This is a genomic window from Tangfeifania sp. (assembly GCF_055108615.1).
The window spans coordinates 1-42,502 of the sequence record NZ_JBSQIC010000028.1; the positions used below are offsets into that span (position 1 = coordinate 1).

The window sequence follows — 42,502 nt, forward strand, 5'->3', positions numbered from 1 at the left end:
AGAACCACATCGCCGGCTGCTCCAGAAGAAACTGGCCGAGGAAATTACAATCATGGTGCATTCGAAAGAGGATTACGAAATGGCCGTGGAAGCCTCGCAAATTTTATTTGGCAAAGGTACTGCAGAGCAACTTCGCAAGCTGAACGAGAGTACTTTCCTTTCTGTTTTTGAGGGAGTTCCGCAATTTTCAGTTTCCAAAACCGAAATTGAAGCCGGGGTAAATGTGATTGATTTGCTGGCCGAAAAAACACAGGTTTTTCCCTCGAAAGGAGAATTGCGCAGAACAATTAAAGGAAACGGCCTCAGTATCAACAAAGAAAAAGTAACCGATGCCGAGGTGGTTATTGGGAAAGAGTTTCTGATTGACGATAAATATATACTGGCTCAAAAAGGGAAGAAGAATTATTTCCTCCTAATTGCCGAATAATGCGTTCAAAAATCTGTTAAACAATACTAAAAATGGCTCCGGTTCGTTCCATAATTGCTATCAAATAGAAACCACATTTATGAATAATTTTTTTGATAATCAGCGTATCCTTCATCTGATTTGGAGGCGGAAATTTCATTTTGTAATTGTCGGGATTGTGGCTATTGTTTTATCGGCCATTTTTTCGGGGCCGGCATTTATCAAACCCAAGTATAAATCCACCGCCCGAATTTACCCCACCAACCTCTGGGTGTTGAGCGAGGAGTCGGAGTCGGAGCAAATGCTCGAGATTATCAACTCGCGCGATATCAAGCTAAAAATGTTCGATGCTTTTCAGCTGGACGAGGTGTATAAAATCAGCCGCGACAATCCGCATTACCTCACCTATATGCTCGACATTTACAACAAAAATGTGAGCGCCAGCAAAACCAAATTTGAAACGGTGGAGATTGAAGTACTGGACTATAATCCACAAAGGGCCAGTGATATGTGTGATTCCATTATCCATTTCTACAATAAAAAAGTGCGCAACATGCATAAAGCCAAAGATTGGGAAATGGTGAAAATTTCAAAAAAAGGCCTTGAAAAAAAATATGACGAATTAGATACACTTACAGCTCAACTTAATGCGGTACGTAAAGAATACGGAATACTGGATTATAAAAGTCAGGTGGAAAAAGTAACTGAAGGCTACATGGAAGCGCTGGCCAACGGGCGAACTTCCAGTTCAAATACCCGGGAAATCAGAGAGTTGTATGATAATCTGGCTGAACAGGGAAGTGAGGCTGAATGGCTGGAGAACAGGCATGAATTTTTAATAAATGCCATCGATTCGCTTACCACATTGTACGAAACCCACTTGAGTGAGTATGAAAAAGATATCACCTACGCACATGTGGTTGAATATCCCGTTCCGCCCGACAAAAAATCGTACCCGGTGCGCTGGCTGATTGTGGCATTTTCTACGGTTTCGGCCGTGTTTGTTGCCTTACTGGTTTTTCTTGTTCTCGATTACCGTAAAAAAGACTAACTTTTGTTTCGTAGCAATGCCATAAGAATTACCCTTTTTTACCTCATCTCAATAAGTTTTATCTTGTTGAATATCTATTTCGTGGTAAAAAGAGATTCGCTGATAATCAATGCCCTTCCGGCATTGCTCGCTGTTTTTTTGCTGGTTGTTTTTTCATTCGATAAGCTTATTTACCTCGTTGTTTTTTTTACCCCCCTTTCGCTCCCGCTCAGCGAGATAATGCCCGGGCTGAGTTTCAATATGTTTCTCCCCACCGAACCTATTTTGTTTGGGTTGCTGATTCTTTTCCTTCTAAAAATTATTCATGAACGAAACTTTGATAGGGATATCCTGACTCACCCGGTTTCAATGGCCATTTATCTTAATTTAATATGGATATTGCTAACCAGCCTTACCAGCACCATGCCGGTTGTTTCCGTTAAGTTTTTGCTGGCAAGAATTTGGTTTGTTGTTTGCCTTTACTTTTTAACAGCAAAAATTTTTAAGGAGGGCAAAAAAATGGAACAATATATTTGGTTGTACCTTATTGCGTTTTTAGTGGTTATTTTTTACGCAACCTACCGACACTGGGGTTACGGATTGTGGGACAAGCAGGCTGCCCATTTTGTGGTTTCACCTTTTTACAACGATCATACTTCGTATGGGGCGGCAATTGCCATGTACCTGCCATTTGCCATGTTGTTTGCCTTTAGTAAACAGTACTCCAAAAAAATACGGAATGCAGCACTGGTAGTTTTGGGAATATTATTTATGGCTTTCATTTTATCCTACAGCCGGGCAGCCTGGGTGAGTATGATTGCAGCCTTTGGGGTTTGGGTAATTATTAAACTTAAAATCCGGTTTCAGCCCATTTTTATTTCAGCCATTATTGTGATCGCGCTGGTTTTTTCTTTTCAACAGCAGATTGTAATGCATCTCGAACGCAATTCCGATGAGTCGTCGTCCAACTTAACCGAGCATTTTTCTTCCATATCAAATATTTCATCCGATGCCTCGAACCTGGAACGGCTCAACCGATGGGGGTGTGCCATCAGAATGTTCAAAGAAAAGCCGGTATTTGGCTTCGGGCCGGGCACTTACATGTTTCAGTATGCTCCTTTTCAGTTGAAAAAAGAGCGTACAATAATAAGTACCAATGCTGGTGATCGTGGAAACGCCCACAGCGAATACCTGGGACCGCTTTCAGAATCGGGGGTGCTGGGGCTGGTAACTTTTCTGATTATTCTGATTACTGTCCTTTACACCGGAATTCATGCCTATACCCGGTTAAAAGACCCACGACTGAAGGGAATTGTGCTGGCAGCCATTATCGGGTTAGTTACTTACTACGTGCATGGATTTTTAAATAATTTTTTGGATACCGATAAATTGTCGGTTCCGTTTTGGGGGTTTACCGCCATGATTGTTGCTGCTGATATTTATTCGGGACGCGAAGCAAAAGCAGTTGAAGAAAAATAAAAACTCGCACTTTCTGTACGGGTCAATAACAATATTCATTTACAAGAAAACCACCGGAATTTCGTTTATAACTCAATAGGCACGCCGTTGTAGAAGTCCAGGATTTTGGCACGGAAAATATACTCGTACCGGGCCTGCAACAGTTCCGACTGCGCTGTGGTGAGGTTATTTTTACTCTGGTTGTATTCCACAGAATTGACCATTCCCACGTTAAATTTTTCTTCGGTATAACGAAATGCTTCGCGGGTTGATTCAACGGCTTTTTCGCTCGAGACATAGCGGTTTAGGGCGGCAAGGGCGTTGGTGTAGGCCTGTTCAATATCTTTTCGCAATAAATTTCGGGAACTTTGGAGCTGGTATTCGTAATCGGCAATTTGCAGTTGGGCATTGGAAACGCCGTGTTTTACCTGAAAACGATTGAAAATAGGGATGTTCAGGGTGAATCCAAACCCATACCGGCTGTTGTTTTTTAGTTGTTCGCCAAAAGGCAGCTGTTCAAATTCGCTGTTGAGAATGTTAAAATACTGGTTGTTGTAGTTTGCCCCAAAACTCAGGTTGGGGTACCGGTTCCCTTTCACGATATCGAGCTGGCGTTTGGCGCTTTCAACCCTGAGCCGGGCAGCTTCAATTTCGGGGCGTATTTTCACTGCTTCCGAAAACACATCGAACGAGTGGGCCATGGTAACATTGGCTTTAACCTCGGGTAAAACGGGCTCTTTAATTTTAAAACTTTTTTCAACCGGCAGCTCAAGCAGCTGGTACAAATTCAGGTAAGCAAGTTTCACCCGGTTTTCGTCGTTTACCAGTTGCAGCTCTTCGCGTGCCAGCTGGGCTTCAATTTCGAGCAGGGCGCCGCGGGCCAGGCTGCCGGCTTCAATCAGTTTTTCTGTGCGGTCGATTTGTTGTTTGGTCACTTCAATTTGTGCCTCGGCAATCTGTGCCAACTCCTCGGCAAATAAAATTTCGAGGTAGGCAGCGGCAATATTCAGAATTATGTCATCTTTGGTTTTTTCCAAATCCTGGATGGCAGCCTGTAAATCGAGCCGGCTTTGTTCAATGGTTTTTTGCAACGTAAACCCGTTAAACAGCGTTAAGTTTGAGTTCACATAACCGGTTAATTGTGTTGAGTTTACATTTTCATACACATTGTCGTTATTCAGCGACCGCCCATAACTGAAATTGTTTGACGCACCGGCATTCAGGTTGGGCAGCCTGTCGGCCCGTGCCTGGCTAACCTGGTTGCGGCTGTATTGGGTGTTCAGTTCCTGCCGTTTTATCTGAATGTTATTTTCCAGTGCATAATCGATACACTTTTGGAGCGTCCACTCTTCCTGGGCTTCCGAAACAGTTGAAGCGCCGAAAAACAGTACAGCGGTAAAAAGTATTATAATCCTGTTCATTTTTCTATCGATTTTTTTTTGATGATTTCAAAAATATGATTTGCAGTTATCCTTCCGTAATTTTGAGCTAATTTAAATAAACCAAACCGAACTACCTACGTTAACCCTGGCTGGTTTCTCCTTCTGTTGCCTTTACCGGATCTATTTTCTCTCCTTTTACTTTGTCGTCTTTTGTCAGGCCGCTTTTAATTTCAATGTTATAGAGGAAAAACAGCGTTCCTCCGAATACACCCACTACCTGAAAATAAACACCATTGATTTTTATATACTCCCCAATCGGATCTTCCCCTTTTTCAAAAAGCACTTCTTCCACCCGCTCACCAATAATGCACACTTTGCGGTTTTGCAAAATATCGATTTCATTCAGCAGACGGCCTTTCACCGGTGTCCACGGATCAATTTTGAAATAATCGGGATAATCGCCTGTAATAAGAACCCCAGCAGTTCGTTCCGCAGTTTTGCAGCCTTTTTTCCCGACATGTCTTTTATTAAAGTGCCGTTCAGGTAATAAGAACCCTTGTCGTAATTGTCGAGGATACCCTGGATGTTGAGCAGGGTTGATTTTCCCGAACCCGACGAACCCATAGTAGATACAAATTCACCCTGTTCTATTTTCAGATCGATTCCTAATTTCCTGTCAATTGGCTTAATTTATTCGACAAACACCCATTTCTTTTATGTGAAAAACAGTTTTTATCAGTTTTTCAAATTGAAGCAATTTCTTTTCATGGCTTTGAAGCAATTTTCCCTAATTAATTTGTGAGACGTGCCATATTGCGAACAGTTACAAATTTTCTGCTTCGGAAGTAAATTGCCTGAATCAAATGATAAATCAACAATAAAATAGGTTGAGTAGTAATATTTGACTGATAAACAGGTATTTTTGCCTGACGAAAGTAAAACGATTCATTTTTTCGGGGAATAAAAAATTCTGCTTTTGAAAAACAGTTTGATTATTTACTTTTGAGTTGAAACTTTTTAAAATGGGATTTAAAACACTTACTTTAAAACTGCCAACTAATTTTACACCGGAGCAACTGAGGGAAAAAATCGGAAGACAATTACGTATTCGTGATTTTTCTTTTCAGCTGGAGCATAAAAGCCTGGATGCACGCAAAAAATCGAACATTTTCTGGCAGGTAAGAGTAGTTGTCAATTCGCCCGAAATAAAAGGAGGTGATGCACCGGCAGATGAAAACCTGGAAATCCCGTTCCGGAAAAGAAGAGAACAGGTAGTTGTAACCGGAAGCGGCCCGGCCGGTTTTTTTGCTGCCCTGGTTTTACAAAAAGCAGGTTTTGAGGTAACGATCATTGAACGCGGTTCGGATGTAGTCAAACGCGCGAAATCTATTTCTGCTTTTGAAAAAACCGGGAAGTTCGATGCTCAAAATAATTATGCATTTGGCGAAGGCGGTGCCGGTACATTCTCCGACGGGAAACTCACTTCCCGTTCCAAACGTATTTCAAAAGAGAAAAATTTTATTACTGACAATTATATTGAAGCCGGCGCACCGGCAGAAATTGCATACATGGCACATCCGCACCTCGGAACCGATAATTTAAGAAAGATTGTTAAAAACCTGCGGGAGGAATTTGAAAATAAGGGAGGTAAAATTCTTTTTGAAACGCTGCTCGAGGATATCATCATTAAAAAATCCAAAGTTACTGAGGTCGTCACTACACAGGGAAATTTGACTGCGGATGCGCTGTTTGTTGCTCCGGGCCATTCGGCTTATGAAACTTACCGAATGCTGATGCAGCGCGGCGTACAGTTTCGAACCAAGAATTTTGCGATAGGAAGCCGGATGGAACACCGGCAGGAGATTATTAACCTTGCGCAATGGGGCAAAGAAAAATTGCCCGGAGTAAAAGCGGCGGAATACCGCATTACATCGCCGGCCGATGGAAAACACCAGGTTTTCTCCTTTTGTATGTGCCCGGGTGGAGTGGTGGTTCCGGCTGCGGCTTATGCCGATACCAACATTGTAAACGGAATGAGCTACTACGGCCGTGGCGGGAAATTTGCCAATGCCGCCTGCGTTGCCGCCATTCATCCCGATGAGCTGGCCGGAAAAACAGTTTCGCCCGGTGAAGCGTTGAAAATTGTTGAAAATTTGGAGCGGAAATTTTATGAAATTGCTTCCGGTTACACGGCTCCAGGCTGCTCTATTGAAGATTTTCTGCAACAAACAACCCGGAAAAATCAGTTTGAATCCAGTTATCCGCTGGGTGTGAAACCGATGCCCCTTTGGAAATTGCTGCCAAAACCTGCAGTAAAATCCATGCAGGAAGGATTAAAGGATTTCATCCGTAAAATGCGTGGTTTTGAAACCGGTAATTTAATCGGATTGGAAAGTAAAACTTCATCGCCCATCCAGGTATTGCGCGAAAAAAATGGGTTGTGCACCGGATTTGAAAATCTGTATTTTGTTGGCGAGGGAAGCGGTTACTCAGGGGGAATTATTTCGAGTGCTGCGGATGGAATTAAGGCTGCAATGGGATTTGTTCTTGAAGAGTAAATGCATCAATTAATTCTCCTTATTTTTGTGCAAACAAATTTCAACACCATGAAGAGTACGTTTTTCCTTATATGGGTTTTTCTTTTGGTTGTTTCAACACCAAAAATTGACGAAGCCCACTTCACTTGGCCTAAAGACACCAAAGCTGCGGTTGTTCTTACCTACGATGATGCCCTCGACTGCCACCTCGATGTGGCAGTCCCGCAACTTGACGAGTTCGGGTTGAAAGGCACCTTTTACTGTACGGGGATTTCACAAAGTTTATACAACCGGCTGGATGAATGGCGCGAAACAGCGCAAGATGGCCATGAACAACGAGCACAGCAACGAGTATTACTGTGCTACGTTTTTGGAAGTGATGGAATACATTAAAGAAAACAATTAATTAATGATGCTCTTCCAACTCCAGATGGGTTAATTCATCAGAAATTTTGAAATCGTATTCCGGGTATTCGTACATGGGCATGCGCGGTTCTGTTTCGCCCAGCGAGTAACCATAAACGCCTTCATATTCTTCAACTTTTTCTCCCATATCGTACAATTGCCGCAGGTATTCCGATATTGATTTCGACTCAATTACAATAACTTTCCCCATATCGTCAATAATCGGGCTGTGGTTACGTGTGCGGTCGTGGTCGAATTCCAGGATGCGCCTCCCGTAACGGGTAATTCCAATGGTGCGGAAGGTGAGGCTTTTCCCAACACCGGGAAGGTTCATAATGTTGCGGTCGGTGGCAAGGAAAGGTATCGCATGTTTTTGGCGCAAAGCATCGATGTTTTCGGTTAATTTTTCAGCATCATGGGTAAGTGTTCGCAGGGTTTCCATTTCATCCTGCGGGAGCTTTCCAATGTATTTTTCTTCCAGCTCTTCCTGCACGGCACGGGCATTGGGTGTGAAGTTGGCGCTGTTTTCCTTAAATCCTTTCACCGTAAATGTATAATAAGTGAGAACGCCAATATCGTTTAACACTTTACGCAATTTTGCAGAATGTCCCCTTCGTGAGGCTGGTGCTGTAAAAACCAGTTGGTTAGTTACTGACCAGCCGGCACTGAGCAACATTTCAACAGCCTTTTTTGCTTCGGGTGTTACTTCCATTGGCGATTCAAAATGGGTTTGGATAACGAATTGTTTCACCCCTATTTCCGAAGCTTTTTGCTTGAAATCGGCCAGTATGTTTACCAGTTCGGGAGTAACCCGCTGCGGAATGTAAACAGGCAGCCGGGTACCAATTCTTATGCGTACAATCTCTGCATATTTTTCGCGGTCAGGCCGTTGTTTGTTCTCTTCTTTTTTCCGAAGGGCCATGTTATACACTTCATCCAGGATGTTTTTCAGGCTTTTGTCTGAGCTCATCAGTGCGTCGCCGCCGGTAATAAGGATATCGCGCAACTGGGCATCGTCTTTAAAGTATTCAAGCAGAAGGGGCATTCGCTCGCTCCAAGATTTTTCCGGTTTCAGCTTTTTCCGGTTAAAGTTGTAGTGGCCATTCTGGAATTCGTACATGCGCTGGCAGCTGGCACATAACCCGCCACACGTTCGCCCCACCGTATCGGGGACAAAAATGGCCACCTCGGGGTAGCGGCGGTGTATGTTGTGCGACGACGGCAGCAGCCAACCCGCTGCATTGGGTTTACCGGGCTGCACTTTGTCCTCTTTTTCCCAGGCTTCAATAAGGCCGAATTCTTCAACCAGTTGTTTGCTGTAAATAATGTAACAGCGAATAGCCAAATCGCCGCCAACTGCAAATCCCGGGGTTTGAACATTTAAAAGCGACAAATAGTATGGATTGACAAAGAACGGAATGCCTTTTTTTTCCGCTTCGTATAAAATGTCCATCGTGTCGGGGTCGAGGGAGTAATCGAGCATTTCGTTCAGCAGCCCGGGCGAGCGGACTGCAAATTTCAGGTGAAAGCGACTTTCGTTCCACCACTCCAGCATCTTTTCTATTTTTTGTTTTTGGGTAAGACTGGGTTCAAGATTGTAACGTCCCGTTTTTATTTCACCATTTTCAATTTTTCCTATCAGAATGCGAATTATCCGGTCGCGGTTTTGTCTTCTCAGCTCGGCAATGTTTTTATCAGTTCCGGCGGGGTAGCGTCTCATCCACTTTTCAATTTCCGCGCGTTGCGGAATTTCAGGTTTTAATTTGCCATTCAGCTGGCGGAACAGGCGAAGCATATCGTGAAAAAAATCGGGTTTGGCACCCCCGATTCCGAAGTTGGTGGCCAGCCACATCATTTTTATGGGGTTGGTAACAGCCATTTCGCCGTGAATATTCTGGTCGGGAAAAGCCTCTCCGGCATGTTCAATATAATCCAGCAACCGGATGGCTGCAAAATCTTCCCAGTTCAATTGTTGAAAAAGCTCATGATTATGATCCTTCTTTTTATAGAATGCCTCTGCGGCCGGGTTTTTTTTCAGCATCGGGCGTACCCATTCTTTAATGGCTTCCATAGCCTCTTTTTCGTTGGACGAACTGCGCAGTATTTTTTCCAGTATCGGATTTTCTTTCAGAATTGTAAGCAGTATTCTGCGTGCATGAACATTTATTGCGATTTTATCAAGGTGTTTTGTTTCCATTTTTGAATTTTTTAATCAATCGTTTGTTTTGAAAATAGCAAAAAAATGGGAAACGTCAAACCACGAGGGCGTTGATGCATGTTTTTTAAATACTTTTAACAAGAAAAATAACACACTAACATTATTAACTGCTTCGTTTTTTAAAATCGGTTATTGAAATTCTTTACAGGTAACACAATTCAATTATCTTTGCGCTGATTTTTAGTGAATTGTGACCTCCCATCCAAACTACACCTTCAACAAAGGGAAAAAGAAAACAGGGGAGTGGTTAAAATTGATTTGAAACAGAAATTTGATACAATAAAATATGGCACATAAAGCTGGTTTTGTAAATATAATCGGGAATCCAAACGTGGGTAAATCCACCATAATGAATGAATTGGTGGGAGAAAAATTATCGATTATTACCAAAAAAATGCAGACCACGAGGCACCGCATTAAAGGAATTGTAAACGGTGAAGATTTTCAGATTGTATATTCCGACACACCCGGAATTTTGAAGCCCGGTTACAAGCTGCAGGAAACCATGATGAAATTCGTGGACTCGGCACTTACCGATGCCGATGTGATTTTGTTTGTTACCGATGTGGTGGAACAACCCGATAAAAACCCGGAGTACATTGCACGCATCCGCAAATCGAACATGCCGGTAATTGTGCTCATCAACAAAATTGATTTGTCGGACCAGAATGAGGTAACCCGCTTGTTTGATTACTGGAGCGAGGTATTTCCCGGGGCCGATATTTTTCCTGTTTCTGCCCGCGAAAAATTTAACCTTGAACCCGTGTTAGCCCGCATTCTGGAACTGCTGCCCGAAAATCCTCCGTTTTTCGATAAAGACCAGTTCACCGACCGCAGCGAGCGTTTTTTTATGCAGGAATTTATCCGCGAAAAAATATTGCTGGCCTATCAGAAAGAAGTTCCTTATTCGGTTGAAATTGAGGTGGAGTCATTCAAAGAGATGGAGGAAATTATTCATATTGAAGCCGTAATTTATGTTTCGCGCGAAAGCCAGAAAGGAATTATAATTGGCAAAGAAGGCAAAATGCTGAAAAGAGTGGGTTCTGAAGCCCGTGCCGATGCCGAGGAATTCTTCGGGAAAAAGATATTTTTGAAACTTTTTGTGAAAGTGGCCAAAGACTGGCGAAATAAAGACCGTGCCCTGAAAAATTTTGGGTACGATGCATACTAAATACAGCACCGTGCTCCAGCGCGGTGGTTAATATAGCAATGTTTATACAAAACCATTTTTGAAAAAATTTTAATTTTTAAAAATAATTTTTTCAAAAATGGTTGGAATCAGTTGAGCAACGAAGTCACCATGCTAAAGCACGGTGTTAATTTTAAAGAAAAATGAGCAACAAGATATTAGCAATAGTAGGCCGCCCCAACGTGGGCAAATCAACATTTTTTAACCGGTTAACCGAATCGAGAGAAGCTATTGTGGATGAAATTTCGGGCGTTACCCGCGACCGTAACTACGGCAAAGCCGAATGGAACGGCAAAGTATTTTCAGTAATCGATACCGGCGGTTATGTGGTGAATTCCGACGATGTATTCGAAGCTGAAATTAACAAACAGGTCCACTTGGCTATCGATGAAGCCGATGTAATTCTTTTTGTGGTGGACGTGGAATCGGGAATTACCGACCTCGACGATGCCATTGCAGCTATTCTTCGGAAAAGCAGAAAAAAAATAATTGTTGCTGTAAACAAGGTGGACAACAACCAGCGCATCTTGGATGCACAGGAATTTTATGGTCTCGGACTGGGCGAAATATTTTGTATCTCATCCATGACCGGCAGCGGCACCGGCGATCTGCTCGACCAGGTAATCGAAACTTTTGATTTTTCCGGAGAAGAGGAAGAAGAGCATGAGTTACCCTATTTATCAGTAGTTGGCCGCCCCAACGTGGGTAAATCTTCATTTATCAATACTTTGCTTGGTGAGGAGCGCTACATTGTAACCGATGTGGCAGGCACTACCCGCGATTCCATCCACACCCGCTTCAATAAGTTCGGGCACGATTTTGTGATCGTAGATACCGCCGGCCTGCGCAAAAAAGGGAAAGTTCACGATGATATCGAATTTTATTCCGTGCTGCGCTCGGTGCGTACCATCGAAAAATCGGACGTTTGCATGTTGCTTGTTGATGCCACCCGCGGCATGCAGGCCCAGGATGTGAATGTGTTCAACCTGATTGTGCGGAACAAAAAAGGGGTGGTGATTTTGGTGAACAAGTGGGACATTATTGAAAAAGATGGCTACTCTACACGTAACGTGGAAGCTGAAATTCGTGAACGAATAGCCCCGTTTACCGATGTTCCAATCTTGTTTGTTTCAGCAAAAACAAAACAACGGGTGCACAAAGCACTTGATTTTGCCATTCAGGTATATAAAAACCGCAAAAACCGGATTAAAACTTCCAAACTGAATGAAGTGCTGCTGGAAGCTGTTGAGAATTATCCGCCACCCTCGGTAAAGGGGAAATTCATTAAAATTAAATATGTAACCCAGTTGCCGTCAAAAACACCTTCTTTTGCATTATTTGCCAATCTGCCGCAATACATTAAGGAGCCGTACCGGCGTTACATCGAAAATAAAATCAGGGAGAACTTTAATTTTACCGGAGTACCCATTCAGGTGTATTTCAGGCAGAAATAGAACTGTTTTTTCATAAAGATATTTTATACTTTTGAAAAACTTGTATTTCAGAATATTCAACAAGAGGTAGTTTTGCTTTTGTGTGAAAAAAACAATTCCGGGGAACACAAAATTGAACATATCGAATTAAAGGATGCCGGTGAGTTAAGTCAGCTTGATATTTCAAGGTTAAGAAGTCCTCAAAAGAAAATTGATTTTAAGTCGAACAAATGGACTTTCTATTTTCTTGAGCAAAAAGAAATTGATTTTTTGGAAAATATTGCAGAGTCTAAAAATATTCCCAAAATTGGAAATTTTGCTGAGGTGGAGGTTGGAATAACCACTGGCTCCAATAGTTTTTTTACTGTACCATTGTCAGTTGTGAAAGCTTATGATTTGCAACAATATGCCAAACCAATGGTAGGAAGAAGTGTACAGGTAAATAGTGTCATTTTCAGGCATGAAGATTGGGAGAAGAACAGGAATTCAAAAGCCAAATCCCATTTGCTTGTATTCCCAGGAGGAAAAGATTTGAATAAAAAAAATGGCGCAGCCAAATACATTGCTTCCGGTGAAAATCTGGGAATCCACAAGGGTTATAAAACGAGTATCCGGGATGTTTGGTATGTCGTACCATCCCTGAAAATATCGGATGCTCTTTTTATCAGGAGAAATAATTTATACCCCCGCTTAATAATAAACGAAGCAAAAGCATATACTACTGATACTATGCACAGGGTTTTTTTGAAAAAAGGGACTGATTTAAATGCTTTTACCGCCAGTTATTATAATTCACTTTCTCTTGCATTTTCAGAAGTTTGTGGCCGAAGCCACGGAGGTGGAGTATTGGAGTTGATGCCAAATGAAGCCGAAGATATTTTGTTACCATATCATGAAAAAAATGCAGAGTTGTTATTTGAAATTGATGAACTGATTAGAAAAAATACCAAAATTGAAGAGTTGCTGAAAATTACAAATCAAGTCATTTTAAAAAAACGCTTTGGTTTTAATGATAATGAAATTAATCTTGCACATTCTATTTGGAAAAAGCTTTCGCTCAGAAGACTTAACAGGGGGAAATAATTTTTCTGGTCACAGTTTTTTTTATAGCACTTTTTCTATTTTCTCAAGTATCATTCCTTTGGTTTCGGGCATAAAAAAGTGTACCCAAACCAGTTGCAGCACCATCATTCCTAAAAACAGGCCGAAAATGAATTGTGGCTTCCAGGCTTCAGCCATCAGCGGGAAAACCAGCGTGAGTGCCGCGGCAAAAAACCAGTGGGTAAAGCTCCCGAGCGACTGCCCGAAGGCTCGTTGCCGGTTCGGGAAGACTTCACTGATAAAAACCCAGATGACGGCTCCCTGGCCAATAGCATGGGCCGCAATAAATGCAAAAATACAGACCGGAACAATACCGGGGTTTCCGGAAGCAAAAGCCCACGTGGTGAGCCCAAGCGAAGCAATGTACCCAAAGGAGCCAATGTACAGCAGCGTCCGGCGGCCCAGCCGGTCAATCAACCACAAACCTACAAAAGTGAAAATCAGGTTGGTGATGCCAATTCCTACCGATTGCAACAGCGCGGCCTGCGATTCCAGACCGGTCATTTCGAAAATGCGCGGCGCAAAATAGAGAATGGCATTAATGCCCGAAAGCTGATTGAAAAAAGCAATGAAAAAAGCCAGAAAAGCCGGTTTCAGCAGTTTTCGCGTAAAAAACTTTTGATTTTTGTTTTTTTGATTTCCCGAGTTTTCGATTTCATTCACCAGGGAATTCAGTTCTTTTTCTGAGAAATTCGGATTTACCTTTTTTAAGACCGCTAGCCCTGCCTCCCGGTTTTTATTCTGTACTATCAGCCACCGCGGACTTTCGGGCAATCCGAAACAAAAGGTGGTAAACAGTAACGCCGGAATGGCTTCCACGCCCAGCATCCAGCGCCAGGCATTTTCACCAATTCCGCCCAGCAGCGAGTTGGATAGATAAGCCACCAGAATTCCAAAAACAATGTTGAACTGGAACATTCCGGTTAAGCGGCCACGCATGGCCGGCGGCGCGATTTCGGAAATAAACATGGGAGCTGCCACCGTTGAAATTCCAACACCCAATCCGCCAATGAAGCGGAAAACCATAAAAGAATAGACTCCGGGTGCCAGGGCAGAACCAAAAGCCGAAGCCAGGTAAAGTACGCCAATCCACAGTAATGTTTTTTTTCGGCCGAAAAACTGGGCCGGCCAGCCACCTGTTAGAGCTCCCAGCACCGTTCCCCACAACGCCATGCTGATGGCCAGCCCATGCAACGAACTGTTCAGTTCCCATAGCGTTTGGATTTTTTGTTCGGCTCCTGAAATCACCACGGTGTCGAACCCAAATAAAAAACCTGCCAGCGAGGCAACTATCGCACTTTTGTATAGATAATTCCGTCCGTTCATTAGTTTATTTTTAACGTTTCATCCTGCAAATCCGAATACAGTTTATTTTTCAGAAATAAAGTAAAAGTGCATTTTTTTATCAAAATAAAAGTAAGTGCCAGTTTAAAATTTTCAAACACGCATCACACTTTTCCCATTTTCAACCACATTTTTTTAATTTTGAAGAAAATGAAAAGCTATGTTTATTGTTCAGGTTTTTGTTCAGGTAAAAAAAGAGCAGGTTGAAGCTTTTAAAGAAGCAACCATTGAAAATGCACGCCAGAGTTTGCAGGAACCGGGAATTGCTCGTTTCGATGTGGTGCAGCAACAGGGTGATCCCACGCGTTTTGTGCTGGTTGAAGTGTACCGAACACCCGATGATCCGGTAAGGCACAAAGAAACGGCACATTACAAAAAATGGCGCGATACCGTGGCTGACATGATGGCCGAACCACGCAGCAGTATTAAATTTTCAAACGTTTTTCCCGGTATAGAAGGATGGGATTGATTACATACCATTTTTCAAATGCCAAATCTCAAACTGATGAGTTGCTGTTCTGTTTTAATAATTGAGAATTGGTTGTTTGAAGATTATTTGTAATTTGATTTTTGGGTATTGGAAATTCGAATAAGGAATATGAATTTTAATTTTTCAACAGCATCACAAATATTTTTCGGAAGTGGTACTATTTCAAAAGTACCTGAATTGCTTGCCGGATTTGGCGAACGGATTTTGCTAATTACCGGTAAAAATACCAGTCGCGCAAAATTGCTGACCGGTAATTTGCCATCTTCACAATTTGAAATTTTCAGTTTTCAGGTAAATAGTGAACCCACAACTGATATGATTGATGAGGGTGTAAAACTTGCCCGGAAAAACCATTGCGAAGCAATTGTTGGGTTTGGCGGCGGCAGTGTAATCGACAGCGCCAAAGCCATTGCAGCATTAACACCCAATGCCGGAGAACTTTTAGATTATCTGGAGGTGATTGGTAAAGGGAAAAAGCTGGAAGAAAAGCCCTTGCCGTTTATTGCCATTCCAACTACGGCAGGGACAGGTGCCGAGGCCAGTAAAAATTCGGTTATCTATTCTGCGGAGCATAAAGTGAAAGTAAGCCTGCGCAGTTCGCTGATGTTTGCCGATGTGGCGGTGATTGATCCGGAACTGACACTTTCCGTGCCGCCAGAGGTTACAGCAACTACCGGAATGGATGCTTTGACCCACCTGCTCGAAACTTTTGTTTCCAACCAGGCTAACCCGTTTATCGACAATTTTGGTCGCGAGGGAATGCAGCGTGTTTCCCGCTCGCTATTAAAAGCTTACGAAAACGGTTCCAATTTGGATGCCCGTGAAGACATGGCCTACGCTGCACTGCTGGGCGGCATGGCACTGGCCAACGTAAAGCTGGGCGCAGTACACGGTTTTGCAGGTCCCATGGGCGGCATGTTCCCGATACCACACGGTGCGGTTTGTGCCCGTTTGCTGCCGGCAGTTATGGATGCCAACCTGAAAAGTGCAAAAGCACAAAATCTGAATCACATTATTTCAAAATATGAGGAAGTGGCACAACTATTGGCAGGTGAATCAAAAGCCCGGTCAGAAGATGGAATTCAGTGGGCGCAGCAAATGGTTGAAAAACTGAATATTCCTTCATTATCCGCATTTGGGTTAACACCGAGTGATTTTCCGGCCCTGGTGGAGAAAGCCAAAAAAGCCAGCAGCATGAAAGGAAATCCGGTAGTGTTGAGCGATGAGAGCCTGATGCTGATTTTGGAGAAATCGATCTGAACCCACTCTCTTTCCGGCTGAAATAAATTTTGCAGAATAAACGTTACCTTTGTAGCAGATAAAAATTTATAAATATGATTGGTAGGTTTTTTCATACACCTGCAGCTAAAAGATTTAATATTACTCCGCGGTTTTACGATCCTGAAAAGGAGGAGCGTGAGGAGAGAGAAAGGCGAATTAAAGAAGAACTGGGAATTTTTGATGAGAAGAAGGAAGATGGAAAACCTTACAAACCCAACGTGAAAGGGCAATTTCGCAAAGCACAGGGCGGGTATTCCAAAACAACCGAGAAAGCCCGCAGGGCTTCCAATACCCGGTTAATCATATTGATTATGATTTTAGCGTTAATTTTCTATTTGTTTTTCTATTCAGATTTACTGGGCTCGTGAGTGATATTATCCAGTTATTACCCGATGCTGTAGCCAACCAGATTGCTGCCGGCGAAGTCATTCAAAGGCCGGCCTCTGTTGTGAAAGAATTGGTCGAGAATGCGCTCGATTCCGGTGCTGATGATATTGTTATTCACATTAAAGATGCCGGGAAAACCCTGATTAAAATTACCGACAACGGTTGTGGCATGTCGCCCACCGATGCGCGAATGGCTTTTGAACGGCATGCCACGTCAAAAATACTATCGGCCAACGATCTTTTTTGTATCCGCACCATGGGGTTCAGGGGCGAGGCACTGGCTTCGGTGGCGGCAATTGCCGATGTGGAGCTGCGCACCAAAAGGGTGGAAGATGAAGTGGGCACACTCATCCACATTGTGGGATCGGAGGTAAAAACGCAGGAGCCCGTGGCATGCAACAACGGAACTACAATTACTGTTAAAAATCTTTTTTACAATGTGCCGGCACGGCGCAAATTTTTAAAAAGCAATACTACTGAGCTTAAGCATATTATCAATGAAATTCAGCGAGTTGCGCTGCCAAATCCGGAGATTAAATTTGCATTTTACCATAATTACTCGCCACTTTACGAGTTGGTTAAAACCAATTTCAGAAAACGAATTGTCGATGTTTTCGGGAAAACTATAAATCAGAGCCTGGTGCCGGTGAAAGAAGAAACCAGCCTGGTAAATATTACCGGATTTATTGGTCAGCCGAAATTTGCCCGCAAAACAACAGGCGAGCAGTTTTTCTTTGTCAATAAACGTTACATGCGGCATCCCTATTTTCACCGGGCAGTAATGCAGGCATATGAAAAAGTGTTGCCTCCCGAAACTTTTCCATCCTACTTTTTATTTCTTGATCTCGACCCGTCGGGAATCGATATTAATGTACATCCTACCAAAACCGAGATTAAGTTTGAGAATGAACGCACCATCTGGCAGATAATTCATGCCGCCATTCGTGAATCGCTTGGCAAATACAACGTGGTGCCTTCCATTGATTTTGACCAAAGTGGCAGCATCGATATTCCGGTTCCCGAAAAAGATGGTGGGGACCGTTCTTACCCGGAAATAAAAGTTGACCCCAGGTACAATCCTTTTGATCAGGAAAAAGAAACATCGCCCGGGGATTGGGGGCAAAACAGTCGCGATAGCCAAAACCGGGAACATTGGGAAGACTTGTATTCCGGAACCGGAACAAATTACCGGGAAGAGCAGTCGCAACTGAGTTTTAAAGGAGATGAACCAGAAAACAGACAGACAGAAGAGAAATTCACCGGGAAAAAAGTGCTTCAGCTTAAGCAAAAATATATTCTTACCCCGGTTAAATCGGGCGTGATGATTATTGACCAGAAACGGGCGCACGAGCGCATTCTTTTTGAAAAGTTTATGGAAGTGCTGAAATCTGAATCGGTGGCCAGCCAGCAACAACTGTTTCCGCAAAAAATTGAACTGGATGCGGGTGATGCCGAGCTGCTGAAAAATATTCTGGACGATTTGCTTTCCCTGGGTTTCGATATTCGCGAATTTGGGAAGAACACGTTCGTTATAAATGGAACACCCGGCGTGCTGGATGTTTCATCGCCCGAAATTATAGTGGAAAAATTGCTGGAAGAATACAAAAATTCGCCTGTTGATGCCCGGGCAAAAGCAAAAGAGCAAGTGGCCATTTCGCTGGCCAAAGCCTCGGCACTCGACTACGGAACCGATTTGGGAAAAGTGGAAATCGATCATCTTATCGATAACCTTTTTGCCTGTGCAACGCCCAACTACACACCCGAAGGAAAAAAGGTGTTGACCATTCAACCGCTGGAAGACATCGAAAAAATGTTTAATAAATGACAAGTTGTCGTTATTTTAGGCTTATAAAAAATTGGCCTGCCAATTGCTGAAAGGCCACCTAAATATTTTGATATGAATTATCGACCTGTAATGAGTAATATTCCGCCGGTAGTAAAAAACCTGATTATCATTAATGTAATTTTATTGCTGGCCACCTGGGTTTTGCAGGCAACCGGAATTGATTTGGTAAACTATTTAGGAATGCACTACCCCGGTTCCGATAAGTTTATGATGCACCAGATTGTTACGCACATGTTTATGCATGGCGGAATTGCCCACCTCTTTTTCAACATGTTTGCACTTTGGATGTTTGGCCGCGTGCTGGAAAGCATCTGGGGTTCGCGCAGGTTTCTCATTTATTATTTCGTAACCGGACTGGGCGCGGTGGCGCTGCACATGTTTGTGAATTACCTTGAAATTTCATCAATGCAAAATACCATCGAAGCGTTCAGGAATACCCCGTCGCCCGAAATTCTCGATCAGTTTGTGAATAAACACTTATCGAATGCATCGGTGCAGGTACGCGATTTTGTGAACACCTGGTACGACGAGCCAACAAATTCGGCTTATGCCGCTGAAGGCCAGCAGTTGATGCAACGGATCCTGCAAATGAAAATGGATATTCCCACCATTGGGGCATCGGGTGCCGTGTTTGGCGTGTTGCTCGCATTTGGTGTGCTGTTCCCCAATACCCAGCTGATGCTGCTTTTCCCGCCCATTCCTATTAAAGCCAAATATTTTGTTATCGGGTACGGATTAATTGAACTCTACCTCGGGTTTTCGCAGCCCGGAAGTAACGTGGCACACTTTGCACACCTCGGTGGCATGTTGTTTGGTTACATTCTTTTGAAATACTGGAACAAAACTTCCAACCGTTTTTACTAACCCGGTTTATTTTTTGAAAACCGAACCCACTTGTGTTTTGGAGTTGAATTTTGCTATTTGGAATTTGTAGAAAATGGATATTGCAGCCGACATAAAACGTACATTTAAAGAAGGTTCTGTATTAACCCGGTTAATTTACATTAACCTCGGGGTTTTTCTGGTGGTGAAAATCATTGGCTTGTTTTTCTACTTTGCAGGCCAGCCGCAGGTGCTGGTAGAATGGCTCTCGGTACCGTCCGATTTAGATATGCTGGCACGCAGGCCCTGGACTCCCGTTAGCTACATGTTTATGCATGCGGGGTTTTTGCACCTTCTTTTTAATATCCTGGGATTGTACTGGTTCGGCAAACTTTTTCTCTATCATTTTGAAGGCGATAAACTGCTGAGTGTTTACCTGCTGGGAGGAATCAGCGGGGCGCTGTTTTACGTGGTGGCCTATAATGTTTTCCCGGTATTCGAATCGACAAGAGCTATTTTGCTTGGGGCATCGGGCTCGGTACTGGCTATTTTGGTGGCTATTGCTGTTTATGACCCGCAGCGCGAAATCCACCTGTTTTTTATCGGGCGTTTCCCGCTGAAATACATTGCAGCATTTTATGTGCTTCTTTCCATAATTGGCATTTCGGCATCCAACCCGGGCGGGAACCTGGCCCACCTTGGCGGTGCTGCCTGGGGCTGGTTTTATATTTACCAACTGCGCCGCGGAAAAGACCGGGGCTCCGGAGTCGTAACACTTCTCAACAGAATGGAAGGTTGGTTTATAAAAAGGCAGGATTGGTTCAAACCCAAAAATAACATGCGGGTTACTTATAAGCAACCACCGCGCGACGATTATGAATACAATCGCCAGCAGAATATCAAGCAGGAAGAAATTAACCGGATTTTGGATAAAATTGCCAAATCGGGGTACGAAAGCCTTTCCAAAAAAGAAAAAGAGATACTTTTTAAACAGGGGAAATAAAAAAAATTTGAGCCAGCATCAATTTTCCTTTTCGGTTCGGGCCTGGTAAATGCTGGCATTCAGTTCAAACCCTATCAGGAGAATCAACGACATAATATACATCAGAAAAAGAATTATCAGCAGGGTTCCGATAGAACCGTACAGCTTGTTGTATTGGCTAAAATTATTTATATAAAAGGTAAATGCGCTTAAGGCAATTACACTTAAAATAGTTGACAGCGTACTGCCTGCCGAAATAAAACGCCATTTTGTTTTTTTGGCTGGTGCCATGTAATATAAAAAGGAATTGGCAAAGAATAGCAGCAGGACAATAATTACCCACCTGCCAAAATTGAGGAAGAAAAGGGTAATGCTATCGCGCAAAATATCGTTTTCTTTCAGGTAATTCACAGCTATTTCGCCGCCGATAAGCAATGAAACAGCCAGGGTGAGCAACACCGAGAGAATACCCAAAAGAAAGATGGCTGCAATGCGCTGGCTCAGCCACGACCGCCGGTGAATACTGTGCACCGTAGCATCGAAGGCACTCATCATGGAAGCCAAGCCGTTGGTGGAAAAAATAAGGGCCATGAAAAAACCCAGGGACAGCAATCCCCCTCTCGGGTTCTTTAAAATATCGGCAATAGTATCCTCCACAACCACAAAAGTCCCTTCCGGCAACAGTTCCCGGATAAGACGAAAAAGCTCGTCCTGAAAATTATCGATGGGAATATACGGGATGAGTGTGAATAAAAACAGCACCCCCGGGAAAAAGGCGATAAAAAAGGAAAATGCAATGGCCGATGCCCTTGTGGTAATGGAGCCGTTAACAATACTCCTCCAGAAAAACAACGCGACATCGTAGAGCGGTACTCCATCAAAAAAAGGCAGAGAAACCTTTTCTGCCCGTTCAATCAGTTTGTCCCTGATTATCCTGAATTTTCTGCGGCTTAATAAAACCTTATTCATCAGTCTCTTCCAGTTTTTCAATTCTGAGTTGGTGAATATAATCTTTTCCGTCGCTCTGTTTCAGCAGAAAATAAACCCTGAAAGTCCCGCTTTTGGTTGAAAGGTTACCGATAACCGATTTGGAATCTTCTCTTCCTAATTCATGTGAAACTGTAAAGTTTATTGGCGAATTGGCACTAAAAAAATTACCTACAATTTGTTGGGTCTGGGCTTTACTGTAAACATTGTCGTTTTCAAGCACTACAAGTTCAACATTTTGGTTGAAATATTCCGACAACACTTTTGAATTACCGGTTTTCAGGCTTTTTATAATTTCCTGGGGAACCTGCGCTCCGGCAGTAATTGCGCTTAAAAGAATTCCTGAAAACAGGAAAACCATAATTACAATTTTTTTTATTGATGGCATACTTTTTTAATTTCAAATATTTAGCGCCAAATTAGTAGCAAAAACTATGCAAAAACAAGTTGAACCCTTTATTTTAGTTGTAAATTTAAAAAATTAAAATTCATTTGGCCGGATGAAAGTGACTTTATTGGTAGTGGGAAAAACCGACAAACAATTTATGAAGGAAGGTATTAAGCAGTATTCCAGTCGTTTAAAGCATTATGTTGATTTCAATATTGTAGTGATTCCCGATATTAAAAAAACCAGGAAAACCACCCCGGAGCAACAAAAAGAAATGGAGGGAGAAAAAATTCTTGCGCAATGGACCCCGTCAAAAGAGTTTCATTTGTTCGACGAAAAGGGTAAAAATTATTCGTCAAGGGAGTTTGCCGGGTTTTTGAAAAAGAAAATGCTTAGCGGCCTGAAAGAGCTGGTATTTGTAATTGGCGGGCCCTACGGATTTTCTGATGCCGTTTACCAAAAAGCCAGTTCAAAAATTTCGTTGTCGCGTATGACTTTTTCACATCAGTTGGCGCGACTTTTGTGTGTTGAGCAGATTTACAGGGCATTTACAATTTTAAAAGGCGAACCATATCATCACGATTAACGTGTTGCAAAAAGTAAATAAATACACTTTTCTCATTTTTGCCATCAGCTTGTTTGTGGTTGCGGCAATCATTGAAAACGGATTGCTGAAAAAGCATCCTGAAATTCACCTTGTTGAAGATTTCAGGGAACAATTGTGGGGGTACGAGGAAAAATTGTCTGAATGCACAGGTGAAATTGTCTCGGCAATGTCTGAAGGCGACATGGAATCCGGTTTTTATAATTATATCACAGCAAACAGCAAAATGCTCCGGGAGAATGGTTTCGGCTTTTTAGTTTACCAGGATGGCGAACTAATCTACTGGTCGAACCGTTCCATCTCATTTTTTGATGATGAAGAAAAACTGCCACAAAACGAAGGCCTGGTAAAATTGCCGAATGGGCATTATTTCGCCGAAAAAAGGGAAACTAACGATTTTCATATTTATGGGTTTCACCTCATAAAAAGCAGTTATACCTATGAAAACAACTACCTGAAAAAAAATTTTTTTGAAGGTTACGATATACCCGATGATTATCTGATTGCCGAAGGAGAAAGCGACGACGAATATGCTGTACACAGCAACAATGGCAACTACCTTTTTACCCTGGAACCGCGGGGAAACTATTTGTGTACAACCCACCAGCTCTATTTCCCGGCAATAATTTATTTTATTGGATTGTTGATTTTAATGGTATATTTGAGGCGTGAGTTTATTGAATCAGATGCTCCCTATTTTATCAAATTGTTTGCACTGGCCATTGCACTTTTTCTGGTTTACTGGCTACACCTCATTTTTAAAATTCCCAGTGTTTTCTTTCATCTCGACTTTTTCAGCCCTTCGGTTTTTGCCCTTAACAGCTGGCTCCCGTCGCTCGGCGATTACTTTTTGCTGGCGCTCTTTTTCCTGTTCTGGATATACCATTTTGGGCAGCACCTCGATATCGACGAAATAAATAAAAGTTCCTTTTTGCCACGAAAAGTAATTGCGGTGTTGCTGTTTTTGTTTTCAGGCAGCATTTACCTTTTAATTCATTTTCTCATCCGCGAGCTCATTTTTAATTCCACTATCTCTTTTTCGCTCAATCAGATAACCAGTATTACAATTCAAAGTGTGTGGGGTATTTTTTCGGTAGGAATGTTCTTGCTGGCCGGGTTTTATTTTACCATAAAAATTGTGGAATGCTCCCGTAACGATTTTAAGTTGGGCGAACTGGCCGGGATTGTTATTTTAATTGCATTGTTTTTGGCGGTGGTACAATTCATTTCGGTTGGCCACATAGCAGTTGCTGCACTGTCCCTTTTTGTTGTAGCTTCGGTGCTGGCCTCGCTGTTCAGCAAAAACTACCTGCAAAATTTCACACTCAGTTACCTGATAATTTTTATTTCGGCGGCTTCGCTTTATTCGCTGGTGGTTTTTTATACTTCCATTTCAGAAAAACAGCGCGGAGACCAGAAACTGATGGCCGTTACGCTGGTGGCCGAACGCGACCCTGCCGCCGAGGTTTTTCTCACCGAAATTCAGGAAAAAATTAATACCGATCCGAATATTCCAAATCTGTTGATTGAAGATGACGGATTGATAGAATACATTGAAGAACAATATTTTAACACCTATTTCAGAAAATACGAAGTTCGCTTTTTTGTGTGTTCGGGTACCGACAGCCTCGATATTGAACCGGAAAACCGCACTGCCCTCTGTGTTGACTTCTTTGAAAATATGATTGAAACGCAGGGCGTGAAAATTCCGGGCACCAGTTTTTATTTCATGGATAATATGAACGGCCGTATTTCATACACGGGTTGGCTCCATTATCCGCTTACATCCGAAAAACGCGGAATTTCCATTTTTATTGAATTGAATTCCGATTTGCTTTTCGAGGGGATTGGCTTTCCTGAACTGCTCATCGACAAATCGATGACCAAACCTGACAATTATAAAAAGTTTGACTATGCCAAGTATTTTGGCGGCGAGCTTACCGATAAACACGGAGACTACAATTATAATTTCTATGTAAATTCCTACATTACAAGCGATAAAGAATTTGAGTTCAACCGCTGGGACGGCATGGAACACCTCATTTACCACACCCGCGATTACAACTACGTAATTGTTTCGCGCGAGTTGTTTACGGTAGTTGATTACCTTATTTCGTTCCCCTACCTGTTTGTGTTTTATTTCCTTTCGGTTTTAATCCTTCTTTTTGTCATCAACCCATCGTTGCGAAAACGCCCGGTTACTTTCGACCTTAAGTTCAGAATACAGGCTTCCATTATTTCCATTGTTTTTGTTTCATTGCTGGTGGTAGCCACAGGAACCATCTGGTACAATGTAAAAGGATACAAGGAAAAACATCAGAACGACCTGAATGAAAAAATGATTTCAATTTCCGAGGAAATTGACATGCGGCTGGAAGATGTTGATGAAATATCGTACGATTTGGCTGACTGGCTGCAGCGCGAACTGTCCAAACTTTCGAATATTTTCCGTACGGATATTAATGTTTACGGGACCAACGGGAACCTGGTCGCCTCCTCACGCCCCGAAATTTTCGAGCGGGGGCTGGTTTCCGACCGCATCAATGCGCGGGCCTATCACGAAATCCTGAACAATTTCCAGATTAGTTATTTCCAGCCCGAGCAAATTGGGGAAATGTCTTACTTGTCGGCCTACAAACCCATTATCAATAACAGGGGTAGTTACCTCGGGGTTATTAACCTGCCCTATTTTGTGAAGCAGGATAAATACAGCCAGGAGCTTTCCACAATAATTGTGGCTTTCATTAACCTGTATGTGTTGCTGTTGCTGGCAAGTGTTATTGTGGCTATTTTTATTGCCAATCAAATTACCCACCCGCTGGTGCTGATTCAGGAAAACCTGAAAAAAATGCAGTTGGGAAAACGGAACGAACCCATTTTTTACAAGCGAAACGACGAAATTGGCAGCCTGGTAAAAGAGTACAACAAAAAAGTAGAGGAGCTGGCCGTAAGCGCCGAATTGCTTGCCCGCTCGGAGCGCGAGTCGGCATGGCGCGAAATGGCCAAACAAATTGCCCACGAAATTAAAAACCCGCTCACCCCCATGAAGCTGAACATTCAGCACCTGCAGCGGGCCAAAGGCGAGGGGAAAGAGTATAACGAATACATTGAAAGGGTGACATCGACCCTGATTGAGCAAATTGAAAACCTCTCGAATATCGCCACCGAGTTTTCCAACTTCGCCAAAATTCCCAATGCACGCAACCAGATTTTTAAACTGGGCGAGCAGCTGCAAAAAGTGCTCGATCTTTTTGAAACCCACAACCGGGTAACCATCGATTTTAATACCAACGGCCTCGATTATGTGAAAGTAAACGCCGACAGGGAACAGCTCTCGCGGGCTATTATCAACCTGGTGAAAAACAGCATTCAGGCTATTCCTGAAGACCGGGAGGGGAAAATTACAATTAACCTCAGCCGGCGCGAACACATGGCAGTGATTGCTATATCCGACAATGGCGAAGGCATTTCACCGGAAGTACGCGACAAACTGTTTAGTCCCAGCTTCACCACAAAAACCAGCGGCATGGGCCTGGGGCTGTCAATTGTGAAAAATATTGTGGAGAATTTTTCAGGAAAAATCTGGTTTGAAACCCAACACGGCAATGGTACTACTTTTTATATTGAAATTCCTGTGTATGAAGAGTAATTCCATTTTTTGCAAAAAACGCCGATTTCTGCTATTCTTGTATTGAAATAAATTATTGTTCCTTAAAAATTGAATTATGGTACCGCTTTCATTTCGCGAAATTTCTGAACGACTGAAACAAACCGAGTTGCCCGAAACCGATCTGGTCATTGGAATTGGTTCGGGGGGAATTGTGCCGGCCAGTGTGGTGGCTTTTCACCTCAACGCCGAGCTCAGGGTAATGGTGCTGAACTACCGCGACGAAAAAAACAACCCCCGCTACAACGAACCCAAAGTGCTGGAAAAACCCGGCGGTGACCTGCAGGGCAAGCGCATTCTGCTGGTAGATGATGTGTCGGTTTCAGGAAAAACCATGCAAACCGCGCTCCTCCAGCTGAAAGGATTGAATGTGAAAACCCTTGCCATGAAAGGGAAAGCCGATTTTGTGCTTTTTCCCGAAATAAAAGATTGTGTAAACTGGCCATGGAAACCGTAAATGATTTTAAAAGCATGAAGAAAGACTCCATTTTTCCTCACAGCAGCTGTTTTGTTCCTGTTCTTTTCGTTTAAAAGCCAGGCGCAAACCATAAACCCGGGCGAAATATGGCCCGACAACAACGGCGTTCACATCAATGCTCATGGTGGAGGAATGCTTATTCACGACGGAAAATATTACATGATTACCTCCGGCTGTACCGGCTGGGATCCCAATGCCGCGCGCCTGCTGGTGTCCGATGCCGTAATGGGCGACTGGCAATATGTTGAAAATCCTTGTGTGGGCGAAGATGCTGACATAACATTCGATTCGCAGAGCACTTTTATTTTTCCGGTTCAGGGCAAAGAGGATGCCTTCATTTTTATGGCCGATCGCTGGCGACCGCAAAATGCCATCAACGGAAGATATGTTTGGCTGCCCGTTCAGTTTAAAGAAAACGGAATGCCTTACCTGGAATGGATGGACGAATGGAGCCTCGGTTTCTTTGAATAGAAAATTTTAACTCGGACCTCAAATCTCAAACCATTTTCATAACTTGTTATAATAATTATCCGTTTTGCATTATATTGTCTGTTGAACTTAACTTCACTGGCGTTCGGTGGTTTTTAAGGCCACCGAAAATCAGTATTTTTGAGGCATTTAATCATTTAAAATAACGTATTATGACAAATTTAAAAAAAGATTTGAACAGGAAGCGGTTTTAACCCGATTGGCAGCAAAACATTAATCAACTGGAATTTGTTAACTTTGCACCGTTTTAATCGAAAAATTAATAAAAAAAATGAGTGTTGCAGTAAACGAAAAATTGAAATACAAAGTTGCAGATATCGGGCTGGCAGAATTTGGGCGTAAAGAAATTGATATCGCCGAAAAAGAAATGCCCGGCCTGATGTCAATCCGTAAAAAGTTTGGCCCTTCAAAACCCCTCAAAGGGGCCCGCGTAATGGGCAGTTTACACATGACCGTGCAAACTGCAGTTTTAATTGAAACACTTGCCGAGCTGGGTGCAGAAGTGCGCTGGGCAAGTTGTAATATTTTTTCCACACAAGACCATGCCGCAGCCGCTATTGCAGAGTCCGGCATCCCGGTTTTTGCCTGGAAAGGCGAAACACTCGAAGAGTACTGGTGGTGTACTGAAAACGCCCTTGATTTTGGCGACGGGAAAGGCCCCCACCTGATTGTTGACGACGGCGGCGATGCCACCCTGATAGTCCACCGCGGCTACCAGGCAGAGGAAAACGCTTCATTACTCGACCAGCCGGCAGAAGGGGAAGACGAAGCTGAACTCAACAAAATACTGAAACGAATTCTGAAAGAAACACCTGACCGCTGGCACAAAGCCACAAAAGATATGAAAGGCGTTTCTGAAGAAACCACAACCGGCGTTCACCGTCTCTACCAAATGAAAGAGGAAGGCAAACTGCTCTTCCCGGCCATTAATGTGAACGACTCGGTTACCAAATCTAAATTCGATAACCTTTACGGATGTCGTGAATCACTCGCCGATGGCATAAAACGCGCTACTGATGTAATGATTGCCGGGAAAGTTGTGGTTGTAGCCGGTTACGGCGATGTGGGCAAAGGTTGCGCCAAGTCGATGAAAGGCTACGGCGCACGTGTAATAGTTACCGAAATTGACCCGATTTGCGCACTGCAGGCCGCCATGGAAGGCTTTGAAGTGAAAACAATGGAAGATGCCCTCGACGAAGGAAATATTTTTGTTACCACAACCGGGAACAAAGATGTAATTACCGCCGAGCACATGGCCAATATGAAAGATCAGGCGATTGTCTGTAACATCGGGCACTTCGATAACGAAATACAGGTAGCCAAACTGGAAAAATGGCCCGGTATTAAAAAACTGAACATCAAACCTCAGGTTGATAAATTTACCTACGAAGACGGACACAGTATTTATCTGCTCGCCGAAGGCCGCCTTGTAAACCTGGGTTGCGCAACCGGCCACCCGTCGTTTGTAATGAGTAATTCATTTACCAACCAGTCGCTGGCGCAAATTGATTTGTGGCAAAACGACTATGAAATTGATGTGTACCGCCTGCCTAAAAAACTCGACGAGGAAGTGGCACGCCTGCACCTCGAGCAACTGGGCGTGAAACTCACAAAAATGACCGACGAACAGGCCAAATATCTTGGAGTTTCCAAAGAAGGTCCTTTCAAACCTGACCATTACAGGTATTAATATAGAAGGATGAAAAATTCAAAACGGGGTTCTTTGCAGGATCCCGTTTTTAATTATACACCCGAAGCGTAAAATCATTAACCACCGAAACATTATACTGTTTCAGCGGCATTTCAGCAGGCCCGCGCGAAGGATACGCACCACTGATTAAAATAAACTGCGATTCGCAACACGGGCATTCGGCCAGCACTCCCTCGTTTTTAACAATGCAGCCACGGCTTACTTCATAGGTACACGTGGCATCAAAAGCATAATACGAACCCGGCAGCTCGCAATACACAATTATGCCACCATAACCAACATTAGGAAAATAAACTGAATTTGTTGGAACAGTCAGTTCGTTCACGATATTCAAATTAATGGTGAATGATACCTGTACATTTGGAACAGGAGTGTTTTGAGGCTTTTCACAGGCAACTGAAAAAAGCATCAGCAAGAGGAAAACCACAAAATACTTTCTGCTTTTCAGGATCAGCTGCTTCATTTTTCTTATTTTTACTAAAACTTTCAAGAAAACAATTTATTGCTGCAAAAATACAAAGAATATGGATGATTTATTAGTTATTATTTTAACATTGATTTTTGCTGCTGCCGGTATTTTCGGGCAGTCGAAAAAAAAGAAAGCACAGCAAGCCAAACAGCCGGTGCCGCAACCGCAAGCCGAAGAGCATGACAGTTTTTGGGATTTTCTGGAAGGAGAATCGCCGAGGCCCCGTGAGTCAAATATTGAAGCCCAGCCGGAACAAGCCTACCGGCAACCACAACAGAACACCGCAGATGAAAAAACTGAACCGGTTCAAAACGTTCAGCCAGCCCCCAAAAAATCATCCATTTATTCTACTGACCTAACCGAAAACAAGGAAGCTAAAAACCAACGGAAGTCGAAATTAAAAAACAGATTTTCGCTAAGGAAAGCCGTAATTTACAGCGAAATATTAAACCGCAAATACACTTAGGTTGCCATAAATCGTTCATTTTTAATATTTTTAATAGAAGTTATTTTTAATATTGCGGAAATTAACTATTTTTGCAAAAGGAAGAGTTCCGGGAGATCTGGAATTCTTTCTGTTTTTTTATAGCTCAATTATAAATGAGGAGGAATTAAAAATGTCGACAGTAACATATTTGACACAAAAAGGACTTGACAAGCTGAAAAAAGAGCTGGATCGGCTAACAAACGTTGAACGACCGGCTATTTCAAAGCAAATTGGTGAAGCCATCGAGAAAGGTGATATTTCAGAAAACGCTGAATACGATGCCGCCAAAGATGCCCAGGGTATGCTCGAGGCCAAAATTGCTGAATTGCAGTCGAAAATCGCCAATGCACGTATTCTCGATGAATCGAAAATCGACACTACACATGTTCAGATTCTGAATACCATCAAAATCAAAAACAAAAAGAACAATGCCACAATGAAATATACCATTGTTCCTGAAAGTGAAGCCAACCTGAAAGAAGGAAAAATTTCAGTAACTACCCCGATTGCCAAAGGATTAATGGGCAAAAAGGTGGGCGACGAAGTTGAAATTAAAGTGCCTTCGGGTATTATTCCATTTGAAATTGTAGAAATCTCAATTTAAAAAATTATGGCAAGCATTTTCACAAAAATCGTAAATGGCGAAATTCCGGCTTACAAGATAGCGGAGGATGAAAAATTCCTTGCCTTCCTGGACATTTCACCCGTTGCCAAAGGCCACACGCTGGTAATTCCCAAAAAAGAAGTTGACGACCTCTTCGATCTTGAAGATGAACTTTATTCAGGATTGCAGCTTTTTGCAAAAAAAGTTGCTGCCGGGCTAAAAAAAGTAGTCCCGTGCATTAAAGTTGGAATGCTGGTCCTGGGGCTCGAAGTGCCACACGCGCACATTCATCTTATCCCCATGAAAAGCGAAGCCGATGTTTTAAACTTTTCTCAGAAAGTGAAAATGACTGAAGAAGAGTTTACGGAGTTGAGCCAAAAAATTGCACAGGAAATAAAATAAGACAATAATCTTTTTTCTGAAAAGCCCGGTTTTTTTACCGGGTTTTTTGTTTCATTTTTTTTCAACAATTGAAATTCCGGCCTTCAAAAATAGTAACTTTATGCTTCCTTATGGGCAGGTAAAATTTAAAAAAAAGGCATAAAATGGTTCCGTTTTCACATTTACACGTACACTCACAATATTCAATTTTAGATGGTGCTGCCAGTGTTTCCGATTTGGTAAACAAGGCAAAAAAAGATGGCATGAGCGCCCTGGCATTAACCGACCACGGCACCATGTTTGGTATAAAAGAATTTCATTCAAAATGTAAAAATGCAGGACTGAAACCCATTCTCGGTTGCGAAACCTATGTTGCCCGGCGCTCGCTGACCGACAAAACAAACAAAGAGGACCGCTATGGCGACCACCTGATTTTGCTGGCCAAAAATAAACAGGGGTACAGAAACCTGGTAAAACTTATTTCAGTAGCCTACATCGACGGTTTTTACTACAAACCCCGAATCGACAAAAAACTGCTCGAAAAACACCGCGAGGGTTTGATTGTTTCTTCAGCCTGCCTCGGTGGCGAAATTTCTACAGCAATAATGAATAACCACGTGGAAGATGCAGAAAATGCAATCCTGTGGTACAAAAATTTATTTGGCAGCGATTTCTATCTCGAGCTCATGAGGCATCCTTCCGAAATGCCCGAACAGCGCGAGAATGTGTACGACAAACAGGTGCTGGTTAATGAAACATTGCTGAAACTGGCCACAAAACACGACATCAAAGTAATTGCAACCAACGATGTGCATTTTACCAATGCCGAAGATGCCGATGCCCACGACCTGCTTATTTGCCTGAACACCGGGAAAGACATTGACGATCCGTCGCGGATGCGTTACACCAAACAGGAATGGTTTAAAACCCAGGAAGAGATGAACGAACTGTTTGCTGACGTGCCGGAAGCGTTGTCGAACACCGCGGAAATAGTAAATAAAATTGAAGATTATGAACTGGATTCCGATCCAATTATGCCATACTTCCCCATTCCTGAAGAGTTTGGAACCGAGGAGGACTTCAAAAGAGAATATCCGGAATCAAAACTAATTGAAGAATTAGGCGAAAAAGATTTCATCCGGATGGGCGGTTACGAAAAAGTGATCCGTGTAAAAAGGGAAGCAGCCTACCTGTGCCATCTTACTTTTAAAGGTGCTGAAGAAAGATACGGTTCGCCCGTGCCCGAAAATGTTGTAAAACGGCTCGATTTTGAACTGAACACTATCAAACAGATGGGATTCCCGGGATATTTCCTTATTGTTCAGGACTTTATAAATGCTGCCCGCGAAATGGGTGTCCTGGTTGGTCCAGGACGTGGTTCGGCTGCCGGAGCTGCCGTCTCCTACTGCACCGGAATTACCAACATCGACCCCATTAAATACGATTTGCTCTTTGAGCGTTTCCTGAACCCCGACCGGATTTCACTGCCCGATGTGGACATCGACTTTGACGACGATGGCCGCGAGAAAGTTCTCGACTATGTGACAAAAAAATACGGCCACGATAAAGTGGCGCATATCTGCACTTTCGGCACCATGGCCACCAAAATGGCCATCCGAGATGTAGCCCGTGTGCTGAAACTCCCGCTTCCCGAAGCCGACCGGCTGGCAAAACTCGTTCCCGATGCCCCCAAAATGACTTTCACCAAGGCATTCAAAGAAAATCCGGAACTTAAAAAAGAAAAAGATTCCGATAACCCGCTAATTGCCAAAACCATAAAATTTGCCGAGACGCTCGAAGGTTCGGTCAGGCAAACCGGAGTGCATGCCTGTGGCGTACTTATCAGCCGCGACCCGCTTACCGACCACATTCCGCTAATGCCTACCAAAGACGGCGAAACGCTGCCAACCACGCAATACGACGGCCGTTTTGTGGAAGACATCGGGTTGCTGAAAATGGATTTCCTGGGATTGAAAACCCTTTCGATTATAAAGGAAACACTCGATAATATCAAATTTTCAAAAGGATTAGAAGTTGATATTGACAACATTCCGTGGGACGATGAAAAAACGTTCGAACTATTTAGCCATGGCGAAACAACGGCCATTTTCCAGTTTGAATCCGACGGGATGAAAAAACACCTCCGCGACCTCAAACCCAACCGGTTTGAAGACCTGGTGGCCATGAACGCCCTCTACCGCCCAGGCCCAATGGAATATATTCCGAGCTACATTGCACGAAAACACGGCCGCCAAAAAGTGGAGTACGACCTGCCCATGATGGAAACCTACCTGAGCGAAACTTACGGGATTACCGTATTCCAGGAACAGGTGATGTTACTGTCCCGCCTGCTTGCCAATTTTTCGGGCGGCGATTCGGACACCCTCCGCAAGGCAATGGGTAAAAAAATTACTTCTCTCATGGAAAAAATGAAAGAGAAGTTTGAAAAAGGGTGCATGGCCAACTACAAATTTTTGGACGAATGTAAACTCGTTGGAAAAAAGCCCGAAACGGTAATCGAAAAAATTTGGAAAGACTGGGAAGCTTTTGCATCTTATGCTTTCAATAAATCACACTCGGTTTGTTACGCTTACATTGCCTACCAAACCGGCTACCTCAAAGCACACTACCCGGGTGAATTTATGGCTGCCAACATGAGCCGCAACCTCAACAACATTACGGATATCACCAAACTGATGACCGAATGCAGGCGTATGGGAATGCACGTTCTGGGGCCCGATGTAAATGAAAGTTTCATCAAGTTCACATCTAACAAAAACGGCGACATACGTTTTGGAATGGCCGCCATAAAAGGTGTGGGCTCCAATGCGGCAAAAGACGTAATCGAAGCCCGCAACAGCAGCGGTAAGTTTGAAACCATTTACGATTTTGTTGAGAATGTAAACCTGCAAACCGTAAACAAAAAAAATATGGAAGCACTGGCAATGGCAGGTGCTTTCGATAGTTTGAAAGGGCTGAAACGGAGCAGTTTCTTTGCCGGCGAAAATGAGAACGACAGCACCACATTTATTGAAAAACTAATTCGCTACGGAAACAAAATTCAAACCGAAAACCAAAGCATGCAGCAAAGTTTGTTTGGCGATGCGGGAAGCAGTTCTGTGGTGAAAAAGCCAGCTATTCCCGAAGTGGATGAATGGCCGCAACTGGTTTTGCTCGAAAAAGAGAAAAACCTTATTGGTATCTACCTTACTGCGCATCCGCTTGACGATTACAAAATTGAAATTGAAAACTTCTGCTCACGCGATGTGGCATTGAAAGACCTGAAAAACGATATCGACGAATACAAAGGTCGCGATTTTACATTTGGCGGAATGGTAGTGGCCGCCCGCGAAGCCACTTCCAAAAACGGAAATCCATTCAGCACACTCACACTTTCTGATTATACCGATACCTATGAATTCTTCTTTTTTGGTCAGGATTATGTCAACTTTCACAAATTCTGTAAAACCGGGCTTTTCATTTTGGTAAAAGGCACCGTTAAACAACGCTTCAACAGCGAGTCGTACGAATTTAAAGCGACCCAGATTGAGCTGCTTTCGGAGGCGCGCAAAAATTACGTGAAAAGCGTAACCATAAATATTCCGCTCGGTAAAATCAACGAATCGATAGTGGGCGAAATTGAAAAACTGGCCCAAAACAATAAGGGCAAAGCGTTGTTAAAATTTAATGTTTACGATCCGGAAAGCAACATGTTCATTAACCTGTTTTCGCGTAGTAACCGGATATTTTTGTCCAATGAATTTGTTCGCTTTTTTGAAGCTAAAGAAGATATTGGATACAGAATTAATTAAATTTGTGTAAAACAAAAGAATATTCACATTAAAATAAAAAAATTATGGCGAAAGAAATAACTGATGCCAATTTCGAAGAATTGGTCTTAAAATCCGACAAACCCGTAATGCTCGATTTCTGGGCAGTTTGGTGTGGCCCTTGCCGTATGATTGCCCCTATTGTTGAAGAGATGGCTGAAGAATACGAAGGGAAAGCAATTATCGGGAAAGTGGACGTGGATTCAAATCCTGAAGTGGCAATGAAATACGGAATCCGCAACATTCCCACCACGCTTTTTGTGAAAAATGGCGAAGTGGCCGACAAACAAGTGGGTGCAGCACCCAAAAATGTTTTTACTGACAAGCTCGACGCATTGCTTTAATTAGAGTGCATTGCTAAAGAAATAGTGCACCGGATAGTTTTTGCTGTCCGGTGCTTTTGTTAATTTCGCTGCTGTGAAATGAGCCATATCCGCTTTTCCTTATCGGGCTAGGTTCTTATAATTTGGCGAATTCCATTGAAAGTTTTATTTTTAATGAGATGAAAAATATTTTCGACATAGAACAATTTCATCAGTTCGATAACCTCGGATTGATTGCCCGCGAGGTAGTGGAAGGTTTCATAACCGGGTTGCACCGCAGCCCGTTTCACGGTTTTTCGGTAGAATTTGCCGAACAACGGCTTTACAACCAGGGCGAATCGACCAAACACATCGACTGGAAACTGTTTGCCCGCACCGACAAGCTTTTTGTGAAACAATACGAAGAAGAAACCAACCTGCGCTGCCAGTTGGTTATCGACACCTCTTCTTCCATGCTGTTCCCCTACCACAAAGGGAAAAAACACCTGCAAAACAAGCTGGCATTTTCGGTTTACACTGCGGCAGCTCTCATTTACCTGCTGCGCAAACAGCGCGATGCAACCGGGCTTACACTTTTTTCTGATGAAATTGAATTTCACACGGCACCTCGGCTCTCGTCGGTAAATGCCGAATTGATGTACGGAAAACTTTCGGAACTGATTAAACCCGAAAACGCCCACATGCGCAAAAACACCAACACCACCAAAGTACTCCACCAAATTGCTGAAAATATCCACAAACGTTCGCTGGTGGTCCTTTTCAGCGATATGATTGACAACAGCGAAACCGACGAACTCTTCTCGGCCCTGCAGCACCTGCGCTACAACAAGCACGAGGTTATCCTTTTTCATGTGACCGACCACAGGCAGGAACGCGAATTTGATTTCAGCAACCGCCCGCACAAATTTATTGACCTCGAAACAGGCCAGGCCATAAAATTAAATCCATGGGAAGTGAAAAACCGGTACGTTTCATCGGTGCAATCGTATTTTAACGATCTGAAAGTGAAGTGCGGACAATACCAAATCGACCTTGCCGAAGCCGACATCAACAAAGATTTTAAAGAGGTGCTGCTGGCCTACATGGTAAAAAGAAAGCAACTTTTCTGAAAAATCAGAGAATAAAATCCTGGTAATTTTCTGAATTTATAACTTCAAAATCAGCGTTCTCATAATTTTCAATCCACGACCTGGGAACTTTTGATTTCTTCTTTTTCCATTTTATTTCATAACCGGAAAGTGTACCAGATGATTCTTCAATGTAATCTAATTCTGCCCCGGTATAAGTCCGCCAAAAATAGGATTTGGCATGTGCTCTCTTGTAGTTATTCCTTTTTATTCTTTCTGAAATTATAAAATTCTCCCACAGCGCGCCAATATCGGGGCGTTTATCCGGCAACGAAAAATCCTCGATAACTGCATTTCTTATTCCGGTATCGTAAAAATATATTTTTTTATTCTTGGTGATTTCTTTTCGCAGGTTCCGGCTAAACCCAGGCAGCCGGTAAATAACAAACACTTTTTCGAGCAGGTCGATATAAGAAATAACAGTATCGGTACTTAACCCCAGTTTTCTTCCCAGTTCGCTGTAAGAAACCGGAAAACCAATCTGGAAAGCAAGCAGTTGCAGCAGCTCGTAAATTTTCCCTGAATTTTTAATCTGGCTGAGAGTAAGCAAATCTTTATAAAGAAACGATTCGATTATTTCCTTCAGGTAATCCATTTTATCCAATCTGTTTTCGTAACTAAAAACTTCAGGATACATTCCGAATGTAAGAAAATCAGGAAGTTCTGCATCCAGTTCAAATGGATTTTTTAATTCGGAAAATTCAAGCAGAGATAAGGGGAATAATATAAAAGTCCATTTTCGTCCGGTAAGCGGTTCGCTAATTTTATTGGCCAGTTCAAATGAAGAAGAGCCTGTAGCAATGATTTTTAGTTCAGGAATATTGTCTTTTATTATTTTCAAATTTAATCCAATGTTCGGAACCTGCTGTGCCTCATCGATAAAAAGTAAATCGTAGCCCGAAACAAGTCGCTTAATTTGAGTCAGGTCCGTACTCGATAAAATATCCCTGTATTTTAGCTGATCGGCATTAATTTCCAGTATTTTCCCAAATCCGTTTTTCAGAATCGTTTTTATCAATGTTGTTTTTCCTACCTGCCTTGCACCGTAGAGTATTACAATTTTTTCTGAATGTGTTAGTCGCTGAATGATATTTTTGCCAATATACCTTGGTATCATTTTTAATGAATTTTCTAACACAAATATAACAATAATTGACTAAAAAAACGTGAATTCATCGAACGAACTCGACAAATTAACGTGAATTCATCGAATCAACCCGACAAATTCGCGCAAATTCATCGAATTAAAAATTAGGTAGTTTTCTTTAAAATCCCCTTAAATCACGGTTTATTTCCCTTTTTGACATAAAATTCTTACATTTAGCTAATTGAACTTTAGAAACCCTGGTCCATGTTAGTAAAAACTTATGGAAGCGCAGTTTTCGGAATCGATGCCTCAACCATAACTATTGAGGTTGATGTTACAAAAGGTATTAAATTTATGCTGGTTGGCCTGCCCGACAGTGCCGTGAAAGAGAGCCAGCAGCGAATTGAGTCGGCCTTGCGGCTGAACGGATTCAAATGGCCCAAATACAAAATCATCATCAACATGGCACCGGCCGATATCCGCAAAGAAGGTTCCGCATACGATTTACCACTGGCAGCCGCAATTCTGGCTGCATCAGATCAAATCAGTGCCGATAAACTGGACAAATATATTTTGATGGGCGAACTTTCGCTCGACGGCACGCTGCAACCCATAAAAGGCGTTTTACCCATCGCCATCAATGCGCGCAAGGAAGGGTTCGAAGGGTTCATCCTGCCCAAACAAAATGCACGCGAAGCCGCAGTGGTGGATAAACTAAAAGTTTTTGGCGCTGAAAATATCCGGGAAGTGATAGATTTTTTGAATGGCGAAAACAACATTGAACAAACCATTGTGGACACCCGCGCCGAGTTTTATGCCCGCATGAACAACAACCCGCTCGATTTTTCGGATGTGAAAGGCCAGGAAAACGTGAAACGCGCGCTTGAAATTGCTGCCGCCGGCGGGCACAATATTATTCTCATCGGTCCGCCCGGCTCGGGAAAAACCATGCTGGCCAAACGGATTCCCACCATTCTGCCACCATTTACTTTGAAAGAGGCGCTTGAAACTACCAAAATCCATTCGGTAGCCGGGAAAATAGGAAAAGACACTTCGCTTATGACCCGGCGGCCGTTCCGATCGCCGCACCATACAATTTCTGATGTTGCCCTCGTCGGGGGCGGAAACTACCCGCAACCGGGCGAAATTTCGCTGGCACACAATGGGGTGTTGTTCCTCGACGAACTACCCGAATTTAAACGAACTGTACTTGAAGTGATGCGTCAACCGCTGGAAGACCGGCTGATTACCATTTCTCGCGCTAAATTTTCCGTGGAATATCCCAGCAGTTTTATGCTGGTGGCCTCCATGAACCCCTGTCCGTGCGGGTATTACAACCACCCCACCAAAGAGTGCGTTTGCGGTCCGGGCGTGGTGCAAAAATACCTCAATAAAATATCCGGCCCGCTGCTCGACCGTATCGACATCCACCTGGAAGTGGTGCCGGTGCCGTTTAAAAAACTGGCCGAGGCGGAGTCTTCTGAAACCAGCGAAAACGTTCGTGAGCGGGTAATGAAAGCCCGGAAAATTCAGGAAACCCGGTTTGAAGAACACGTAGGCATTTATGCCAACGCGCAAATGAACTCGAAACTCATCCGAAAATACGTGCAACTGGACGAAGCCGGCAACGAGCTCATCAAAAATGCCATGGACAAACTGGGCCTCTCTGCCCGCGCTTACGACCGCATTTTAAAAGTGGCCCGCACCATTGCCGACCTCGAGGCTGAAGAAAATGTGCAGGCGCATCATCTTTCCGAAGCCATTCACTACCGGAGTTTGGACCGGGAAAATTGGGGAGGGTGAAGAAGTTGGCAGGAGGCAGTGAATAGTTGGCAAAGTGGCTCAAATTACAAATTTGCGCCAGCGGGGGAATCGGAATTTATTGATTTTAAAAACTAAATTGCCAAATCAAATGGCAAATCACTTATGTCACGCAAGCGTTTTCCTTTTACCAGGGTTTTCATAATTTCGGAAACAGGTTCATTGTTAATAATCTCCGCGGCAATTATTAATTCTCTTAATGCAAAATGATACACAATCAATATCTCCTGTTCCTAAAGCTAAGGATGCTATACGTTGTGGATAAGGTTCAGCAATAAAAAACTCGTATCTGCCAGATCTTAAATGGTTTATTTCAGAAAAAACCTTTTCCAGATAGGCTAATGTTAGCTTTTCAAATGACTTTCCGGCAGTTTGGCCTGAAAGCTTTAATGAATTTGTTTGACAATTTCTTTCGCAAGTTTAACACTTATTTTACTGTATTTATCAGCATTATTTGGAATTCATTTATTGCATGTTCAAACCATATAAGCGAGAATTTATGTGCCCGCATATAATCCATTGCATTATTGGCATAAGGAGGTGAGGTAACAATTAAGTCGGCCGAGCGGTCTGCCAATGGCAATTGTTTTGCATTTCCTTCAAGAAGTTTAAACTTTTCCGGTAAGTCAATATAACCATTGTTTAATATTTTGGTCATTTTTTTATTAAATTCAACAAATGCTGAATTAATCTTTTTCCCATTCACTTTATGTGGGCGGGTATGATCCAGGTCATAGGATAAAGTAACGCCGCCTGATTTTGTTATTATAATACTGCACCCACAGAGGCAAGCAAATGATTACAATACAAAACTTTTTAGCAGATTTATCGTTATATGTAAAGCAAAAATCAATTAACAAAAAGAAAACATGAAAACATTAAATTTATTGGTACTGCTTTTAACAGCCGCAATACTGGTTCCTTCCTGTAAAGAAGAAGATGAAGGTACCCCCCGGCAGATAAACAAAACTTATACTTACAGCCAAAACCTGAGAGGTTCAGCAGGAGTAAAAGGTGAACTCACTTTAGATGCGCTTAGATTGTCTGATATAATTGGAACTGAACCTGCAAAAGATTTCAAAAACGCAGAAATGCAGCTGGCCAGCAGCTATCTTGAAATATCGGGGTTGAATCAGCTTGAACCGCCCGCCGACACAGTGGCAGTTGTACTGGAAAATTTCACCATCAAAGTTGGAGCTCGCCAGGCTGTTAATTTGGGAGACTGCAGTACAGACCCGCAGGGACCGAACGAATTTGCCGCTGATGTTCAGCAATCGACCAACGAAATTATTGGCCTTATTCAAAATATTTTTACAGATGTAACTTCCGGCAACAAAAGCGCAACCATAACAGTTTCATTCACACCGAATGTGAACATCACTTCAACGGACAATGTACTGCTTAAAATATCCATTGATGGTACCTACCATTATGTGGTGTTTGAGTAATTGCTAAATGAGTTTTCCTCTGTCTTCTGTCACAAGACGATAGCAAAAGGTGAAACTGAATCGTTGCTGAAAGAAGACAATACCCCTCACACCCGCATTCGGAAAGCAGGGGGCGGGAGAAAAAAAACCATTGAACATCAACCTGGGATACTACAAGCAATAGAGGACATAGTTTTTCCAAATAGGATGGGCAATCCGATGAACCTATTGATATGGACAAGTAAAAGCATAAGAAAGATAACTGCCGAGTTGCTTGTTCTGGGATATAAAGTTTCACATGAGGTAGTACGGCAATGTCTTATTGAGTTGGGATATAGCCTTCAGGCAAACAAAAAAACCAAAGAAGGTGGAGATTCTCCTGATAGAGACGCACAATTTGAACACATCAATAGGATTGCAAAAGAGTTTGCAGAGAGCAACGATCCTGTAATTTCCGTTGATTGCAAAAAAAGGAGCTTGTAGGAGAATATAAAAACAACGGACAAGAATGGACACCGACAAAAAATCCGATAGAGGTTAACGTATATGATTTTATAGATAAGACCAATGGGAAAGCCAGTCCTTATGGAGTATATGATCGCTATTGGCAATGAACTGGACTACATTCCGGGTGATCTGGATTATAACCTAAAAGTGTGAGATGCCGTGAACGAAATTGCCGGGATAATTAAGCAGATTGATTCTCTTCACCCGGTACTCACAGTTGTGCAACGCTCCCATTTGCAGCGCTTCGCGGCAATCGATGCTTACAGGAAAATATCCGCACGCTACTGGGGTAAACCTTTTTTTTATTCCTTTCCCGGATGAAGGAAATATTACCATTGCCGAGCATTTGCGCGAGCGGGGCTACAGAACCGGATTGATTGGAAAAACGCACTTTAATAACTGGGCGTGGGCACCGCTTTATAAAAACGGATTACCCGACCATGGTTTTGATGTGATGATAGAAAATGGTGAATACCGCGAGTGGCTGATAGAAAATCCGCAGCCCGAACTCCCCGCAGAAATTCAAACTTACAACCGCGATGAAATTTCAACTGAAGACGTGGCCACCTGGATGAACAGTAAAAACCTGCCGCACGCGGTTTACGATGAATACAGCTCGGGAACCTATTTTGCAAGGCAGGCCGCCAACTTCATCAACGAAAGCGGTGAAGAACCTTTTTTCTGTGGATGGCTTTCTTCGAACCCCACCATCCCTATTATTATCCGTTGGAATATGCGGGGAAATATAATCCTGACGATATGCCACTACCCACAGGGAGTCCGGAAGACAACCGCTGGATTCCTGCAAAATTTCAAAATCTTACGGATGATGAAAAACGTGGAATAATTGCTGCGTATTACACTTCTACCGAGTACCTCGATAAAAATATCGGCATAGTGCTCGATGCGGTTAAAGAGAATGGTATGGATGAAAATACGTTGGTGCTTTACCTAAGCGACAACGGTTACCTGCTCAACGATCATAAACGGTTCGAAAAACATACCATGTGGGAAGAAGCCATCCGGCAACCGATGATTGTGAAAGCGGGCAATCTTTTTGAAAGCAGTGTACAAAAAGAAGCACTGGTGGAGTACATCGACGTGGTGCCTACAATTCTGGATATTCTGGGAGAAGAACAAATTTCTGAATCACAAGGGAAAAGTTTCTTGCCTGTTTTGAATAATGAAACAGACAAACACCGCGAAATTGCTTTTTCGGAATACCTTCAGGACAATTTGGCTATGGTCACTACAAAAAAATGGAAATACATGTTCACCACCGGAAGCCGCGATTTGGGAATCGGGTATGCCACCGGCTACGGATCGTCAGGAATTGTGCCCCGATTGTACGATTTGGAGAATGATCTGCAGGAATCGGAAAACGTTGCGGAAGCGTATCCTGAAATTATGAGACAAATGCAGGAAGAAATGTTGCAGCGTTTCATGGAAACACATCCCGATGCCGAACAGTGCCCAGAAGAATTAACACTCGAAGGCAAACTGGTCTGGTTTTGCGAACCCAGGGATGTGGGAACCGATCAATCACCTGGAGATGTGCCCGTGAGGGTGTTTAAAAAATAAGTTGCCAATCAGCAGCGAAATTAACAATAAATTGTGCATAATTTTTTGACAATAACAGACAGCCAATAAATATTAAGCAGTTTCTTTGAAATATCAAAAAGACAATAACCATATCGAGAAAGGAATACGATAACCTTAAGCAAGAGAACGCTGAGTTGAAGCAACAATTACCGGAGGCGCTATCATTGATAAAGGATTTGCAAAAACAAGAAGTTGTTATTCC

At 42.9% G+C, this 42,502-nt stretch carries 36 protein-coding genes and 4 pseudogenes; 29 read left to right on the forward strand and 11 right to left on the reverse strand.

What is annotated here, in order from left to right; all coding sequences use genetic code 11:
• From ACTCNA_RS08155 to ACTCNA_RS08165, 3 genes and pseudogenes are all read left to right on the forward strand, one after another.
• A pseudogene (locus ACTCNA_RS08155) lies at positions 1-427 on the forward strand (tyrosine--tRNA ligase); the annotation flags it as partial.
• 79 nt (positions 428-506) lie between these two features.
• A complete protein-coding gene (locus ACTCNA_RS08160) occupies positions 507-1,457 on the forward strand; it encodes a Wzz/FepE/Etk N-terminal domain-containing protein (protein WP_462947413.1) in 951 nt (316 codons plus the stop codon).
• Between the two features lie 3 nt (positions 1,458-1,460).
• Complete coding sequence (locus tag ACTCNA_RS08165; protein ID WP_462947414.1) at positions 1,461-2,915, forward strand: O-antigen ligase family protein; 1,455 nt, start codon at positions 1,461-1,463, stop codon at positions 2,913-2,915.
• A gap of 65 nt (positions 2,916-2,980) precedes the next feature.
• On the opposite strand, the gene ACTCNA_RS08170 is transcribed toward ACTCNA_RS08165, so the two are convergent.
• The 3 genes from ACTCNA_RS08170 to ACTCNA_RS08180 all read right to left on the reverse strand — a co-directional run bounded on the left by ACTCNA_RS08170 (position 2,981) and on the right by ACTCNA_RS08180 (position 4,900).
• On the reverse strand, positions 2,981-4,315 hold the full coding sequence (locus ACTCNA_RS08170) for a TolC family protein (RefSeq protein WP_462947415.1): 1,335 nt from the start codon (positions 4,313-4,315) through the stop codon (positions 2,981-2,983).
• A 100-nt stretch (positions 4,316-4,415) separates the two neighbouring features.
• Entirely contained in the window at positions 4,416-4,697 is a 282-nt protein-coding gene (locus ACTCNA_RS08175; protein WP_462947416.1) for an ABC transporter permease, read from the reverse strand.
• The gene (locus ACTCNA_RS08180; RefSeq protein WP_462947417.1) at positions 4,694-4,900 is read right to left on the reverse strand and encodes a hypothetical protein; all 207 of its coding nucleotides are present in this window, start codon (positions 4,898-4,900) and stop codon (positions 4,694-4,696) included. Before ACTCNA_RS08180 ends, ACTCNA_RS08175 begins: the two co-directional genes overlap by 4 nt.
• A gap of 398 nt (positions 4,901-5,298) precedes the next feature.
• Here ACTCNA_RS08180 and ACTCNA_RS08185 point away from each other — a divergent pair, with 398 nt between their 5' ends.
• A complete protein-coding gene (locus ACTCNA_RS08185) occupies positions 5,299-6,834 on the forward strand; it encodes an NAD(P)/FAD-dependent oxidoreductase (protein WP_462947418.1) in 1,536 nt (511 codons plus the stop codon).
• Positions 6,835-6,882: 48 nt separating this feature from the next.
• Positions 6,883-7,206, forward strand: coding sequence for a polysaccharide deacetylase family protein (locus tag ACTCNA_RS08190; RefSeq protein WP_462947419.1), 324 nt, complete (start codon positions 6,883-6,885; stop codon positions 7,204-7,206).
• 13 nt (positions 7,207-7,219) lie between these two features.
• Here ACTCNA_RS08190 and ACTCNA_RS08195 read toward each other — a convergent pair whose 3' ends face one another.
• Positions 7,220-9,415, reverse strand: a complete 2,196-nt coding sequence (locus tag ACTCNA_RS08195) for a KamA family radical SAM protein (RefSeq protein ID WP_462947420.1) — start codon at positions 9,413-9,415, stop codon at positions 7,220-7,222.
• Positions 9,416-9,722: 307 nt separating this feature from the next.
• Between ACTCNA_RS08195 and era the strand changes: the two genes are divergently transcribed.
• From era to ACTCNA_RS08210, 3 genes are all read left to right on the forward strand, one after another.
• Complete coding sequence (gene era, locus ACTCNA_RS08200; RefSeq protein WP_462947421.1) at positions 9,723-10,607, forward strand: GTPase Era; 885 nt, start codon at positions 9,723-9,725, stop codon at positions 10,605-10,607.
• A gap of 161 nt (positions 10,608-10,768) precedes the next feature.
• Positions 10,769-12,079 carry a ribosome biogenesis GTPase Der gene (gene der, locus ACTCNA_RS08205; protein ID WP_462947422.1) on the forward strand — a complete coding sequence of 437 codons (1,311 nt, stop codon included), beginning with the start codon at positions 10,769-10,771 and terminating at the stop codon, positions 12,077-12,079.
• A 78-nt stretch (positions 12,080-12,157) separates the two neighbouring features.
• The gene (locus tag ACTCNA_RS08210) at positions 12,158-13,141 is read left to right on the forward strand and encodes a hypothetical protein (protein WP_462947448.1); all 984 of its coding nucleotides are present in this window, start codon (positions 12,158-12,160) and stop codon (positions 13,139-13,141) included.
• A 21-nt stretch (positions 13,142-13,162) separates the two neighbouring features.
• On the opposite strand, the gene ACTCNA_RS08215 is transcribed toward ACTCNA_RS08210, so the two are convergent.
• Entirely contained in the window at positions 13,163-14,485 is a 1,323-nt protein-coding gene (locus ACTCNA_RS08215; RefSeq protein WP_462947423.1) for a sugar porter family MFS transporter, read from the reverse strand.
• Between the two features lie 178 nt (positions 14,486-14,663).
• Here ACTCNA_RS08215 and ACTCNA_RS08220 point away from each other — a divergent pair, with 178 nt between their 5' ends.
• The 6 genes from ACTCNA_RS08220 (at position 14,664) to ACTCNA_RS08245 (ending at position 20,332) form a co-directional block, all read left to right on the forward strand.
• Positions 14,664-14,972, forward strand: coding sequence for a putative quinol monooxygenase (locus tag ACTCNA_RS08220; RefSeq protein ID WP_462947424.1), 309 nt, complete (start codon positions 14,664-14,666; stop codon positions 14,970-14,972).
• 129 nt (positions 14,973-15,101) lie between these two features.
• Positions 15,102-16,253 carry an iron-containing alcohol dehydrogenase gene (locus ACTCNA_RS08225; RefSeq protein ID WP_462947425.1) on the forward strand — a complete coding sequence of 384 codons (1,152 nt, stop codon included), beginning with the start codon at positions 15,102-15,104 and terminating at the stop codon, positions 16,251-16,253.
• 74 nt (positions 16,254-16,327) lie between these two features.
• Positions 16,328-16,642, forward strand: a complete 315-nt coding sequence (locus tag ACTCNA_RS08230; RefSeq protein ID WP_462947426.1) for a hypothetical protein — start codon at positions 16,328-16,330, stop codon at positions 16,640-16,642.
• Positions 16,639-18,486, forward strand: coding sequence for a DNA mismatch repair endonuclease MutL (gene mutL, locus ACTCNA_RS08235; protein ID WP_462947427.1), 1,848 nt, complete (start codon positions 16,639-16,641; stop codon positions 18,484-18,486). Before ACTCNA_RS08230 ends, mutL begins: the two co-directional genes overlap by 4 nt.
• A 72-nt stretch (positions 18,487-18,558) precedes the next feature.
• Positions 18,559-19,371 carry a rhomboid family intramembrane serine protease gene (locus tag ACTCNA_RS08240; protein ID WP_462947428.1) on the forward strand — a complete coding sequence of 271 codons (813 nt, stop codon included), beginning with the start codon at positions 18,559-18,561 and terminating at the stop codon, positions 19,369-19,371.
• A gap of 73 nt (positions 19,372-19,444) precedes the next feature.
• Positions 19,445-20,332, forward strand: a complete 888-nt coding sequence (locus tag ACTCNA_RS08245; protein WP_462947429.1) for a rhomboid family intramembrane serine protease — start codon at positions 19,445-19,447, stop codon at positions 20,330-20,332.
• Between the two features lie 18 nt (positions 20,333-20,350).
• Here ACTCNA_RS08245 and ACTCNA_RS08250 read toward each other — a convergent pair whose 3' ends face one another.
• Positions 20,351-21,280, reverse strand: a complete 930-nt coding sequence (locus ACTCNA_RS08250; protein ID WP_462947430.1) for a YihY/virulence factor BrkB family protein — start codon at positions 21,278-21,280, stop codon at positions 20,351-20,353.
• Entirely contained in the window at positions 21,273-21,686 is a 414-nt protein-coding gene (locus ACTCNA_RS08255) for a DUF4783 domain-containing protein (RefSeq protein WP_462947431.1), read from the reverse strand. Before ACTCNA_RS08255 ends, ACTCNA_RS08250 begins: the two co-directional genes overlap by 8 nt.
• A 112-nt stretch (positions 21,687-21,798) precedes the next feature.
• Here ACTCNA_RS08255 and rlmH point away from each other — a divergent pair, with 112 nt between their 5' ends.
• The 5 genes from rlmH to ahcY all read left to right on the forward strand — a co-directional run bounded on the left by rlmH (position 21,799) and on the right by ahcY (position 28,614).
• The gene (rlmH, locus tag ACTCNA_RS08260; RefSeq protein ID WP_462947432.1) at positions 21,799-22,272 is read left to right on the forward strand and encodes a 23S rRNA (pseudouridine(1915)-N(3))-methyltransferase RlmH; all 474 of its coding nucleotides are present in this window, start codon (positions 21,799-21,801) and stop codon (positions 22,270-22,272) included.
• Between the two features lies 1 nt (position 22,273).
• Positions 22,274-25,939 carry a sensor histidine kinase gene (locus tag ACTCNA_RS08265; protein WP_462947433.1) on the forward strand — a complete coding sequence of 1,222 codons (3,666 nt, stop codon included), beginning with the start codon at positions 22,274-22,276 and terminating at the stop codon, positions 25,937-25,939.
• A gap of 76 nt (positions 25,940-26,015) precedes the next feature.
• The gene (locus ACTCNA_RS08270) at positions 26,016-26,414 is read left to right on the forward strand and encodes a phosphoribosyltransferase (RefSeq protein ID WP_462947434.1); all 399 of its coding nucleotides are present in this window, start codon (positions 26,016-26,018) and stop codon (positions 26,412-26,414) included.
• 51 nt (positions 26,415-26,465) lie between these two features.
• Complete coding sequence (locus ACTCNA_RS08275) at positions 26,466-26,906, forward strand: hypothetical protein (protein ID WP_462947435.1); 441 nt, start codon at positions 26,466-26,468, stop codon at positions 26,904-26,906.
• Between the two features lie 289 nt (positions 26,907-27,195).
• Positions 27,196-28,614, forward strand: a complete 1,419-nt coding sequence (ahcY, locus tag ACTCNA_RS08280) for an adenosylhomocysteinase (RefSeq protein ID WP_462947436.1) — start codon at positions 27,196-27,198, stop codon at positions 28,612-28,614.
• Between the two features lie 49 nt (positions 28,615-28,663).
• Here ahcY and ACTCNA_RS08285 read toward each other — a convergent pair whose 3' ends face one another.
• Positions 28,664-29,098, reverse strand: a complete 435-nt coding sequence (locus ACTCNA_RS08285; RefSeq protein WP_462947437.1) for a Rieske (2Fe-2S) protein — start codon at positions 29,096-29,098, stop codon at positions 28,664-28,666.
• 61 nt (positions 29,099-29,159) lie between these two features.
• On the opposite strand from ACTCNA_RS08285, the gene ACTCNA_RS08290 reads away from it, so the two are divergent.
• The 6 genes from ACTCNA_RS08290 (at position 29,160) to ACTCNA_RS08315 (ending at position 35,838) form a co-directional block, all read left to right on the forward strand.
• A complete protein-coding gene (locus ACTCNA_RS08290) occupies positions 29,160-29,570 on the forward strand; it encodes a hypothetical protein (protein WP_462947438.1) in 411 nt (136 codons plus the stop codon).
• A gap of 151 nt (positions 29,571-29,721) precedes the next feature.
• Positions 29,722-30,195, forward strand: coding sequence for a transcription elongation factor GreA (gene greA, locus ACTCNA_RS08295; RefSeq protein WP_462947439.1), 474 nt, complete (start codon positions 29,722-29,724; stop codon positions 30,193-30,195).
• Between the two features lie 6 nt (positions 30,196-30,201).
• A complete protein-coding gene (locus ACTCNA_RS08300; protein WP_462947440.1) occupies positions 30,202-30,597 on the forward strand; it encodes an HIT family protein in 396 nt (131 codons plus the stop codon).
• A 143-nt stretch (positions 30,598-30,740) separates the two neighbouring features.
• Complete coding sequence (gene dnaE, locus ACTCNA_RS08305) at positions 30,741-34,388, forward strand: DNA polymerase III subunit alpha (protein WP_462947441.1); 3,648 nt, start codon at positions 30,741-30,743, stop codon at positions 34,386-34,388.
• 44 nt (positions 34,389-34,432) lie between these two features.
• Complete coding sequence (gene trxA / locus ACTCNA_RS08310) at positions 34,433-34,750, forward strand: thioredoxin (RefSeq protein WP_462947442.1); 318 nt, start codon at positions 34,433-34,435, stop codon at positions 34,748-34,750.
• A 158-nt stretch (positions 34,751-34,908) separates the two neighbouring features.
• Complete coding sequence (locus ACTCNA_RS08315; RefSeq protein WP_462947443.1) at positions 34,909-35,838, forward strand: DUF58 domain-containing protein; 930 nt, start codon at positions 34,909-34,911, stop codon at positions 35,836-35,838.
• Positions 35,839-35,842: 4 nt separating this feature from the next.
• Here ACTCNA_RS08315 and ACTCNA_RS08320 read toward each other — a convergent pair whose 3' ends face one another.
• Positions 35,843-36,973, reverse strand: coding sequence for an ATP-binding protein (locus ACTCNA_RS08320; RefSeq protein ID WP_462947444.1), 1,131 nt, complete (start codon positions 36,971-36,973; stop codon positions 35,843-35,845).
• 234 nt (positions 36,974-37,207) lie between these two features.
• Between ACTCNA_RS08320 and ACTCNA_RS08325 the strand changes: the two genes are divergently transcribed.
• Entirely contained in the window at positions 37,208-38,746 is a 1,539-nt protein-coding gene (locus ACTCNA_RS08325) for a YifB family Mg chelatase-like AAA ATPase (protein WP_462947445.1), read from the forward strand.
• A 92-nt stretch (positions 38,747-38,838) separates the two neighbouring features.
• Here the strand turns inward: ACTCNA_RS08325 and ACTCNA_RS08330 are convergent.
• Together ACTCNA_RS08330 and ACTCNA_RS08335 are read right to left on the reverse strand one after the other, a co-directional pair.
• Positions 38,839-39,151, reverse strand: a pseudogene (locus tag ACTCNA_RS08330) (NgoMIV family type II restriction endonuclease); the annotation flags it as partial.
• A 40-nt stretch (positions 39,152-39,191) separates the two neighbouring features.
• On the reverse strand, positions 39,192-39,422 hold the full coding sequence (locus tag ACTCNA_RS08335) for a hypothetical protein (protein ID WP_462947446.1): 231 nt from the start codon (positions 39,420-39,422) through the stop codon (positions 39,192-39,194).
• Positions 39,423-39,633: 211 nt separating this feature from the next.
• On the opposite strand from ACTCNA_RS08335, the gene ACTCNA_RS08340 reads away from it, so the two are divergent.
• The 3 genes and pseudogenes from ACTCNA_RS08340 (at position 39,634) to ACTCNA_RS08350 (ending at position 42,279) form a co-directional block, all read left to right on the forward strand.
• Positions 39,634-40,212 (forward strand): hypothetical protein, encoded by a 579-nt coding sequence (locus ACTCNA_RS08340; RefSeq protein ID WP_462947447.1) that lies wholly within the window; start codon positions 39,634-39,636, stop codon positions 40,210-40,212.
• Between the two features lie 198 nt (positions 40,213-40,410).
• A pseudogene (locus tag ACTCNA_RS08345) lies at positions 40,411-40,805 on the forward strand (ISAzo13-like element transposase-related protein).
• A gap of 110 nt (positions 40,806-40,915) precedes the next feature.
• Positions 40,916-42,279 (forward strand): annotated as a pseudogene (locus ACTCNA_RS08350) (sulfatase family protein).
• Positions 42,280-42,502: the final 223 nt, after the last annotated feature.

Bases quoted from the DNA above. Each gene is read 5' to 3' on its own strand.
- ACTCNA_RS08315 (WP_462947443.1), top strand. From the start codon at position 34,909: ATGAAAAATATTTTCGACATAGAACAATTTCATCAGTTCGATAACCTC.
- ACTCNA_RS08320 (WP_462947444.1), bottom strand. From the start codon at position 36,973: ATGATACCAAGGTATATTGGCAAAAATATCATTCAGCGACTAACACAT.
- ACTCNA_RS08160 (WP_462947413.1), top strand. From the start codon at position 507: ATGAATAATTTTTTTGATAATCAGCGTATCCTTCATCTGATTTGGAGG.
- trxA (WP_462947442.1), top strand. From the start codon at position 34,433: ATGGCGAAAGAAATAACTGATGCCAATTTCGAAGAATTGGTCTTAAAA.
- ACTCNA_RS08215 (WP_462947423.1), bottom strand. From the start codon at position 14,485: ATGAACGGACGGAATTATCTATACAAAAGTGCGATAGTTGCCTCGCTG.
- ACTCNA_RS08300 (WP_462947440.1), top strand. From the start codon at position 30,202: ATGGCAAGCATTTTCACAAAAATCGTAAATGGCGAAATTCCGGCTTAC.
- ACTCNA_RS08220 (WP_462947424.1), top strand. From the start codon at position 14,664: ATGTTTATTGTTCAGGTTTTTGTTCAGGTAAAAAAAGAGCAGGTTGAA.
- ACTCNA_RS08270 (WP_462947434.1), top strand. From the start codon at position 26,016: ATGGTACCGCTTTCATTTCGCGAAATTTCTGAACGACTGAAACAAACC.
- ACTCNA_RS08285 (WP_462947437.1), bottom strand. From the start codon at position 29,098: ATGAAGCAGCTGATCCTGAAAAGCAGAAAGTATTTTGTGGTTTTCCTC.
- rlmH (WP_462947432.1), top strand. From the start codon at position 21,799: ATGAAAGTGACTTTATTGGTAGTGGGAAAAACCGACAAACAATTTATG.
- ACTCNA_RS08190 (WP_462947419.1), top strand. From the start codon at position 6,883: ATGAAGAGTACGTTTTTCCTTATATGGGTTTTTCTTTTGGTTGTTTCA.
- ACTCNA_RS08230 (WP_462947426.1), top strand. From the start codon at position 16,328: ATGATTGGTAGGTTTTTTCATACACCTGCAGCTAAAAGATTTAATATT.
- ACTCNA_RS08240 (WP_462947428.1), top strand. From the start codon at position 18,559: ATGAATTATCGACCTGTAATGAGTAATATTCCGCCGGTAGTAAAAAAC.
- ACTCNA_RS08325 (WP_462947445.1), top strand. From the start codon at position 37,208: ATGTTAGTAAAAACTTATGGAAGCGCAGTTTTCGGAATCGATGCCTCA.
- ACTCNA_RS08225 (WP_462947425.1), top strand. From the start codon at position 15,102: ATGAATTTTAATTTTTCAACAGCATCACAAATATTTTTCGGAAGTGGT.
- ACTCNA_RS08290 (WP_462947438.1), top strand. From the start codon at position 29,160: ATGGATGATTTATTAGTTATTATTTTAACATTGATTTTTGCTGCTGCC.
- ACTCNA_RS08180 (WP_462947417.1), bottom strand. From the start codon at position 4,900: ATGGGTTCGTCGGGTTCGGGAAAATCAACCCTGCTCAACATCCAGGGT.
- era (WP_462947421.1), top strand. From the start codon at position 9,723: ATGGCACATAAAGCTGGTTTTGTAAATATAATCGGGAATCCAAACGTG.
- dnaE (WP_462947441.1), top strand. From the start codon at position 30,741: ATGGTTCCGTTTTCACATTTACACGTACACTCACAATATTCAATTTTA.
- ahcY (WP_462947436.1), top strand. From the start codon at position 27,196: ATGAGTGTTGCAGTAAACGAAAAATTGAAATACAAAGTTGCAGATATC.
- ACTCNA_RS08185 (WP_462947418.1), top strand. From the start codon at position 5,299: ATGGGATTTAAAACACTTACTTTAAAACTGCCAACTAATTTTACACCG.
- ACTCNA_RS08255 (WP_462947431.1), bottom strand. From the start codon at position 21,686: ATGCCATCAATAAAAAAAATTGTAATTATGGTTTTCCTGTTTTCAGGA.
- ACTCNA_RS08170 (WP_462947415.1), bottom strand. From the start codon at position 4,315: ATGAACAGGATTATAATACTTTTTACCGCTGTACTGTTTTTCGGCGCT.
- ACTCNA_RS08340 (WP_462947447.1), top strand. From the start codon at position 39,634: ATGAAAACATTAAATTTATTGGTACTGCTTTTAACAGCCGCAATACTG.
- ACTCNA_RS08195 (WP_462947420.1), bottom strand. From the start codon at position 9,415: ATGGAAACAAAACACCTTGATAAAATCGCAATAAATGTTCATGCACGC.
- ACTCNA_RS08335 (WP_462947446.1), bottom strand. From the start codon at position 39,422: ATGACCAAAATATTAAACAATGGTTATATTGACTTACCGGAAAAGTTT.
- ACTCNA_RS08245 (WP_462947429.1), top strand. From the start codon at position 19,445: ATGGATATTGCAGCCGACATAAAACGTACATTTAAAGAAGGTTCTGTA.
- greA (WP_462947439.1), top strand. From the start codon at position 29,722: ATGTCGACAGTAACATATTTGACACAAAAAGGACTTGACAAGCTGAAA.
- ACTCNA_RS08250 (WP_462947430.1), bottom strand. From the start codon at position 21,280: ATGAATAAGGTTTTATTAAGCCGCAGAAAATTCAGGATAATCAGGGAC.
- der (WP_462947422.1), top strand. From the start codon at position 10,769: ATGAGCAACAAGATATTAGCAATAGTAGGCCGCCCCAACGTGGGCAAA.